This window comes from Methylobacterium sp. Gmos1, assembly GCF_053764715.1.
The window spans coordinates 190,552-244,312 of sequence record NZ_JBSNCC010000006.1; the positions used below are offsets into that span (position 1 = coordinate 190,552).

The window sequence follows — 53,761 nt, forward strand, 5'->3', positions numbered from 1 at the left end:
GCCGGCGCGTCGAGCACCTGTCCGGGATCAGCGGCGTTCCTGCCGACGAGATCGAAGCCGCGGTCTGGGACAGCGGTCTGGAGTTCCAGGGAGATCGCGGAGCCCTCGCGCCACAGGCCTATCTTCGGGCCTTCGGCGAGCGGATCGGGTACCCGATCAATCTGATGGAGTGGCTCGATGCGCGTCGTGCGTCCGTCGCGCCGAACGGCCCGATGCTCGCGCTGGTCGAGCGACTGCGAGCCTCGAAGGCCGTGGCGGTCCTGACGAACAACTCGGAACTGCTGACCGAGCACATCGACGTCGTCTGTCCGGAGCTCAGGCCCTTGTTCGGGGACCGGATCTACGCGTCGGCGTCGTTTCACGCGGCAAAGCCCGACATCATCTGCTACCACCGCTGTCTCGCCGGTCTCGCGGTGAAGCCGTCGGCCGTGCTCTTCATCGACGACCTCCCCGAGAACGTCGCGGGAGCGCGGGCGGCGGGGCTCCAGGCTCATCATTTCACGTCCGTCGACGGGCTTCGCCGGGACCTCGCGGCGCTGGGCCTGGACGCGTAGGGCCCCGGCCCGACCAGGGCGTCCGACCGGGCGGCAGACGTCGATCGCCTCACCGCGGGCCGAGCCGCCTTGCCGCCCGCTTGAGGGTGTCGTTCATCCGGGTCTGCCAGCCGTCGCCCGTCGCCTTGAACGCCTCGACCACGTCTCGATCCAGGCGGATCGTGACCGGCACCTTCGTGACGTCGGCCTTGGGCCGGCCGCGCGGGCGCGTCAGGGCGGCGTAGAGCGCGGGCGGCAGCACCTCGGCGGCAGGGCGCATCCGGGCGAATCGCTCCGCCGTGATCTCCGGGTTGTCGGAATCCTGCGCGATCCCGGCCTGGATCTCCGCCTCCTCGGCGTCGGTGAGGGGTGGCAGGCTCGCCTTACGTTTCGTCATAGCGGCTCCTCTCGCTTCGGCTGGCCCGTCGCAGGCTGATGGCGGCGATGGCCTCGCTGCCGACGGGGGCAAAGACCAACGACACGAGTTGCCCGTCGAGGAAGCCGACGGCGAGGAAGCGCGGCCGGCCATCCGGTGCCGGCTTGCCTGCCTCGACCAGGGCGCCCGCCCACTCGAACCGGTCGCGGGCATCGGCGAAGTCCATCCGGTGCTTGCGGATGTTGCTCGCGCGCTTCGGTGCGTCCCAGACCATCAGCATCGTTTAATCGTACATACGAAAAATCGCAGCGGCAAGAATTCCCGTGCGTACCAAGACTTCCCGTGCGTACAGGAATGACGGGTGGCCTGCGCGCTCAGGCGGCATCGGGTGCGCGGGAGAGCGGGCTCTTCCGTGCACCGGTCCCTTACCGTGACCTGCGCATCCCTGGCGACAGGAGCGATGTCCGCTCGGTTCGGCGCACCGGCAGGATCTGACAAAAGCCTGGCCGCCGAGGCGAGTCGTGATAAGCCCCGGGGCGAGCCAGGAGCGGGCCATGAGCAGCAGGCCATGAGCGAGGCGGAACCACGTGCATCGGCACCCATGGTCGGCCTCGCAGCCGTCATCCTGGCGGCCACCCTCGACGACCCGCGCGTGCTGACCGTGCCGGTGGCGGGCCAGCCCGCGGGCCGGGGCGAGGGCCTGCCGGCCGGTCCCCTGGAGCCGGCGCACCCGACCCTGGAGCGGGGCCTGCGGGCCTGGGTCGAGCGCCAGACCGGCCAGAGCCTCGGCTACGTCGAGCAGCTCTACACCTTCGGCGACCGCAACCGCCGGCCTGGAGGCGAAGGACTGGAGCCCGATGACGGCCGGCACGCCCTCTCGGTCGCCTATCTCGCCCTGGTGCGCGAGGCGCGGCCCGCCGAGGATTCGGCCTGGCAGAGCTGGTACCGCTACTTCCCCTACGAGGACCGCCGCTCCGGCCGGCCGGCCGCCCTCGATGCGATCATCACGCGGCTCGACGCCTGGGCCGCGGCCGCTCCCGATCCCGAGGAGCGCCGCCGCCGCGGCGACCGGATCGGCCTGACCTTCGGGGCGGCCGGGAGCGGCTGGAACGAGGAGCGGGTGCTCGAGCGCTACGAACTCCTGTTCGAGGCCGGCCTCGTGCCGGAGGCGGGAGCGTCCGACGTTCTCGCCGGCCAGCCGATGGCCTTCGACCACCGCCGCATGCTCGCCACCGCCCTCGGGCGCCTGCGCGGCAAGATCAAGTACCGGCCCGTCGTGTTCGAGCTGATGCCGCCGGCCTTCACCCTCGGCCAGCTCCAGCGCGTGGTCGAGGCCCTGTCGGGCACCCTGCTGCACAAGCAGAATTTCCGCCGCCTCGTCGCCCAGCAGGGCCTCGTCGAGGAGACCGAGGCCGTCACTGCCGAGACCGGGGGGCGGCCCGCCCGGCTGATGCGCTTTCGCCGCGAGGTGCTGCTGGAGCGGCCCGCCCCCGGCCTGCGGCTGCCGTCGTCGAGCCGGACGGGCTGACGGCATCGCGGCGATCCGCGTCGTCCTGCCGCACTTATGCTCAGATCAGACATATCTGGACAGGCTAGGAGTCGAGGACTAGCCTAGCCGGGTAAATGCTCATTTTGAGCATATATCGGGAGGCGAGAATGGACGCGGCAACCCTCGACCGGGCCGGGATCCCGTCCCAGGCGGAACTCTTCGCACGGGTGCGCCACCACGTGCCGGCGATCGAGTGGCCGACCCTCGCAGCCGACGTCGCGGCGATCCAGGCGCTCAAGCGCGAGCGCAACGCCGTGGTGCTCGCGCACAACTACCAGGCGCCGGAGATCTTCCACACCGTGGCGGACATCGTCGGCGACAGCCTGGCGCTCGCCCGCGAGGCGGCCCGCACCGAGGCCGACGTGATCGTGCTGGCGGGCGTGCACTTCATGGCCGAGACCGCCAAGATCCTGAACCCGGGCAAGACCGTGCTGATCCCCGATCCGGCGGCGGGCTGCTCGCTCGCCGATTCGATCACCGCCGCCGACGTGCGGGCCTTGCGGCAGCGCCACCCGGGCGTGCCGGTCGTCACCTACGTCAACACCTCGGCCGCCGTGAAGGCGGAATCGGACCTCTGCTGCACCTCGGGCAACGCCAAGGCCGTGGTCGAGTCCCTCGGCGTCCCGCGGGTACTGATGATCCCGGACGAGTATCTGGCGCAGAACGTCCAGGCCGAGCTGCCGGGGATCGAGATCCTGACCTGGGCCGGCCATTGCGAGGTGCACGAGCGCTTCACCGCCGCGGACATCCGCGAGGCGCGGGAGGCCTATCCCGACGTGACGGTGCTCGCCCACCCCGAATGCCCGCCCGCCGTGGTGGCGGAGGCCGACTTCGCCGGCTCGACCGCAGCGATGCAGGCTTACGTCGAGACGCGCCGGCCGGCGCAGGTGGTGATGATCACCGAATGCGCGATGGCCGACAACCTCGCCCTGCGCAACCCGGACGTCGCATTCGTCAAGCCGTGCAACCTCTGCCCGCATATGAAGCGGATCACCCTGGGAAAAATCCGGCGCAGCCTGGAGACCCTGACCCACGAGGTCACGGTGCCGGACGACCTGATCGTCCCGGCGCGCCGCGCCGTCGAGCGCATGCTGGCGGTGCGGGCATGAGCACGGACACGATCGTCGTGGTCGGAGCCGGGATCGCCGGCCTCGCCACGGCCCTGCGGCTCGCGCCGCTCCCCGTCACGCTCGTCAGCGCCGCGCCGCTCGGCGAGGAGACCGCGACAGCCTGGGCGCAGGGCGGCATCGCGGCGGCGATCGGGGCCGACGACGCCCCCGCCCTCCACGCCGCCGACACGCTCGCCGCCGGTGCGGGTCTCGGCGACCCGGAGGTGGCACTTCGCGTCGCCGAGGCCGGGCCCGGCCTGGTCGACTGGCTCTGCCGGCTCGGCCTCGCCTTCGACCGCGGGCCCGACGGCACGCTCGCCCTCGGCCTGGAGGCGGCGCATGGTCGGCGCCGGATCGTCAAGGCGGGGGGTGACGCTACCGGTGCGGCGGTGCTGCGCACCCTCGCCCGGACGGTCTCGGCCTGCCCGTCGATCACCGTGGTGGTCGGGCGGGCGAGCGCCCTGATACAGGACGACGCGGGCCGGGTGACCGGCCTCGTCGCCCGGACCGAGCGGGGCCGCGTCGCCCTGCCGGCGCGCGCGGTGGTGCTGGCGACCGGCGGCCTCGGCGGGCTCTACCGCTCGACCACCAACCCGGCCGGCGCGACCGGCTCCGGCCTCGCCCTGGCGGCGCGGGCAGGCGCGGTGCTGCGCGACGTCGAGTTCGTGCAGTTCCACCCGACGGCGATCGCGACCGCGACCGACGGTCCCCTGCCGCTCGCCACCGAGGCCCTGCGCGGCGAGGGCGCGGTGCTGGTCGATGCCGAGGGAGGCCGGGTGATGGCCGGCATCGCCGGGGCGGACCTCGCGCCCCGCGACGTGGTCGCCCGGGCGATCGCGCTGCGCACGGGGCGGGGCGAGGCGGTGTTTCTCGACGCGCGCCGCCTCGACGTGGCGCGCCGCTTCCCGACCGTGGCGGCGCTGTGCCGCGCCGCCGGGCTCGATCCGGCGGTCGCGCCGATCCCGGTGCGGCCGGCCGCCCACTACCACATGGGCGGGATCCGGGTGGACGGGCGCGGGCGCAGCTCGCTGCCCGGCCTCTGGGCCTGCGGCGAGGTCGCGGCGACCGGCCTGCACGGGGCCAACCGCCTCGCCAGCAACTCGCTCCTCGAAGCGATGGCCTTCGCGGTGCCGATCGCCGCGGACATCCTGGGCCTGGAGGCGCGCGCGACCGGCCCGGGCCGGGCCCCGGAGGAGACCTTTGCCCGGGAAGCGCTGCCGGAGATCCGCGCCGTGATGGAGGCAGGAGCCGGGCTGGTGCGCGACGCCGCCGGCCTCGGCCGGGCCGTCACCCGCCTCGCGCCCCTGGCGCGGGCCGGCTCGGCGGCGGCGACGACGGGCCTGCTCGTCGCCGCCGCGGCGCTCGGCCGCGAGGAGAGCCGCGGCGCCCATTGGCGCGCCGACCATCCGGGGCAGCGCCCGCCCCGCTCGACCGAGATCACGCTCACCCAGGCCCTCGCGACGGCGGATGCCGTCCGGGACCGCCCGATGCCCGCCAGCCTTCAGGACGCCCGATGACCGACCTTCAAACACCCCCTCCCCTGCCCCGCCTGCTGGTCGAGCCGGTCGTGCGGGCCGCCCTCCTCGAAGACCTCGGCCGGGCCGGCGACCTCACCACCGACAGCATCGTCCCGGCGGACGCGCGCTTCTCCGGCGCCATCGTCTCGCGCCAGGCCGGCACGGTGGCGGGCACGGACGCGGCTGTTCTCGCCTTCGGGCTCCTCGATCCGGCGGTGAGCGTCCGGGTCCTGCGGCCGGACGGCAGCCTGATCACCCCGGGCGACACGGTGATCGCCCTGGAGGGCCCGGCGCGGGCGATCCTCTCGGCCGAGCGGGTTGCCCTCAACCTGCTCTGCCGCCTCACGGGCGTCGCCACCGCGACCGCCTCGCTGGTCGAGGCCGCTCGGCCGCACGGTCGGGCCCGGATCGTCTGCACCCGCAAGACCACGCCGGGCCTGCGGGCGCTGGAGAAGCACGCGGTGCGGGCGGGCGGCGGCGCCAACCACCGCTTCGGCCTCGACGACGCGGTGCTGATCAAGGACAACCACGTCGCGGTGGCCGGCGGCGTCGGCCCGGCGGTGCGGCGCGCGCGAGCCGGGGTCGGGCACCTGGTGAAGATCGAGGTCGAGGTCGACACCCTGGCGCAGCTCGAGGAGGCGCTGGCGGTCGGCGCCGACGCGGTGCTCCTCGACAACATGACCCCCGATACCCTGCGGCAGGCGGTGGCGATGATCGACGGCCGGGCGGTGAGCGAGGCCTCGGGCCGCATCACCCGCGAGACCGTCGGCGCCATCGCGGCGACGGGGGTGGACCTGATCTCGACCGGCTGGATCACCCACAGCGCGCCGATCGTCGATCTGGGGTTGGACGTGGCGTGAGCCGGGGCAAGATGCGGAGCAACCCCCTTATATCATAACCCTCCACCCTTTCCCGGACGACTGCAGCGTCAGCGAAAGGAGATCCGGGATCCAGCCGTAAGACTTGCCGCGAAGCGGCTCCGAATGCTGCACCGTTGCAGACAAGCGGACGCTTCGCGGCTTTTTGTGCTGGATCCCGGATCTCCTTCCGCTTTGCTTCAGTCGTCCGGGAAAGAGGTTGGGAGACGAGGTCGCGACACTAATCAAGTGGCCCGTGCTGCCCTCAATGCGCCTCCTGCCAGTTCAGCGCCGCCTTGGCCTCGACGGCGAGCGGCACCCGCAAGCTCACCGCCGGATGGGGCGCCTCCTCCATCACCCGGGCGATAATCGGCAGCGCCCGCTCGACCTCGTCGTCGGGGGATTCGAACACCAGTTCGTCGTGGACCTGGAGCAGCATCCGGGTCGCGAGGCCGGCCTCGGACAAGGCGCCCTCCATCCGGGCCATCGCCCGGCGGATGATGTCGGCCGCCGTGCCCTGGATCGGCGCGTTGATCGCCTGGCGCTCGACCGAGGCGCGCTCCTGCGGGTTGTTGGAGCGGATCTGCGGATAGTGGCAGACCCGGCCGAACAGCGTCGTGACGTAGCCCTTGTCGCGGCAGATCTTCTTGGTGTCGTCGATATAGGCGCGGATGCCGGGGAAGCGCTCGAAGTACTGCTTGATGAAGGCCGAGGCCTCGCCCTGCGGGATGCCGAGCCGGTCGGCGAGGCCGAAGGCCGAGATGCCGTAGATGATGCCGAAATTGATCGTCTTGGCCTTGCGGCGCAGGTCGGAGGTCATCTGGTCGAGGGGCACGCCGAACATCGCCGAGGCGGTGGCCGCGTGGATGTCGATGCCGTCCTCGAAGGCCTGGCGCAGCTGCGGGATGTCGGCGATGTGGGCGAGCAACCGCAGCTCGATCTGGCTGTAATCGGCCGAGATCAGCTTGTGGCCGGCATCCGCCACGAAGGCCTGGCGGATGCGCCGCCCCTCCTCCGTGCGGACCGGGATGTTCTGGAGGTTCGGGTCCGACGACGACAGGCGCCCGGTCGTGGTGGCAGCGAGCGCGAACGAGGTGTGGACCCGGTCGGTGCCGCGGTCGGCATGCTCCTGGAGGCTGTCGGTGTAGGTCGATTTCAGCTTCGAGAGCTGGCGCCATTCGAGGATCCGGCGCGGCAGGTCGTGGCCCTGGCCGGCCAGCTCCTCCAGCAGCGTCGCGGGCGTCGCCCACTGGCCGGACGGCGTCTTCTTGGCCCCGGGCAGGCCCATCTTGCCGAACAGGATGTCGCCGATCTGCTTGGGCGACGAGACGGAGAACTTCTCCCCCGCCATCTCCTGGATCTCGTCCTCGAGCCGCGCCAGCGACTGGGCGAAATCGCCCGAGAGCCGGCTCAGCATCTGACGGTCGACCTTGATGCCCTCGCGCTCCATGCGGGCGAGCACCGGCACCAGCGGCCGCTCGAGGGTCTCGTAGACCGAGGCCCGGCGCTCGGCGGCGAGCCGCGGCTTCATCAGCCGCCACAGGCGCAAGGTGACGTCGGCATCCTCCGCCGCGTAGGCCGTCGCCTTGTCGAGGGCGACGCGGTCGAACGTGACCTTCTGGCGCCCGGTCCCGGCGACGTCCGCGAAGGTGATCGGCTGGTGGCCGAGATGGCGGCGGGCGAGTTCGTCCATGCCGTGCGAGCCCTTGCCGGCATCGAGCACGTAGGAGATCAGCATCGTGTCGTCGAAGGGCCGGACCTCGATGCCGTGGCGGGCGAGCACCAGCCAGTCGTACTTGATGTTCTGGCCGACCTTGAGCACCGCCGGGTTTTCCAGGAGCGGCTTCAGCCGCGCCTGCACGATCTCCCACGACAGCTGACCCGGCAGCAGGCCGCCGCCGAACAGGTCCTCGCCGCCGCGATGGCTGAGCGGGATGTAGCAGGCGCGGCCCGGCGCGGTGGCGAGCGAGACGCCGACGAGGTCGGCTTTGTTGGCGTCGAGCGCCGTGGTCTCGGTGTCGACCGCCACGACCCCAACCTCGACCGCCTCGGCGATCCAGGCCTCCAGGCTCTCGACCGTGGTGACGGTCTCGTAAGCACCCGTGTCGAAGGGCTTGACGGCTTCCGCGGCGCGGGCCGCCACGAGGGTGGTGGGGGTCGCCTCCGTCGGGGCTTTCGGCTTCGGCGGCGCATCCGGCAGGTCGAGGTCGGCGAAGGGATCGACCTCCGCCTTCGCCTCAGCCGGCGCGGCGTCCGGCGCATCGCCGAAGAACGGCGTCACGTCGCTGCCGCCCTTCTCGTTCGAGAAGCCGGTATCGGCGCCCTCCGGCAGGAGCGCCGGATCGGGGCGCACCGCCTCGGGGTCGACGTGCAGCATCTGGGCGATGCGGCGCGTCAGGGTGTTGAACTCCATCGCCTTGAGGAAGCCGACCAGGCGCTCGGGGTCGGGCTTCGGCAGGCCGAGGTCGTCGAGGGGCACCGGCACCGGGACCGCCTCGTCGAGGGCGACGAGGCGGCGCGACAGCCGCGCCTGGTCGATGTTGGCCAGCAGCGTCTCGCGGCGCTTGGGCTGCTTGATCGTCGCGGCCTTCTCCAGCAGCGCCTCCAGGCTGCCGAATTCCTTGATGAGCGCCGCGGCGGTCTTCAGCCCGATGCCCGGCACGCCCGGCACGTTGTCGGAGGTGTCGCCGATCAGCGCGAGCGCGTCGCCGATCTGCTCGGGGCCAAGACCCTCCCAGCGCTCGACGATCGCGGCACGGTCGAGGTTGCGCTCGGGCCGGTAGCCCGGCTTGCCCTTCTGGCCCGATTCGAAGTCGTAGAACCGCACGAGGTCGCCGACGAGCTGCATCAGGTCCTTGTCGGACGAGACGATGATGACGCCCGCGCCCCGCGCCTCCGCCTGGCGGGCATACGTCGCGATCAGGTCGTCGGCCTCGTAGCGCTGCAATTCGATCGGGTGCAGGCCGAAGGCGCGAACCGCGTCGCGCATCAGGGGCATCTGGCGCTTGAGGTCGTCGGGGGCGTCGGGCCGGTGGCCCTTGTAGTCCGGGAAGATTTCCTTCCGGAACGAGCCCTCGGACTTGTCGAACACGATGCCGAGATGGGTCGGGACGATGCCGGCCGCGCCCTCCTGCACGAACTGCGCGAGCTTGGCGCAGAACAGCCGCACCGCCCCGGTCGGCAGCCCGTCGGAGGGGCGGAAATTGTAGCGCTCGGGCTGGTTGATCGACTGGAAGTAGGCCCGGAAGATGAACGACGAGCCGTCGACCAGGAGCACCTGATCGCCGGGGCCGACGGGCTTCGTCTCGGGGGCGGTCTCGGTGCTCATGGGGCTGACAATCGTCTCGGCGGGCTGACGAGACCGTCTTAGTGCGTCGCCGGGGCGAGGCAAACCGCGGCCGAGGCGCGCTCCCCGGGGAATGGGCGCGCCGGCCCCGGCCGGGTGTGCCCTGAGCACACCAGGCGCCCGCGAAAGCGCCGCCGACCCGGCCCGGAAGCTTGACTTGGCGCGGGCGGAGGCTTGGTGTCGGGTTCGAGAGAGCAACCGTCATTCACCCGGAAGGGTTGAGCCTCGCGGGCCCGTCGCGGGCCTGCGCCTGCCCCCGGGCCCAAGGACCGGCCCATGCGCAAGACACCCCTCCTCGCCGCCCTCTTCGCGGGGCTCGCCACCGCCGCCGGCCTGTCCGCCGCGCAGGCCCGCTCGGCCCGCCAGGAGATCGCCCCGGCCGAGGAGCGCGAGTTCCCGTTCGACGCCCAGATCCCCGGCTGCCAGGATGCCGGCGTGCTGGAGAAGATCACCTACCAGTTCGCCGAGAAGGAGGCGAAGTTCTGGAACTCGACGCTGACCATCGCCGCCTACGACAGCATCGAGCGCACCGCCTGGCGGCCCTGGGGCGTCGACTTCATTCCCCGCCGCTTCTGCACCGCGGTCGCCACCACCTCGGACGGGGTGCGCCGGCGCGTCGACTACTCGGTGCGCGAGAGCCTCGGCATCATCGGGGCGACCTACGGCGTCGAGTTCTGCGTCCACGGCCTCGACCGCAACCTCGCCTTCGCCTACGCCTCGGCCTCGTCCTGCCGCGAAGCTCGTCCGTAATGATGATCCGGCTCGCCGCCACTCTCCTCGCGCTGGCGGCTGCCGTCGCCGCCGGTCCCGCCGCCGCGCAGGGGCGCGGGGGCGGCGGCGAGCCGGGCGTGTTCGACTTCTACGTCCTGGCTTTGTCCTGGTCGCCGACCTACTGCGCCCTCACCGGCGAGCGCCGCAACGACCGGCAGTGCGACCCGGGCCGCAACCCCGGCTTCGTCGTCCACGGCCTGTGGCCGCAATACGACCGCGGCTTCCCGAGCCAGTGCGGCGCCTTCTCCCGCAGCCCGAGCCGTCCCGCGATGGCGGAGGCCGAGGGCGTCTTCCCGAGCGAGGGCCTGGCCCGGCACGAGTGGCGCCAGCACGGCACCTGCTCGGGCCTCGACCCGGCGGCCTATTTCCGCGCCACCGCCAAGGCGCGCGACGCGGTGACGATCCCCGCCGCCCTGGCGAAGCCGGCGGAATCGCTGCGCGCCGCCCCCATCGACATCGCCCGCCAGTTCGTCGCCGCCAATCCGGGCCTGCGCCCGGACATGATGGCGGTGACCTGCAAGGCCGGCCAGCTCGAGGAGGTGCGGATCTGCTTCACCAAGGACCTGCGCGGCTTCACCGCCTGCCCCGAGGTGGCGCGCCAGAACTGCCGCGCCGGGGAGATGGCGGTCGGGGCGGGGCGGTAGAGCGCGCTGCCGTTCCCATCCTCGACCTCATCCCGAGGTCGCGGGTGGGATGCACGCCGAGTGTTGCAGCAGCCGTGGACGCTCAAAACACCCTGACCGCATCCCGCTCGATCCGCGGGCGCAAGCCCGGATGCAGGCCGCTGCGCGTGCCGTAATCTACCCGGGCACCCACCGCGGCCTCGATCGCCTCGTAGGCCGCCATGAACGGCAGGAAGCCGAACGCGACGCCTGGCGCAGGGTCGACGAACACGTCGACGTCCGAATCTTCCCTGGCCTCGTCCCGGGCGTGAGAGCCGAAGAGGTAGAGCGCGGCGACGCCGCTCGCCCGCAGGGCGGGTTCGGCGGATTTCAGGCGGGCAAGGACCTCGTCGCGGCGCATGCGATGATGATAGGGCCTCTTGCGCCGATTCTCACGCGGGACGGCGAGACGAGGACCTCAGACCCGTGAATTACCGCCACGCCTTCCACGCCGGCAACCACGCCGACGTGCTCAAGCACTGGGTGCTGACCCGGGTGCTGGCGCATCTCCAGCGCAAGGCGACGCCGTTCCGGGCGATCGATACTCATGCGGGCCTCGGCTTCTACGACCTCACCGCCGACGAGGCCGGGCGCACCGGCGAGTGGCACGACGGCATCGGCCGGCTCGACGCGCCCTTCGGCGCGGAGGTGGAGGCCCTGCTCGGGCCCTACCGGCATGCGGTGGCGGCGGTGCGGGCGCGCCACGGCGACACGATCTATCCGGGCTCGCCGGCCCTGATCCGCGAGTTCCTGCGCCCCGGCGACCAGGGCGTGTTCGTCGAGCTGCACCCGGCCGACGGGGCGGTGCTGCACGCCCGCTACAACCAGGACCCGCGCACCAAGGTGCTGGCCCTCGACGGCTGGACGGCGCTCCCCGCCCTGATCCCCCCGAAGGAGCGCCGCGGCCTCGTGCTCATCGACCCGCCCTACGAGGTGCCGGGCGAGATCGAGCGGCTCGGCCGCGAGCTGCTGAAGGCGGTGGGCAAGTGGGCGACCGGCACCTACCTCGCCTGGTACCCGATCAAGGATGCAGGCGCGATCGACCGGCTGGCCGCCACCCTCGACGCCGCCCTCCCCCGCCCGGCGCTTCGCCTCGACCTCCTGATCCACCGCCCCGACCCGACGCGGCTGAGCGGCAGCGGGCTCATCGTGGTCAACCCGCCGTGGACCTTGCGCGAGGAGGCCGACACCGTCCTGCCGGCGCTCGCCGAGCGCCTGGCGCAAGGAGGCTACGGCGCATTCCGCTGCGCCCCGCTGGGACCGCCGGCCTGAAGGCCGGCGCCGGCTCACGCCGCGATCCGCCCCTCCAGCGGGAACACCTTGGCCGGGTTCATCAGCCAGGCCGGATCGAACACCGCCCGCACCCGCATCTGCTGGTGCAGGTCCTCCGGGTTGTACTGATAGGTCATCAGGTCGCGCTTCTCGATGCCGACGCCGTGCTCGCCGGTGAGGCAGCCGCCGACCTCGACGCAGAGCTTCAGCATCTCCTCGCCGGCGGCCTCGGCCTTCTCCATCTCGCCGGGTTTGTTGATGTCGAACAGGATCAGGGGGTGCAGGTTGCCGTCGCCGGCGTGGAAGACGTTGGCGCAGCGAAGGCCGTAAGCCTTGGTGATCTCGCCGATGCGCTCCAGCACGCGCGGCAGCTGCCCGGTCGGGATGGTGCCGTCCATGCAGATGTAGTCGGAGATGCGGCCCGTCGCGCCGAAGGCCGACTTGCGGCCCTTCCAGATCGCGGCGCTCTCGGCCTCCGACTGCGAGACCTTCAGGCTCGTCGGGTTGAAGGGTTTTGCGATCTCGCAGATGCGGGCGAGCATCGCGTCGCACTCCTCCTTGCAGCCCTCGACCTCGATGATCAGCATCGCCTCGGCGTCGAGCGGGTAGCCGGCATGGGCGAAGGCCTCGCAGATCGTGATCGCCTCGCGGTCCATGTACTCGATCGCCACCGGGATGATGCCGGCGCCGATGATCGCCGCCGTGCAGGCGCCCGCGTCCTCGACCGTGCCGAAGCCCATCAGCGCCGGGCGCGCGCCCTCCGCGGCGCGCAGGATGCGCACCGTCGCCTCGGTGACGATGCCGAGCTGCCCCTCCGAGCCGCAGACGAGGCCAAGGAGATCGTAGCCGGCGGCGTCGAGGTGGTCGCCGCCGATCTCCACCACCGTGCCGTCGACCATGACCAGGGTCACGCCCATCAGGTTGTTGGTGGTGACGCCGTACTTGAGGCAGTGCGCCCCGCCCGAGTTCATCGCGATGTTGCCCGCGATGGTGCAGGCGAGCTGGCTTGACGGGTCGGGGGCGTAGAAGAAGCCCTCGTGCGCCACCGCCGCGCTGATCGCGAGGTTAGTGATGCCGGCCTGGACCCGGGCGGTGCGGTTGGCAAAATCGACGTCGAGCACCCGGGTCATCTTGGCGACGCCAAGGATCACCGCGTCCTCCTGGGCGATGGCGCCGCCGGCGAGCGACGTGCCGGCGCCGCGCGGCACCACCTTGACCCCCTGCGCGTGGCAGTAGCGCAAAACCGCCGACACCTCGGCGGTCGTCGAGGGCAGCACGACGGCGAGCGGCATCTTGCGGTAGGCGGTGAGCCCGTCGGTCTCGAAGGCGCGGCGCTCGTCCTCGCTGGTCACCAGGGCCTCGGGCGCGACGAGGCCGCGCAGGCCCTCCACGATCGCGTCGCGGCGGGCGAGGATCGCGGGGTCCGGGAGCGGGAAGGCGATCGTCATGGCGTGTCCTCTCGGGATTCCTGTCGGATCCGGTTCTTGCCGGATCTGTCGGGACCGGGCCGGCCGGTCCTTGGTGCCCCATCCTACCGCAGGCGAGGGACCGCGCCCATAGGGACCGCCCGTGCGGCACGGATCCCCACGGATCCCCATGACCTTGGTCCGGTCGCGTGCGGAGCGCGGCAGAGCTTCTTTTCGTCGCACGGGACCCGGCGCGAACCGTCGGCGTTTTTAACTGTACCAATCTGGAGGCTGAGCCATATCCCCGTGGCCGGTCGCGAACGACGTCCGTTTGGAGGGAACCTCATGCGTCAGCTCATCCTCGGTGCCGCCCTGGCGGCGCTCCTGCCCTTCGCCGCCCAGGCCCAGAATGCTCCGGGCGACGCGGCCGCCGGCGAGAAGGTGTTCGCGCCGTGCAAGGCCTGCCACGCCTTCGGCAAGAACGGCGTCGGCCCCGACCTCACGGGCGTCATCGGCCGCAAGGCCGGCACCCACGAGGGCTACAACTACTCGGCCGCGATGAAGAATTCCGGCCTGACCTGGGACGAGGCGACCTTCCGGGACTACATCCACAACCCGAAGGCCAAGGTGCCGGGCACCAAGATGATCTTTGCCGGCATCACCGACGACAAGAAGGTGTCGGACCTGATCGCCTATCTCGAGACCAAGAAGTAGGCGGCACGGCGGGCCCCGGCGGTCGTCGCCGGGGTCCCTTGCGGGCGGGACGACCACCGGTCCGGCGGAACGATGTCTCGCGCTAAGCTACGGCGATCGCAAAAAAGTTGGCACTCGACCAACGGTGATGTAGGTCACGCCTTCGACCAACTTGGCAAGACGGGCGATTGCGGTGACGACAGGCGGGCTCTCGAAGGCGCGGTACACTTCCGTCGGAAGCTTTCTCCAGGCGCGCATTCCAGTCTACATTCCTTGCCACAATAACCAAACATACTGCCGCAGCATGGTACGGCAATTAAAGCTGCTCGGCCTGGACAATATCATCTTGATCGACAATGCGTCGGATGCTCCAGAAATGCTCGAGTATCTCGACAGCGTCGACGATCTGGAGGTCATCAGGCTCGCCGACAATCTCGGCCCCAATCACATTCTCAACGATCGCAGCGTGTTCGCGATGCTGCCGAGGCTGTTCTGCCTGACCGACCCGGATCTGCAGTTGAACGCGGATCTGCCGGCGAATTTCCTCGGAGAGCTGGCCTCTCTGACGGATCTGCACCGGGTCGGAAAGGCCGGCTTCGCCCTGGAGATCGGCGACCGCCACCTGATGCGCGACGACCTGATCTACTCGGGCGGGAACATGGTCAGGATCTGGGAGCACGAGGACCAGTTCTGGCACAATCCATTGCCTCCCCTGCCGGCAGGCGATCCGGTCTACGATGCGATCCTCGATACGACCTTCGCGCTCTACAACAAGGACCATTTCCAGCACGCCAACATCTGGCGGGCGGTGCGCGTCGGCGGGCGCTTCACGGCCCGCCACCTGCCCTGGTACCGCGAGGCCAGCATCCCGATCGAAGAGGCGCGCGCCTACGCGAAGACCCAGCGATACTCGACCTATCTTCGCGACACGACGTCCCTCGGCGAGTAGGCCGCGAACGACACCCGGCAGGGCCCGCCCTCAATCCCCGACGCCGTCCCGCCCCTGCACCGCCATCAGGGTGGCGGTGAGGAGCGCGACCATCCTCTCGCCGCCCTCGCCCTCCGAAAACACCTCGGCCTGCGCCAGGGTCAGGGTGCGACCGGCCTTGACCACCCGGCCCCGCGCCAGGAGGCGGCGGCCGGCCGCCGGCGCCAGCAGGTTGATCTTGAACTCCGCCGTCAGCACCCCGGCGCCGGGCGGCATCAGGGTCAGGGCGGCGTAGCCCGCCGCGCTGTCGGCGATGGCGCTCACCGCCCCCGCATGGACGAAGCCGTGCTGCTGCGACACCGCCGGCCCGGGTACGAGGGCGATCTCGACCGCACCGGGTGATACCGCCTGAAGCGTCGCCCCGAGGGTCTGCATCAGGCCCTGCCTGTCGAAGCTGGCGCGCACCCGCGCCTCGGGTGTCTGGTCCGTCATCGGGCCCCTCCCTCGGGATTTTTCTTGGTAGAGGTCTTGAGGCACGGCCATGGCCGCGCTGTCCAGCGCCCTCAACTCGCAAGGCCCTCGATGACCACCCCCGACTCCGACCCGGCCGGCTGGCGGCCTTTCGACGATCCGGGCTTCCTCTCCCTCGTCGGCCCGGTCCTGCTGCGCGAGGAGGGCGACGGGATCACCTTCGCGTTCCGGGCCGAGCCCAAGCACGCCAACCTGATCGGCGTGGTGCAGGGCGGCATGATGATGACCTTCGCCGACCGGGCGCTGGGATTTGCCGCGATGCGGGCCGCCGGCGGCGCGAATTGCGTCACGGTGCAGTTCGAGATGCAGTTCGTCTCCGCCGGGCGGATCGGCGAGACGATCACGATGACGCCCGAGGTGGTGCAGCGCACGTCGAGCCTGGTGTTCCTGCGCGGCGACGCGCGGTGCGACGGGCGCATCGTCGCCGCGGCCACCGGCGTGTGGAAGGTCCTGCGGCGCCGGCCCGGTCCGGGCCCGGCTTGAATCGTCCGGTTCCCGCACCGCTCGGACAACGACGTCAGTGGGTGAGCGACGGGCGGGCGCTCGTGGGGCCGAGCCCCTGCGGCACCGGCACCTTGGTGGCGCTGTAATTCGCGTTGACGACGAGACGCGGCGCCTGCGACAGCGCCACCTTGTGGGCGACGATGGCGGTGTATTCCGACCGGTCGGCGACGACCTGGTTGGCGGCGACCAGGAACGTGCCCCGCGGCATGTAGATCGTGCCGACGAGGCAGCGCGCGTTGTCGCTCAGGACCTCGAACACCCGGTCCGCCGGGGCGGTACGGTCCTCGAAGAACAGCAGGCCCGCCATCGCGTCGCCGGTCGGCGCGCTGAGCGACACGCTCGAGCGCGGCATGAACTGCATCGGGCGGGCGATGCCGTCGTATTCCGGCTGGACCGTCCCGGTGAAGTAGAAGCCCACGCCGTCGCCGCTCAGCGACGCCGGCGGGAGGGACGACGGTTGGGTCGGGCAATGCATGTGAGCCTTGTCCTGCGCCGAGACGTCGTTGTGATAGCACAGGCACGAGGCATGGCCGTGCTCGGCGCCGTTCCCGGACACCAGGCTGTCCGTCCCGACCACGAGAGGCCCGTCCTTCATGACGTAGATCCCGGGATTGAGCTTGACGACCGCCCCCGACGTGAGGACGAGCCCGCCGCAATACGTCCCGGGATTCAGAACCTCGCTCCAGTTCCCCACCACCTTGGCGTTGTACGTGCAGCCGCCCACCGATGGCGCGGCGCGTCCCGCGAGCGGGTCCTTGATGGCCGGGCAGCCGGTGATCGGCACGGGCTGGTAGCGCTGCGAGGGGTCGGCATAGCCCCCGACGGTGCACGACTTCATCGCCGTGAGTTGCGAGGTGTCGCGCGCGTTGATCCCGGCGGCGGACTCGGACATCGCGTAGACAGAGCAGTTCGTCGCGGTCACCTGGGAATCGTTGCTCAGGCCGATGGCTTGCGGCGACCGTCCCTCGAGCGCCACGACGCAGACCCGGGACGCGCCGACGATCTCGGCGGTCGCCTGGACGGCGAGGTCGGTCAGGTGCGGCGTCACGAGCGTGGTCATGATCGCGCGCTTGCGTTGCGACAGCGTCACCTTCACGCCCGTGGGTGCCTGGTCGCCGTCGGCCGGCACCGCCGCGAGGGGATCGGCCGGGCCCTGCCGGCGATGGACGGGCCTGGTCTTGACCGTGATCGGATCCTCGCCGAGCGCAGTCCCGGCAAGGCTGCGCACCTGGCTCTCCGCCACGGCCTGCGCCCGGCTCCTGTTGTAGCCGCTGACCTGCATGTCGGAGACGACGGCGAGTGCCGTAGCGTCAACGATGTTCTGGAGCTTCTGCTTGCGTACCAGCCAGGTCGCGTAATCGACTCCGACGCCGACTAGGCCGAGCACCATCGGCAGAACGATCCAGAAGATCAGCGCGACTCCGCCGCGCCTGTCCATCGCGAACTTGCGCAATAAGGTTCGACACGTGTTTTTCAAGCTAGATCATATCTCCCTCAATATTTTTATGGACAAATTTCCTAATGCTACCTTAAGTCAGCTTGCTCGAATATTTTCCTATTAGTCGAGATCGTTCGCGGCGATCGCGTGCAACCCTGCGTCGAGCCTCCTCCCGGCACGGCAGAGGCGTGTCATCCCGGCGGCGATCGGGCACGACGGATACGAAGCGGCCCGGGCCCGGCACAACGACGCCTGCACAACCCGCTCCGGTCCGCTATATCGAGCCGGATGACGCACGATCCGAACGGCGCCCCGCCCGGCGGGGTCCTCGAACGACTGACCGCGGCGCTCGGCCAACAGGGCGCGCAGGAGGGCGCGCGGCGCGGGCCGCCGCCGGTCGAGCGCTGGAATCCGGACTATTGCGGCGAGATCCCGATGCGCATCGCCGCGGACGGGACCTGGCACTACAACGGCAGCCCGATCACCCGGCCGGCCCTGGTCCGGCTGTTCTCCACCATCCTGCGCCGCGATCCCGACGGGCGCACCGTCCTGGTGACGCCGGTGGAGCGGGTCGGGATCGAGGTCGAGGACGCGGCCTTCCTGGCGGTCGAGATGGCGGTGGAGGGGACGGGCGAGGCCCGCGCCGTCGCCTTCCGCACCAACCTCGACGACGTCGTGCCCCTCGACGAGGCCCATCCACTGCGGTTCGACCGCGACCCGGAGGGCGGGTTCAAGCCCTACATCGCCGTGCGTCACGGGCTCGAGGCCCGCCTCACCCGGGCGCTCGCCTACGACCTCGTCGAGCTGTGCGAGGAGCGCGAGGAGGCGGGCGAGACCTGGTTCGGGCTTGCCGCCGGCGGGCGCTTCCACCGCATCGCCAGGTCGGCGGAACTCGGGGCGGCCGACCCGTCGTGACCGATCTCGCAGCGCCCACCGCTCTCGACGAGTTCCTGGCGCGCGCCCGCGCGCGGCTGCGGCCCGAGCCGCCGGGCCCGCACGACTCGACATCGAACCCGAGGGGCGACCACGACCTCGAGCCCGACGTGCTGGAGGCGGCGCTGTCGCGCCCGGCCCGCCTCGCCGCGGTGCTGGTGCCGGTGGTGCCGCGCGACGACGGCGTGTCGGTGCTGTTCACCCTGCGCGCCGCGCACCTGCGCGACCATTCGGGCCAGATCGCCTTTCCGGGCGGCAAGATCGATCCCGGCGACCCCTCGCCGCTCGCCGCCGCCTTGCGCGAGGCGAACGAGGAGATCGGCCTCGATCCCGCCGCGGTGACGCCCATCGGCTACCTCGACCCCTACCTGTCGGGCACCGGGTTCCTGGTGACGCCGGTGGTCGGGCTGGTGGCGCCGGACGCGGCACTCACCCTCAACCCGCACGAGGTGGCCGAGGCGTTCGAGGTGCCGCTCGCCTTCCTGATGGATGTGGCCAACCACGCCCTGCACAGCCGGGAATGGCGCGGGCGCCAGCGGCGCTACTACGCGATCCCCTTCGGCGAGCGCTACATCTGGGGGGTGACCGCCGGCATCGTGCGCAACCTCTACGACCGGCTCCGCGACGCGGCCGACGAATCACCCAGTCGGGACCTCATGTAGGACCTCATGGCCCGCGCGCTGATCGACGACGTCCTGCTGTTCCTGCTGCCCTTCGCGGTCTTCGCGGTGTGGCTGGTCCTGCGCCAGCGCAGCCCGCTTCGCTGGATCCACTGGAGCGACCACGCCGCGCGCCTCGCCATCGCGGGCGCCGCGCTCGTCATCCTGTCGTTCCTGGCAGTCGCCCTCACCGCCGAGCGGCACCGGGACGGCTTCGTGCCGACCCATATCGAGAACGGGCAGGTGGTGCCCGGACAGTTCCGGTGACCCTGTCCCTGGACGAGGGCTCCTTGCGGCGCGTGCTGGCGCGCCCGCGCCTCGTCCGCCTGCTCGCCGCCCTCGACGCCCCGGCCGAGGAGACCCGCCTCGTCGGCGGCGCGGTGCGCGATGCGCTGCTCGGACGCCCGGTCGCCGACATCGACCTCGCCACCACGCACCTGCCCGAGGCGGTGGTCGAGCGCGCGACCGCGGCCGGTCTCAAGCCGGTGCCGACCGGCATCGCCCACGGCACCGTGACGGTGGTGGTGGAGGGCGAGCCGTTCGAGGTGACGACCCTGCGCGAGGACATCGAGACCGACGGGCGCCACGCCGTGGTGCGCTTCGGCCGCGACTTCTCCCGCGACGCGGCCCGGCGCGACTTCACCGTCAACGCCCTCTCGGTGACGCCCGACGGCCGCGTCCACGACACGGTCGGGGGCCTCGCCGATCTGTCCGGCGCCCGGGTGCGCTTCATCGGCGAGGCGCGCCAGCGCATCCGCGAGGATTACCTGCGGGTCTTGCGCTTCTTCCGCTTCCACGCCCGCTACGGCGCCGGCGCCCCCGATCCGGAGGGGCTCGCTGCCGCGGTCGAGGCCCGGGACGGGCTGGCGCAGCTCTCCCGCGAGCGGGTGCGGGGAGAACTCCTGAAGCTCCTCGTCGCGCCGGGCGCGCCCGCCGTCACGGCGGTCCTGTCGCGGACCGGCCTGCTCCAGCGGCTGATCGGCGGGATCGGCGATCTCGGCCGCCTTGCGCGACTTGCCGCGGTGGAGCCGCAAGCCGATCCCGTGCGCCGCCTCGCCGCCCTGGCGGTGCGCACTTCCGTCGATGCCGAGCGCTTGCGGGAGACGTTGCGCCTGTCGAAGGCCGAGCACGCGCGGCTCGCGGCCTATGCGGGAGCGGAGGCCGCCCTGCACGGGTCGCTCGAACCCCTGGCGCCGGCGGATGTAAGGCGGCTGGTGGCCGTGCACGGGGCGGGCGCGGTGGCCGACGCCGTCCTGGTGCTGACGGGCGAGCCGCGGCCGGCGCTGACGCCGGAGGCGGCCGAGGCGCTCGCGCGGTTTGCCGCCGGCACCGAGCCGGTGCCGGTCCTGCCGGTCACCGGGGCGGCGCTCGTCGCGGCGGGCGCCCCCCCCGGCCGCGGCCTCGGCCAAGGCCTCGCGGCGGCGCGCAGGGCCTGGCTCGCGGAAGGCTGCCCGACCGACGCGGCGGCCAAGGCGCGCCTGCGCGCGCTCGCCCTCGCGGCGGCCGGAACCGGGCAAGATGCCGCCCGTTCGCCCCATCCCAAGGACTGACAGTTCCGGGCTCGCCCGGAGAGAGGATCGGGATGGCGCGGATCGCGATGGCGTTCGGGATGGTGGGGGCGGCGGTTGCCGGGGCGGTGGCGCTGTCCTACCTGGCGAGCGGGGCCCGTCAGGCCGGTCGGGGCCAGCAGGCCAAGCCGAGCTGACACGCCGAGCTGAGCGGAAGGCCGCCCGAGGGAGTGCGCGAGCGCGTCGGGTCTGGCCGACGTGGATCGGTTTGGCCCCGGATGGGTTATGATCCCTGGCCGCCGCGGGCCCGCTTCGTGCCTCGCCCCCTCTCGCGAGGCGCTGTCCGGCGCCGCCCGATGGAGACCGACGACCGATGCAGCCCCTGCTCCGCACCGCCCTGGCCGCCGCGCTCGTCCTCGGGGCCTCGCGGCCCGGCCGCGCGCACGAGCTGTGGCTGACCCTCAGCACCGTCGACCAGGCGCCGCAGGTGCGGGTCAATTACGGCCACGCCTCAAAGCGCGAGGCGCCGCGCGCGCCCCAGCTCATCGACCTCGTCGCCCTGACGCAGGACGGACGCACGGACCTGCGTACCGGCCTCAAGCCCGCCCCGCCGGACGTGCCGCCGGCCCTGCTCGCGCCGCTCGGCACGAAGCCCGGCCGCACGCTGGTCGCGGCGACCTACGATGCCGGCTACTGGACGACCCTGCGCGACGGCACCCGCCTCAACGCCAGCCGGCGCCTGGTGCCGGAGGCCCGCGAGGGCCGCTGGTCGGTGAAGTACGCCAAGGCCGCCTTCGGCCCCGGCGCGCCGTGGCTGCGGGTGGTCGGCCACACGCTGGAGATCGTGCCGGTCGAGATCCCGGGCCCGACCGCGGGGGCGATCCGGGTGCGGGTGCTGTTTCGCGGCGCGCCGCTGCCGGGGGCCGACCTCTATTACGGCGACAGCGGCATGGAGCCGGAGCGGGCCGGCGTGCCGGCCTACACCACCGACGCCGAGGGCATCGCCACGGTGCCGATCCGCAAAGCCGGCAGCCAGGTGCTCACGGTGAGCCAGACGGTGAGCCCCTCGGCCACCCCGACGCTCGCCGACGAGGACGTCTACACCGCGACCTTCGCCTTCCGGCTCGACGAGCCGTCGGTGAACTAAGCAGATTTCGCCGAAGTGGTGGCCGGTTCGGCGCCAAAATCTGCGGCAAAACAAGAACCTGAGCGGACGAAGCGTTGGCCTGCCAACGCAAGTCTGCTTAGAGCATTTTCCGACGAAGTGGAAACCGGTTCGTCGCAGAAAATGCGGCAAAACCAAAGACCTAGAGCAGCATCCGATTGCAACGCGATCGGATGCTGCTCTAGCGCGACGCCGCCACCTCGACCGAATCGATCGGCGCGAACTCGCAATCCTCCGCGCTGCCGTCCTCGTGCACCAGCATCGCGAAGGTGCCGGGGTTCAGAATCGTGGTCATGTGGGCGTGCCACGCCCCGCTGCGGTAGACGATGCCCGTGTCGCCCGGCACCCGGAAGGCCAGCAGACCGGCCTCGTCCGGCCGCCCGCCTCGATCGGGCGCCACCACCACCAGGTACTCGCCGACGGCGAGCGGCAGGAAGCCCTGCGCCGAATGCGGGTGCCGTTCGAGCCGCCGCAGGGGCATCGACGCGGCGAAGGGCTCGCTGCGGATCAGCGCGAGGTTGAGGGGGACGCCCGGGCGCCCGTTCGCGATCTCGGCCGCCCGGTCCTGGCGCGGGCCGGATGCCGGGCCGGTGAGCAGCGTGCCGTAGGGCGCGAACGCCTCCTGGGTGATCGGCTCGATCGGAAGGGTGCGCATCTCGGATCCTCGTACGCTTTCCGATCCTTCGCTTCAGGCGATCCTGCCGGATCGCTTCGCGATGCGGAAAGCGGCTTCGCTCAGGCGCCGCGCGGGCTCAGCGCTCATCCTCCCGTATCAGGTCCGCGCCCTTCTCGGCGATCATCATCACGGCGGCCTGGGTGTTGGCCGAGACCTCGGTCGGCATCACGCTGGCGTCGATCACCCGCAAGCCTTCGAGCCCGCGCACCCGCAGGCGCTCGTCCACCACCGCGTCGCGGCCCTGGCCCATGCTGCAGGTGCCGACCGGGTGGTAGATGGTCTGGCCGTTGCGGCGGGCGAAATCGAGCCACTCGTCGTCAGACTGGACGCCCGCGCCGGGGTTGAGCTCGTGGGCGCGGTAGGGGTCCATCGCGGGCTGCGCGATCACCCGGCGGGCGATGCGCATGCCCTCGATCAGGACCTCCTGGTCGCTGCGCAGGCTGAGAAAATTCGGGCGGATCGCCGGGGGGCGGAGGGGATCGCCGGAGACCGCGTGGATGCTGCCGCGGGAGTCGGGCCGGAGCTGCGTCACGCCGATCGTCATGCCGGGCTCGCGGTCGAGGGTGCGGTCGGCGGCGTTGGCGTAGCTCGCATGCATGAAGAAGTACTGCACGTCGGGCCCGGCGAGGTCGGGCCGGGTGCGCACGAAGCCGTGGGCAAGCCCGGTGCCGAGGGTGAGGATGCCGCGGTGGGTGAGAAAGTACTGCCCGACCGCGAGGCCGAGGCGCCAGCCGCGGGTCGCCTCGTTGAGGGTCACCGGCAGCTTCACCCGCCAGTTCATCCGCGTGGCGTAGTGATCGCGGTAGTTCTCGCCGACCCCCGGCAGGGCGTGGCGAACCGGGATGCCGGCCTGCGCCAGCGCTTGCGGCCGGCCGATGCCGGAGAGTTCGAGGAGGTGGGGTGACTGCACGGCGCCGGCCGCCAGGATCACCTCGGCGCGCGCGCTCACTCGCTCCTCGCGGCCTTCACCTTGGCCCTGGCGCCGGTAGGTGACGCCCGTGACGCGGTGGCCGTCGAGGTCGAGGCGCAGGACCTGGGCGTGCGTGCGCACCGTCAGGTTCGGGCGCCGGCGCACCGGTTGCAGGTAGGCGTCCCGGGCGCTCCAGCGCCGGCCGTTGCGCTGGTTGGCCTGGTAGTAGCCGAAGCCCTCCTGCGAGGCGCCGTTATAGTCCGGATTCTCCGGGTAGCCGGCCTCGGTCCCGGCCCGGATGAAGGCGTCGGCGAGCGGGTTCCTCACCCCGACCCGGGTGACGTGGAGGGGACCGCCTCTGCCGCGCAGCTCCGGGTCGCCGCCCTCGAAATGCTCCAGCTTGCGGAAGTAGGGCAGCACGTCCTGCCAGCTCCAGCCGCGGTTGCCGCTCTGGGCCCAGGTGTCGAAATCCTGCCTCTGGCCGCGCACGAAGATCATGCCGTTGATGAGCGTCGAGCCACCTAACCCCTTGCCCCGGGGGACCACGATGGCGCGCTCGTGGGTGTTCGGCTCCGGCTCGGTGGCGAAGCGCCAGTTGAAGGCGGCCCCGGTGAGGAGCTTCGGGAAGCCCGCCGGGATGCCGACCCAGAACCCGGTCCCCTCCCCGCCCGCCTCCAGCAGCAGCACGCGCCTGCGGGGATCCTCGCTCAGGCGGTTGGCCAGCACGCAGCCCGCGGTACCCCCGCCGACGATGACGACGTCGAACGCGTCCATGGTCCTCCCTTTCCGGTCGTTTCTTGTCCCGAACGCGTCCCGCGCGCGGGCTGCGGCGTGCACGGATGTGATCCGCGGTCGATCCGGACGCCGATTTTGACCTCGGCTTTCCCGGGAGCCAAGGGTGAAGCCCGGCCGATCCCGGCTGCGGGCGCCGGGGCGAATCGACTCCGCCAAGGCCGCCGCCCGGCGGGGGAGGGTTCGGTCACGGCCTTCCACCCTTGAGCCCTGCCCGCACCCTTGAGCCCTGCCCGTCCCCCCCGGCATATGGAGGCCATGTCCTCGCTCCCCACGACCCCCCGCCTGATCCCCCGCCCGCATCAGGTCGAGGCGATCCGCGCCATCCTCGCGGCCCGCGCCGAGGGGCGGCCGGGCTTCCTTCTCGGCGACATGACCGGGCTCGGCAAGACGCTGTCGGTCTGGGGCGCGGTGGCGGCGATGCCGTATCCCGCCGTGCTGATCGTCTGCCCCAAGGGGGCGATGCCGCAATGGCGGCGCACGATCCGCGATGCGGGGCTCAGCCCGAAGGACGTGACGCTCATGAACTACGAGCGCACCAAGTCCCTGCTGGCTTTGTCCGCCGCGAGCGCCCGCCGCTCGGTGCGGGCGAAGAACAACGAGCTCGCCAAGCTCGGGCAGCCCAAGCGCGTCTGGCCGGTCGTGGTGTTCGACGAGGCCCACCGGCTGCGCAACCCGAACTCGCAGCAGGGCCAGGCCTGCCGGCGCATGGCCGAGGCCGCGGCGTTCACGGTCTATGCCAGCGCCACCGCCGGCCAGGCGCCGCACGAATTGTCCTATCTCGGCGCACTGCTCGACCATGCCGTCGGCCGCCCGGTCGAGACCATGGCGGATTTCCGCGCCCTGATGCAGCACCTGAAGATCGGCCGCGCCAAGGGCCGCTGGCAGAACTGGTCGTGGGAGCCGAACGCCCGCGACCAGGGCGTGATGGCCGACCTGCTCTATCGCGGCGACCGGGCGATCGGGATGCGGCGGCGGCCCGCCGACATCGCCGGCTGGCCCGAGGTGCAGCGCGACCTCGCCCCCACCGCCCTCGATGCCCCCTCGAAGCGCCTCTACGACGCGACCTGGCGCGAGTTCCGCCGGGAATGGGGCCTCGCCGGGGGCTCGAACCGGCGCGCCGCCGGCTGGGCGGCGGACCTGCGCTTTCGCCAGAAGGCGAGCCTGATCCGGGTCGCCGGCACGGTCGACCTCGCCGAGGACCTGCTGGCGGCCGGCGAGCAGGTGGCGGTCTCGGTGGCGTTCCTGGAGACCGGCGCGGCGCTGAAAGCCGCCTTCGCCGGCCGCGGCTGGCGCGCCGGCACCATCGACGGGACGCAGGCGCTCGAGACCAACGAGGCGGTCCGGATCGCCTTCCAGCGCGGCGAGCTCGACGCGGTGGTGTTCACCGTCACCGAATCGATCTCGCTCCACCGCAACGAATTGCCCGGCGGCGAGCGCCCGCGCAGCCTGATCGTCCACGACATGCGCCACAGCGCGATCCAGCTCAGCCAGATCGAGGGCCGCTGCCACCGCGACGGCGAGCGCGCCGCGATCCTATTCGCCTATGCCGAGGGCACCGTCGAGGAGCGGGTCGCCGCAACCGTCATCGCCCGCATGGCCGGGATGGACAGGATGGCCGGCGAGGATACCTCCCTCCTCGACGCCATCGCGCGGATCATCGATGGTGAGGCAGTCTGACCCCGCGGCCCGCCAGGGCTGCGGCAGGCCTGACCAGGCGTCGGCGCCGATGCGCCGGACGTCCCGCCATCGAACCGATGGCGGGACACAGAGATAAAGGGAGTCCCGCCCATGGTGACGCGAGGGTTCACGGGGCGCCGCCCGGCCCGGCCGGACGCGGAGCGCCTGCCGCCGGGCCAGTACCTCACCGAGGATTTCCCGGTCCTGCAGCTCGGGCCGACGCCGAAGATCGACCTCGCGCGCTGGCGCTTCACCCTGCGCGAGGGAGCAAAGCCCCTCAAGAGCTGGAGCTGGGCCGAGTTCGAGGCCCTGCCGCGCACCCGCTGGAAGGGCGACATCCACTGCGTGACCAAGTGGTCGAAGTTCGACACCGCCTGGGAGGGCGTGACGATCGACGACCTGCTCGCCGCGGCCGGCCTGGAGGCCCCGACACCCTACCTGCTGGCCGAGGGCTACGACGACTACACCACCAACGTGCCGGTGGCGGACCTGACCGGCGGCCGCGCCATGGTGGCGACCCGCTACGCCGGTGAGCCGATCCCGCCCGACCACGGCGGTCCGGCGCGGCTCCTGGTGCCGCACCTCTACTTCTGGAAGAGCGCCAAGTGGGTGAAGGGCCTGCGGTTCACGAAAGTGGACGAGGCCGGGTTCTGGGAGCTGCGCGGCTACCACATGGTTGGCGACCCCTGGCGCGAGCAGCGCTTCACGGGGGATTGAGCGGTGCCGCTCGCCTGGCAGGAGGCGACGATCACCGCCGCCGCGCCCGAGACGCCCCGCGTGCGGCGCCTCACCCTGGCGGTCGGCTGGAGCGAGCCGTTCCGGGCCGGCCAGCACGTCGACGTGCGCCTGACGGCACCCGACGGCTACCAGGCCCAGCGCAGCTACTCGATCGCCTCCTCGCCGACCGCCCCCGGCACGATCGACCTCCTGATCGAGCGCCTCGACGACGGCGAGGTCTCGGGCTTCTTCGCCGACGTGGCCGAGCCCGGCGACGCGATCGAGCTGCGCGGGCCGATCGGCGGGGCCTTCGTGTGGAATCCGGGCATGGGCGGGCCGCTGCTCCTCGTCGGCGGCGGGTCCGGCATGGTGCCGCTGCTCGCCATGCTGCGCCATCGGGCGGACGCGGCGCCTGACGTGCCGGCCCTGCTGCTCGCCTCCGCCCGCACCCTCGACGAGGTGATCGCCCGCGACGAGCTGATGCGCCGCGACGCCGAGGAGCCGGGGTTTCACCTGCGGCTCGTCCTCACCCGGGTGCCGGGCGGTCGGCGGGTCGACGCGAGCGTCATCGGCGCGGCGCTCGCCGCCCTCGGGCCCCCGGCTCACACCTTCGTGTGCGGCTCCAACCCGTTCGTCTCGGCCGCCGCCGACCTCCTGGTCGAGGCTGGCGTGCCGTCCCGCACGATCCGCACCGAGCGCTTCGGAGGATAGACCACGCGATGGAAGACATCACACGACGGGAGATCACTGGCCGCACCCGCGTCTTCGCGATCCTCGGCGACCCGATCGCCCAGGTGAAGGCGCCCCAGGGGCTCAACCGCATCATGGCCGAGCGCGGGGTCGACGGGGTGATGGTGCCGCTCCACGTCGCGGCCGCCGACCTCGCGACGGTGCTGGCGGGCCTGCGCGGGGTGCAGAGCTTCGGCGGCGCGATCGTCACGGTGCCGCACAAGACCGCCATCGTGCCGCTCCTCGACCACGTCAGCGACGCGGCGCGGCTCGTCGGGGCGGTCAACGCCGTGCGGCGCGAGGCCGACGGCCGCCTCGTCGGCGAGATCCTCGACGGGGCCGGCTTCGTCGCGGGCCTGGCGGCCGCGGGCCACCATCCGCGGGGGCGCAGCGCCTATCTCGCCGGGGCGGGCGGGGCGGCGAACGCCATCGCCTTCGCGCTGGCCGAGGCCGGGGTGAGCCGCCTCACCGTGCACAACCGCACGCCCGCACGGGTGGAGGACCTGTTCGCCCGCCTGCGCCGCCTCGTCCCGGATCTGCCGCTCGCCCTCGGCACCGCCGATCCGGCCGGGCACGACCTCGTGGTCAACGCCACCTCGCTCGGCCTTGCGCCCGGCGACGCCCTCCCCCTCGACCCCGCCAGGCTTGGGGCCGACCAGCTCGTGGCCGAGATCATCATGCAGCCGGCCGAGACGCCGCTCCTCGCCGCCGCCGCGGCACGGGGCTGCCGCACCCATCCGGGCTGGCCGATGCTGGAGGGCCAGCTCGCCCTGATGGCGGATTTCCTGCGGATGCGGCCGTGATCCGGCCGGCTTGATGGACATGTTCGTCCCGGATCGCGGCCGCGACGCATCGCCCGCACCGGGGCCTCGCCGCGCGGGCTTGACCCCGGCCGCCATCCGGGCGAGGCCGGCGCCGACCCTCACCCTACCCGCGCGACCCGTCGGAGGACGCCGATGACCCGTCCGGCCCACCCATCCCTGCACGCCGACCTGATCGACCGTCTCGGCCGGCGCCTGGGCCCCGCCGGCCTCCTTACCGGGGAGGCCGACATGGCGCCCTTCGCGATCGACTGGCGGCGCCTGTTCCCGGGGAGGCCGGCCTGCGTGGTGCGCCCCGCCTCCACCGCCGAGGTCGCCGACGTGGTGCGGCTCTGCGCCGAGGCCGGCGCCGCCCTGGTGCCGCAGGGCGGCAATACCGGGCTCGCCGGCGGCGCGGTGCCGGACGCCTCGGGCGCGCAGGTGGTGCTGTCGCTCGCCCGCATGGGCGCGATCCGCGGGGTCGATCCCGTCGGCCTGACGCTGACGGCGGAGGCCGGCTGCGTCCTCAAGGTCGCGCAGGACGCCGCCGAGGCCGCCGGCCGGCTCCTGCCGGTGAGCTTCGCGGCGGAAGGCTCGGCGCTCGTCGGCGGCGTCATCGCCACCAACGCGGGCGGGATCAACGTGGTGCGCTACGGCATGACCCGCGGCCTCGTGCTCGGCCTCGAGGTGGTGCTCGCCGACGGCAGCACCGTCGACGGCTTGCGGGCGCTGCGCAAGGACAATGCCGGCTACGACTGGAAGCAGCTCTTCATCGGCACCGAGGGCACGCTCGGCATCGTCACGGCGGCGGTGCTGCGCCTCGTGGCCAAGCCCCGCCACAGCGCGACGGCGCTGCTCGCCGTGCCGGATCCGGCGGCGGCGTTGCGCCTGTTCACCCTGGCGCAGGAGGAGATCGGCGACAGCATCCAGGCCTTCGAGCTGATCTCCGGCACCTCGCTCGGCCTCGTCGAGACGCATGCCGGCCTCAAGAGCCCGGTGGGCCAGGCGGGCTGGAGCGTGCTGATCGAGGCGGCCTCGTCGCTCTCGGGCTTGCGCGAGGCGATGGAAAGCGTGCTCGGCACGGCGCTCGAGCGCGAGGACGCCCTCGACGGGGTGCTCGCCGAGTCCGGCCGCCAGGCCGCCGAGCTCTGGGCGTTGCGCGAGCACGTCACCGAGTGCGAGGCCCGGGCGGGCAAGAGCGTCAAGCACGACGTCTCGGTGCCGATCACCGCGATCCCCGCCTTCCTCGACGAGGCCGGGCACGTGCTCGCCGACGGCGCGCCGGGCACCCGCGTCAACGCCTTCGGCCACATGGGCGACGGCAACATCCACTACAACGTGCTGATCGGGCCCGACCACTCCTCGGAGGCGATCAACGGCCTCGTGCACGGGGTGGTGGACCGCTATGGCGGCAGCATCTCGGCCGAGCACGGCATCGGCCAGTACCGCGTCGCCGAACTCGCCCGGCACCGGCATCCAGACGAGATGGCGCTGGCGCGGCGGATCAAGGCGTCGCTCGATCCGGAGGGCTTGCTGAACCCGGGCAAGGTGCTGGCGCGGGGGTAATACCAACGGTCGTTGAAAACGACCTTTGGTTCCGTTCTCGAATTTTCGCCAAGCCCAAGAGCTCGGATTTCTGGGCTTGGCATCGAAAATTCGAGATGGGCCAACGGCCTGATGCGTCAGCATCTTAGGCCGTTGGTATAAGTGCACCTCGAAAAAAACTCCCGCTGCACTGGCGCTGCCCCATCGAAGCAAGGCCGGTGGCCGGGAGTTCCGTGAGGGACACTCAAGTCACGCGGGCGCGGACCCGATCCCCCCACCCCAAGTCGGGCTCGCCCGACTCGGGCACCTTGCTTCGGAACGCGGGCGAGCCCGGGTTCCGTCGGGGTGTTTCGGGCGCAGCCCGGCGCGGGCCCGCCCGCTAACCCGCCCCCGGATCGACCTCGTCGCCCTGCCGGTCCCCGGCATGCGCCCCGGACTTGTTGCCCTCGCCGTCGCCGTCCTTCGGCACCGCGGCGACGCCCTTCAGGTCGTCGGCGGTGATCTTGTCGTCGCGGGCCGGCTTGCCGTCCCGCTGGTCCTTGCGCTCTGCCATTCCGTCCTCCTCACCAATCGACCTTGCCGCCGGTCTTCTCGGCCCGGGACTCGCCGTCCGCGACCTTCTCCCCCTCGCGGGGGCCCTGCGCGGCGATCTGGTCGGAATGGCCGCCGGAGCTGCCGCCGACCGAGACCGGCGGCCGGCCGGGGGTGCCGGCCGAGGACCACTCGCGCTTCAATTCGGCCTCGTCGCGGCCCCCGCCCTCCTGGCGGGTGACCGCCTCCTGCTGGGGCGTCTGGTGGCCGTCGCCGGCGGCGGGACCGCCCCGGCTGCCGACTACGTCGTCGGGCTTGCGCGTCATCGCCTCACTCCCCCTCATCCTGGCCGACCGCCGCGGTCGCCCGGTCGATCGCCTCCTTGGTGGCGGCTTTCTGCGTAGCGGGAGTGCCGGTCGAGGGATCGCTGATCCGGCGCAGGTTCTCCGGCGGCGTCTCGTCCTCGGTGGCCTGGCTGCCGTCGGTCGCGCCGATCGCGTCGAGGCGGTTGAAGTCCGAGGCGACCCGGGCGTCGCGGGCCTGGCCCATCGGATCGTGGGCCATGTCCCTCTGGGTACGCTGCGGCACGCCGACGTCGAGGGGCGAGTCCTGGCCCATGTCCTGGCCGTTGCGGTCGGTATAGGGGTCGAAGTCGCGCAAGCTGGGTCGCGCCTGATCCGTCTTCGCCATCGCCGTCGTCTCCTGTCGCGACCGTTTCGTCCGTGTCGAGGACAACACCGCGGTCGGTATGAGGTTTCCGCGGGTCAGTCGCGCCCGGGATCCGGTGCTCAGGCCCGTGACAACCGCCGCGCTTGCTGGCAGGACGGCGCGGCATCAACGGAGATCATGACGCCCGTGACATCCGCCAATTCCCGTACCGCCGACTTTCCCGTCGACCCGCTGTTCCTCGAGCGCTGGTCGCCCCGCGCCTTCACCGGCGAGGCGGTGCCGCACGCCGACCTGATGACGATGATCGAGGCGGCGCGCTGGGCCCCCTCGGGCTACAATTCGCAGCCCTGGCGCTTCGTCTACGCCTTGCGCGACACCCCCGCCTGGGAGACGCTGTTCGGCCTCCTGGTGCCGTTCAACCAGGGCTGGGTGAAGTCGGCCGGCGCGCTGGTCTTCATCGCCTCGAACGGCATGATGAACACCAAGGACGGGCTGAAGCCCTCCTACAGCGCCTCCTTCGATGCCGGCACCGCCTCGGCCCTGTTCCAGCTCCAGGCGGTCAAGATGGGCTGGTACGCCCACGGCATGACCGGCTTCGACCACGAGGGGGCGCCGGCGGCGCTGAACCTGCCGGACCACCACCGGGTCGAGGCCGCCTTCGCGGTCGGCCGCAAGGCCGATCCGGCGACGCTGCCGGAGGAGACCCGGGCCCGCGAGACCCCGAACGGCCGCCACCCCCTGTCCGACTTCACGTTCGAGGGCGGGTTCCCGCCACGCGAGGCGTGACCACGCCGACCTCCTACGAGGCGTTCGTCTCCGGGTTCCGCTGGCGGATCCCGGAGCGCTACAACATCGCGGTCGACGTCTGCGACCGCTGGGCCGCCGCCGATCCGGAGCGCACCGCGATCCTCGACGTGGCGGCGGACGGGCGGGTGGAGGCCTGGACATTCGCGTCCTTGCGCGAGGCCTCGAACCGCCTGGCCAACGCGCTGCGGGCCCTCGGCATCCGGGCCGACGACCGGGTGGCGGTGCTGCTGCCGCAATCCCCCGCCGTGGTGGTGGCGCACCTCGCGATCTACAAGCTCGGCGCCGTGGCGCTGCCGCTCGCGGTGGTGTTCGGGCCCGAGGGCCTGCTCCACCGCCTGGGCGATGCCGGCGCGCGGGCGGTCGTCACCCATGCCGGCGGTGTCGCCAAGCTCGGGCCCCTGCGCGACGCGCTGCCCGACCTCGCCCTCGTCGTCTCGATCGACGGCGCGGCCGACGGCGCGCTCGGCTATGCCGGCCTCCTGGCGGCGGCCTCGCCCGAGTTCACCCCCGTCGACACGCGGGCCGACGACCCGGCCCTGATGATCTACACCTCGGGCACCACCGGCCCGCCGAAGGGGGCGCTGCACGGCCATCGGGTGCTGCTCGGCCACCTGCCGGGCTTCAGCATGATGCACGAGTTCATGCCGAAGCCCGGCGACCGGATGTGGACCCCGGCCGACTGGGCCTGGGCCGGGGGCCTGCTCAACGCGCTGCTGCCGAGCCTGCATCACGGCGTCACTGTCGTGGCGCGCAAGGCGGAGAAATTCGAGCCCGAGGAGGCGTTCCGGCTGATGGCCGACCTCTCGGTCGCCAACGCCTTCGTGCCGCCGACGGCCCTGCGCATGCTGCGCACCGTCGCGGATCCGCGCCGGCGCTTCGATCTGCGGAGCTTGCGCACCCTGGCCTCGGCCGGCGAGATGCTGGGGCCCGAGACCTTCAACTGGGTGCACGACGCGCTCGGCCTGACGATCAACGAGGCCTACGGCCAGACCGAGTGCAACCTCGTCCTGGCCTCCTGCGCGAGCCTCGGGCTGGCGCGCGCGGGCTCGACCGGCAAGCCGGTGCCGGGCCACCGCGTCGCGGTGATCCGCCCGGACGGCAGCCCGGCCTCCCCCGACGAGACCGGCCAGATCGCCGTCGCCCGGCCCGACCCGGTGATGTTCCTGCGCTACTGGAACGACCCGGACGCCACGGAGCGCAAGTTTCTCGGAGACTGGATGACCACCGGCGACCAGGGCCGGGTGGACGAGGACGGCTACGTCCACTTCGTCGGCCGCGACGACGACGTCATCACCTCGTCGGGCTACCGGATCGGCCCCGGCGAGATCGAGGATTGCCTCCTGGGCCACCCGGCGGTGGCGCTCGCCGCGGCGGTCGGCAAGCCCGATCCGGTCCGCACCGAGATCGTCAAGGCCTTCGTGGTCCTGCGCCCCGGCTATGCCGCCTCCGAGGCGCTGGCCGCCGAGATCCAGGCCTTCGTGCGCACCCGTCTCTCGGCGCACGAATATCCGCGCGAGATCGCGTTCCGGCCGAGCCTGCCGCTGACCACGACCGGCAAGATCATCCGGCGGGTGCTGCGCGACGAGGCGTAGGCGGCCGGCGTCGTGGCCCAGCCCGGCAGGATCCCGGAGATGTCGCGGCCCGCCGGGCCTGGCCGACGCTGAGGCAGCGGGGGCTGCAAAACACCAAGTCGAGGACGCGGATGCCGCGCGGGGTAACCGCTCCAGGATCGGCATCCTACAGTTGACGACGCAAGCAACCCTGGACGACAGAGGTCCCGTCGCCGTATCGCCAGGCACGATCCTCTCGCGGACGATGCAACCGTCGTTGAGTTGCACACCTGATCGGACAGGTTACCGCGATAATTTACGGTTAGAGCCGGAACCTTACCGAATCCGAGGGCCGCATTAACGAGCGTCGGGCTAGAAGGCCGACATGCCCTTCCGTCATGGCCTCGCAGCCATCGCCGCGACCTCGCGGTCGCTTGGATGCTCCTCGGTTCTCGTCCAGCCGAGCCTGCTCCTCCTCTTCGGCGGCCTCGTGCTGCCGAACGCCCTGGCGCTCGCCGCCTGTACCGTCGCGGGCGTGCCGGCCCGCACCGGCGCCATCGCGCTCTACGGGGCGATCGCCCTCCTGGGCGGCCTGCTTCCGGGCTGGGCGCTGGTGCTGCTCGCCCTGCCGGCGATGCTGTTCGACCTCGCTTTCGCCGTCGGGCGGATGTTCTTCCTCGATCCCGACGCGCTCCTGCACCTGATTGATGCCGACACGCTGGCGACGCTCCTGGCGACGCCCGCCTACGCCGCCGGCGCCGCCGCGGCCGCCGGCCTCGCCCTCGCCTACCTGGCCTTCCTGCTATGGGCCGGCCCGGCGATGCGCCGGGGCAGCCGCGCGGTCTTCGCGGTGGCGGCGGCCGCGCTGCTCGTCGGCGACGGCCTGGCCAACGGCTCCACGGCCTACGATTTCGGGTCGCTCGCGAGCGTCGGCCAGCCGTTCGAATCGGGCAGCCTCGCCTCCGGGTTCGGCGCCCTGGTCGACCAGGCCCGGCCGCCGCGCCGGGTCCTGATGGTGATGGTCGAGAGCCTGGGCCTCCTGCGCGATGCCGGCCAGCGCGCGATCCTGACGGCGCCGTTCGACGATCCGGCCCTGCGCCAGCTCTACACGGTCACGACCGGAACCAGCGCCTTCTTCGGGGCCACCGCCTCGGGCGAGATGCGCGAGCTGTGCCGCACCTACCGCTCGCACCGCGAGGTCTTCAACGAGGACGACCCGACCTGCCTGCCGGAAAAGTTCATCGCTCGCGGCTACCGGACGGTCTCGGTCCACGGCTACCATGCCGGCTTCTACGGCCGCGCCCAGTGGTACCCGCTCGCCGGCTTCCAGGAGAGCCTGTTCGGCGAGGCCCTGGCGCCCCGGTTCGCCAGGGCCTGCGGCGGCCCCTTCCCGGGTCCCTGCGACACCGACGTGGCGGCGGCGGTCGAGGCCGAACTGGCGGCGCCCGGGCCCGCCTTCGTCTACTGGCTCACCCTGAACTCGCACGTGCCGGTGGCGCCGGGCGGGGGGACGCCGCGCTACGCCTGCGGGCGCCCGGGCAGTCCCTTCGCCGACCGCGAGGTCTGCCTGATGGTGGAGATCTGGCAGGACGTGTTCGCGGCGGTGTCGCGGATCGCGCGGGCCCATCCGGGCACCGAGATCATGCTCGTCGGCGACCACGCCCCGCCCCTGTGGCGGCGGAAGGCCCGCGACGCGTTCGAGCCCGGCCGGGTGCCGTGGATCCGGCTCGCGCCGATCCCGGTCGCCACCGCGGCGCTGCCGTGAACGCGAAGAGGGCGGCGGGAGCCATCGCGCTCCCGCCGCCCTCTCGAAACCTCGGGTCGGTGTGATCCCGGTCAGAAGCTCAGCGCCACCTTGGCCTCGCGCAGCTGCGCGATCTGGCCTTCGAGCTCGAGCTTGCGGTCGTAATCGTCGGTGGCGTCGTAGAGCATCTCGGCCGCCGCGATGTCGGCGTCGATGATCGCCGGGGTCAGCTCCTCGAGCGGGGTCGCGCGCTCGGCGATCACCGTCAGCGAGGTGGCGTTGATCTCGGCGAAGCCCCCGCGCACCAGCACCCGCTTGCCGTGCTGCGGACTCTCGGTAATGACCAGCATGCCGGTCTTGAGGGTGGTGAGCACGGGCGCGTGCCCGGGCAGCACCGTCATCTCGCCCTCGGAGCCCGGAAGCTGCACGGCATCGACCGGGCCGGAATACAGGATCCGCTCGGGGCCGACGAGGTCGAACTGGAAGGTGGCCATGGGGTCAGGTCGTTTCCGGTTTCGTCAGACGCGCGAAAGGGCCCGGCCGTGAGGCCGAGCCCGTTTGAGGTCGCTGCCGATCAGGCCGCGGCGGCGAGGCGCTGGGCCTTCTCCTTGGCCTCCTCGATCGAGCCGACCATGTAGAAGGCGGCCTCCGGGAGGCTGTCGTACTCGCCGTCCACCAGGCCCTTGAAGCCCTTGATGGTGTCCTCGAGCGCCACGAGCTTGCCCGGCGAGCCGGTGAAGATCTCGGCGACGTGGAACGGCTGGCTCAGGAAGCGCTCGATCTTGCGGGCGCGGGCGACCGTCAGCTTGTCCTCCTCGGACAGCTCGTCCATGCCCAGGATCGCGATGATGTCCTGGAGCGCCTTGTAGCGCTGCAGCACCTGCTGGACGCGGCGGGCGACATTGTAGTGCTCCTCGCCGAGGATCGCCGGCGACAGCATGCGCGAGGTCGAGTCGAGCGGATCCACCGCCGGGTAGATGCCCTTCTCGGCGATCGAGCGCGACAGCACGGTCGTCGCGTCGAGGTGGGCGAACGAGGTGGCGGGCGCCGGGTCGGTCAGGTCGTCGGCCGGCACGTAGATCGCCTGCACCGAGGTGATCGAGCCCTTGGTGGTGGTGGTGATGCGCTCCTGGAGGGCGCCCATGTCGGTGGCGAGCGTCGGCTGGTAGCCCACCGCCGAGGGGATGCGGCCGAGCAGCGCCGACACCTCGGAGCCCGCCTGCGTGAAGCGGAAGATGTTGTCGACGAAGAACAGCACGTCCTGGCCCTCGTCGCGAAAATGCTCGGCGACGGTGAGGCCGGTCAGCGCGACGCGGGCGCGGGCGCCCGGGGGCTCGTTCATCTGGCCGTAGACCAGGGCGCACTTGGAGCCTTCCGCGGAGCCGTGCTCCTTGGGGTCCATGTTCACCTTGGACTCGATCATCTCGTGGTAGAGGTCGTTGCCCTCGCGGGTCCGCTCACCGACGCCCGCGAACACCGAGTAGCCCGAGTGGGCCTTCGCGATGTTGTTGATGAGCTCCATGATGAGCACGGTCTTGCCGACGCCGGCGCCGCCGAACAGGCCGATCTTGCCGCCCTTGGCGTAGGGAGCGAGCAGGTCCACCACCTTGATGCCGGTGACGAGGATCTGCGCCTCGGTCGACTGCTCGGCGTAGGACGGGGCCGGCTGGTGGATGGCGCGGAGCGACTCGGACTTGATCTCGCCGGCCTCGTCGATCGGCTCGCCGATGACGTTCATGATGCGGCCGAGCGTGTTGGCGCCGACGGGCACGCGGATCGGCGCGCCGGTATCGGTGACCTCCTGGCCGCGGACCAGGCCCTCGGAGGTGTCCATGGCGATGCAGCGCACGGTGTTCTCGCCGAGCTGCATCGCGACCTCGAGGACGAGGCGGTTGCCGTTGTTCTTGGTCTCGAGGGCGTTCAGGATCTCGGGCAGGTGGCCCTCGAACTGCACGTCGACGACCGCGCCGATGACCTGGGTGATGTGGCCGGTCTTGTTCGAGCCGGCGCCGGGGGTGGCAGTGTTCGCCATGATGCTAATCCCTGATTGCGTGCGGTCAGAGCGCCTCGGCGCCCGAGATGATCTCGATCAGCTCCTTGGTGATCATCGCCTGGCGCGTCCGGTTGTAGATCAAGGTCTGCTTCTTGATCATCTCGCCGGCGTTGCGCGTGGCGCTGTCCATGGCGCCCATGCGCGCGCCCTGCTCGGAGGCCGCGTTCTCCAGGAGCGCCCGGAGGATCTGAACGGTGAGGTTCTTCGGGAGAAGGGCGGCGAGGATCTCGCCCTCGCCCGGCTCGTACTCGTAGACGGCGTCGGCCGAGGCGCCGGTGGTCGCGGTCTCGGACGGGGCGATCTCCGCCGGGATGATCTGCTGCGCCGTCGGGATCTGGGCGATCACCGAACGGAAGCGCGAGTAGAACAAGGTGGCGACGTCGAACTCGCCCGCGTCGTAGCGGCCGAGCAGGTTGCGGGCGATTGTCTCCGCGTTCTCGAAGCCGAGCTGGCGCACGCCGCGCAGCTCGATCAGCTCGACGATCTGGTCGCGGAACTCGCGACGCAGGACGTCGTAGCCCTTCTTGCCGACGCAGATGATCTTGACCGTCTTGCCCTGCGCCATCAGGCGGCGGGCATGGTCGCGGGCGAGCCGCGCGATCGAGGAGTTGAACGCGCCGCACAGGCCGCGCTCGGCGGTGCAGACGAGGAGCAGGTGGGTGCGGTCCTGGCCCGTCCCGGAGAGCAGCCGGGGCGTCTCCGCCCCGGGGGTCAGGTTGGCGGCGAGATTGCCGAGCACCTGGGCCATGCGCTCGGCGTAGGGCCGGGCGCTCTCCGCCGCATTCTGCGCCCGGCGCAGCTTGGCGGCGGCGACCATCTGCATCGCCTTGGTGATCTTCTGGGTCGCCTTCACCGAGGTGATGCGATTGCGCAGGTCCTTCAGACTCGGCATCGGAGAGTCCCTTAGCTGTCGAGCCTAAAGCTTACTGGAACGACTTGGCGAAGGACTCGACCACGCCCTTCAGCTTGGCGCCGCTGTCGGCCGACAGCTCCTTCGAGGAGCGGATCGTGTCGAGCAGGTCGGCGTGGCGGGTGCGTAGGGTCGAGAGCAGGCCGTCCTCGAAGGCGCGGACCCGGTTGACCGGGACCGTGTCGAGGTAGCCGTTCACGCCGGCGTAGATCACCGCGACCTGCTCTTCCATCTTCAGCGGCGAGAATTGCGGCTGCTTCAGGAGCTCGGTCAGGCGGGCGCCGCGGTTGAGCAGCTTCTGGGTCGAGGCGTCGAGGTCCGAGCCGAACTGCGCGAAGGCCGCCATCTCGCGGTACTGCGCCAGCTCGCCCTTGATCTTGCCGGCGACCGACTTCATCGCCTTGGTCTGGGCGGCGGAGCCGACGCGCGACACCGAGAGGCCGACGTTCACCGCCGGGCGCACGCCCTGGTAGAACAGATCGGTCTCGAGGAAGATCTGGCCGTCGGTGATCGAGATCACGTTGGTCGGGATGTAGGCCGAGACGTCGTTGGCCTGGGTCTCGATGACCGGCAGCGCGGTCAGCGAGCCGTTGCCGGCGGCGTCGCCCATCTTGGCGGCGCGCTCGAGCAGGCGGGAGTGCAGGTAGAACACGTCGCCCGGATACGCCTCGCGGCCCGGCGGACGGCGCAGCAGCAGCGACATCTGGCGGTAGGCCACGGCCTGCTTCGACAGGTCGTCGTACACGATCACGGCGTGCATGCCGTTGTCGCGGAAGTACTCGCCCATGGCGCAGCCGGCGAAGGGCGCCAGGAACTGCATCGGGGCGGCGTCCGAGGCGGTGGCGGCGATGACGATGGAGTATTCCAGCGCGCCGTTATCCTCGAGCACCTTCACGAACTGCGCGACGGTGGAGCGCTTCTGGCCGACCGCGACGTAGACGCAGTACAGCTTGGCCTTCTCGTCGGTGCCGGCATGGGCCGGCTTCTGGTTCAGGATGGTGTCGAGCGCCACCGCGGTCTTGCCGGTCTGGCGGTCGCCGATGATGAGCTCGCGCTGGCCGCGGCCGATCGGGATCAGGGCGTCGATCGCCTTGAGGCCGGTCGCCATCGGCTCGTGCACCGACTTGCGCGGGATGATGCCCGGCGCCTTCACGTCGACCCGGCTGCGCTTCTCGGCGACGATCGGGCCCTTGCCGTCGATCGGGTTGCCCAGCGCGTCGACGACGCGGCCGAGCAGGCCCTTGCCGACCGGCACGTCCACGATCGCGCCGGTGCGCTTGACGGTCTGGCCTTCCTTGATCTCGCGGTCGGAGCCGAAGATCACGACGCCGACGTTGTCCTGCTCGAGGTTCAGGGCCATGCCGCGCACGCCCGACTCGAACTCGACCATCTCGCCGGCCTGGACGTTGTCGAGGCCGTAGACGCGGGCGATGCCGTCGCCGACCGACAGCACCTGACCGACCTCGGTGACCTCGGCCTCCTGGCCGAAGTTCTTGATCTGCTCCTTCAGGATGGCGGAGATCTCGGCGGCACGGATGTCCATCTGGACCTTCCCTCGTTCGTTCGTATCGGACGTTGTTGTGGAAGCGGCGGGTGCGGGGCCCTTAGCGGGCGCCCTGCATCGCCAGGCGAATGCTGTTGAGCTTGGTGCGCAGGGAGGCGTCGACCATGCGCGAGCCGAGCTTGACGACGATGCCGCCGATCAGGCTCGGGTCGATGCGCAGATCGAGGTCGACCTCGGCCTTCGCGACGTCCTTCAGGGACGCCTTGATGTCCTGGAGCACCGCGTCGGAGGGCTTCTCGGCGAGCCGGACCTCGGCGCGCACGATGCCCTTCGACTCGCGCACCAGCTCGCGGTAGGCGCGGATCATGTCCGGCAGGGCGAAGAGCCGGCGGTTGGCGGCCGACAGGCGGATGAAGTTGGCGGCGAGACCCCCGATGCCGGACTTGGCCAGCACCGCCTCGATCGCCTTGACCTGGTCCTCGGCCGAGAAGGCCGGGCTGCGCACGAGGCGGCGCAGGTCCGCGCTCTCGGTCAGCAGGGCGTCGAACCGGTCGAGCCCCTCGGCCACCGCGTCGACGGCCCGCTCCTCTCGGGCGAGCTCGAACAACGCCGAGGCGTACCGCCCGGCGACGCCCGCCAGGGGAGAACCCGATTCCGATGCGTTCTGAGCCACCAGCGCTCTCTCTTCATGTCCTGGCCCGACGGGTCCGGCCGGATCGCACCGGTCTGGAGTGGAGCGGCGGCGGCGCGCGGCCCGTCGATGATGGGAAAGGCTCCGGCGCGAGAAGACAGCCCCCTCCCCCGGCGCGGCGCCGGCCTAGCATGGGTTTTTAAGGGGCGCAAGGCGAGCGGAGGCGCGGCAATCGCGAGGCGGGCCGTGAGCTTAAACCCATCCGGCGCCTCGCGGTTGCGCGGGCGGGGCGGCGCTTCGACGATGGTCGGATTGCGCTTTTCGGGCGAGCCGGGCGGGGGCTCGCCTCCGCGACGGCCCGGTCGCGGAGGTTTCAGGACGGTTTCCGAGTCATTTCACGGATTCGAGGATCTCAGCTGGCGCAGGCGATCTCGTCGCACTCGGCGACGTTGGCGAGCACCCGGGCGAGGCTCTTGGGCCCCGGATAGCCGAGCAGCGCCGAGGTGCCGACGACGTAGGACGGGGTGGCGTGCAGGCCGAGATTGGCCGCGAGGCTCATCTGCCGTTTCAGCGCCTCGCGCACCTCGTCGGAATCCGCCGCCTGCTCGATCGCCGCCCGATCGTGGCCGAGCCGCGCCGCCGCCTCCAGGGCGCGAGGCCCGTCGTTGCGCCCGGACGTGCCGGGGCCGAGAAGCGCGGCGTAGAGCTTCGCGGTCTCGCCCGAGCCGCCGGCGCGCTGCACGGCCAGCGCCACCTTGGCGGCCTGGGCCGACTGCACCGACAGGATCGGGTTGTTGACGAGGCCGATGCGCAGGTCCGGGCTGGCCTTGACGAGGTCGTCGAGGTCACGCGCCGCCGCCCGGCACCACGGGCAGTTGTAGTCGAAGAATTCGAAGAGGGTGACCGAGGCCTCCCGCGGCCCGAGCCAGGTCACGCCGCGCAGCCGCCCGATCTCCGAGGCGAGCTCGCCCGGCAGACGGGTGTTGGGGATCGGCTGGCCGGCGTCCCCGGTCACCGCACGCCACTGGCCCTCGGCCTGCGCCCGGGCCTTGCTGGCGAGGGCGGGAACGGCCGCCAGGGAGGCGGCGAGGAGGGTGCGGCGGGAGAGCGACATCGATGGACTTCCAACGCGCGACGGGCTGTCGTCACCCCTCACGTCTAGCTCGGCCATTTTGGCCGGATGATGGCTGTGCGCCCGGCGAGGCCCTTGCTGCCGTTGTCCAGTCCCGATCTACACACCTGGCCCGGCCGCGCGATGCCGCGACCAATTATACCCTTCAACGTTGAAGTTAAAGCGCGTCTCCCCTCTCCCGAGTGGGAGAGGGGATCCCGCGCTTTATTCTTTGGCGTATTGGACCTGGTGAAGCATCAAGTCGTCTCCGCCAGCGCCTTCCGCACCGCCGTCTCCAGCGCCGCCGGCGTCACCCGCGGGGCGTAGCGCGCGATCACCCTCCCGTCGCGACCGACCAGAAACTTGGTGAAGTTCCACTTGATCGCCTGCGTGCCGAAAAGCCCGGGCTTCGCCCACTTGAGATAATCGAAGAGCGGCTCGGCTCTCGTCCCGTTCACCTCAACCTTGGCCAACAGCGGGAAGCTGACGTCGTATTTCAGGGTGCAGAACCGGGCGATCTCCGCGGCATCGCCCGGCTCCTGGGCGCCGAACTGGTTGCAGGGAAAGCCCAGCACCACGAGGCCCTCGTCGCGGTGGCGGCGCCACAGGGCCTCCAGCCCGGCATATTGCGGGGTGAAGCCGCAGGCCGAGGCGGTGTTGACGACGAGGAGCACCCGCCCGCGGTACTGCGCCAGCGGGTGGGGCGTGCCGTCAGGTGCGGCGGGGATAAAATCGTGGACCGTGCTCATCGGCCCGTTATGCCTTACCCCGCGGCCGGGGTCTTCCCGTCCGCCAGCACCCGCTCGGCCGCCGCCCCGAGCACCCGCACGCCGAGCGCCAGGTCCTCCTCCTTGGTGTCCTCGGACCAGTGGTGGCTGATGCCGCCGATCGAGGGCACGAACAGCATCGCGGCGGGCATCACCTTGGCGACGTTCTGGGCGTCGTGGCCCGCACCCGACGGCATCGTCTGCCAGCCGCCGGGGCACAGGGCCTCGGCCGCCTCCGACAGGGCCGCCATCAGGCCGGGATCGCACAGGGCCGGGGTGTTGCAGGAGAGCGCGTGCAGGGTCGCGGTGCAGCGCTCGCGCCGGTTGCTCTCGCGGATCAGCGCCCGCAACGTCGCCTCCATCCGCTCCAGCACCGGCACCGACACGTCGCGGAACTGGAACAGGATCTCGGCCCGCCCCGGGATGATGCTCGGCGCGCCGGGATCGAGGGTGATGCGGCCGGTGGTCCAGGTGCTGCGCTCGCCGCAGACCCCCGGCATCGCCGCGTCGATGGCGGCGAGCAGCCGCACGGCGGTCAGGCCGGCGTCGCGGCGCTCGGCCATGGTGGTGCCGCCGGCATGGTCCTGCGCGCCCTCGATCACGATCCGCCACTGCCAGATCGCCACGATGCCGGTGACGACGCCGAGGCGCAGACCCGTCGATTCGAGCTGCGTGCCCTGCTCGATATGCATCTCCAGGAAGCCGCGGTAGCGCCCCGCCTCCAGCTGCATCCGCGGCAGGCCGGCGAGGCCGGCGGCCTGCAAGGCCTCGCGCAGAGGCGTGCCGTCGGTGCGGTTGCGGCTCGCGTCGATCTCGGCCTCCGTGACCTCGCCGATGGCCGAGCGGCTGCCGAGGAAGCCGACGTCGAAATGCCCCTCCTCGTCGGCGAAGGCGACGACGTCGACCGGCAGCCCGGCCCGGGCGAGCGCGAGGCCCGCCACCACGCCCAGCGCCCCGTCGAGCCAGCCGGCCTCGTTCTGGCTCTCGATGTGGCTGCCGACGAGGAGGTGCGGGCCCTCGCCCCGATGGCGCCCCAGCACGGTGCCGACGCCGTCGATGGAGGGCGCGAGCCCGCATTCCGCCAGGCGCCGCATCAGCCAGCGGCGGGATTCCATGTCCTGCGGGGAATAGGTCGGACGGTGCACGCCGGTGCGGAAGCGGCCGATCGCGCGCAGGTCGTGGAGATCCTCGAGGAAGGCCTGCGTGTCGATCGCCCGCATGGTGCTCGCTACCCCCCTGGCTGCCCCGGACCGCGGCGGTCGGGCACAGGCCTGTTCGAGGCAGGATCCGTACCAGGGCTCTCCCGGTCAAGCTATAACAAGCGGGAGAAGCCCCGCCGCGTCCATCACGGCAAAAAGAAGGCCCGCCGGAGCGGACCTTGGTACCAGTGCCGGCTCGGGAACCACGCGGCAGCGGACAGGGTTTGTCCGAGTGCAGGGCGGTGGCGATGCCGCTGCGCTGCTCGCGCCCTCCTCGGGCGTTTCCTCCCTGGACTTGGGCCGCCTTCTCGCAGGGCGGCCTTTTTTCGTTCAGGATCATTAACCTAACGCAAGCCCCTCGCCTCCGGTTGCATCCTCTCGCGCGCTACCGCCGGAGGATGTTGCCGGGATGGGGTCAGGCCGTCGCCCACTCGTCCCGGGCCTCGGCGGTGGTACGGTTGAGGCGCACCTGCCCGCCCTCGACGCTGGCGATCGAATCGACGTGGATGAAGTGGTGGTGGCCGCCCGCCGCCGGGTCGGTCTTCGTCAGCTTGATCCGCTGGCCGTCGAGGTGGTCGATCGTGCCGACATGCCCGCCGTCGGAGCCGACGACCGGCATGTGCTCCTTGATGCTGCTGAGATCGATCATCGCGCGCTCCTCGACGTGGTGCGGCGATCAACGAGGATACTTCCGGCAGGTTCCTGGAAGGCGGGAGGCCGCGCGGGCCTCCCGCAGGCATCGAGGGACGTCAGGCCTTCGGCGCCACGACCTTGCCGTCCTCCCGACGCCACAGCTTGAGCGGGTTGCCGTCCTTCAACGCCGCCGGCAGCAGGGCATCGGGCAGGTCCTGGTAGCTCACCGGGCGCAGGAAGCGGTCAATCGCCAGGCTGCCGACCGAGGTGGTGCGGCCGTCCGAGGTCGCCGGGTAGGGCCCGCCATGCACCATGGCGTGGCCGACCTCGACGCCGGTGCCGAAGCCGTTGACCAGGATGCGCCCGACCCGGCGCTCCAGCACCGGCATGAGCGCCCGGGCGGCCTCGTGATCGGCCTCGTCGAGGTGGAGAGCCGCCGTCAGCTGGCCTTCCAGCCGCTCCAGCACCGCCCGGATCGTCGCGAGGTCGGGGCAGCGCACGACCAGCGAGGCGGCGCCGAACACCTCCTCGGCGAGGTTGTGATCGGCGAGGAAGGCCTCGGCGGTGGTGGAGAAGAGCGCCGCCTGGCCCTGGTGCGTGCCGCCGGCGAGCCCCCGCGCCAGCGTGGTCACGGCCGGGTTCGCTTCCAGCGCCGCGACGCCGGCGCAATAGGCCTTGTGGATGCCGGGCGTCAGCATCGTGGCGGCCTGGGTCTCCTTGAGGCCGGCGGAGGCGGCCTCAAGGAAGCCGTCGAGGCCCGCGCCCTCGACCGCCAGGATCAGGCCGGGATTGGTGCAGAACTGGCCCGAGCCGAGGGTGAGCGACCCGACGAAGGCGCGGCCGATGTCGCGGCCGCGGGCCTCCAACGCCGCCGGCAGCAGGACGACCGGGTTGATGCTGCTCATCTCGGCGTAGACCGGGATCGGGACGTTGCGCGCGGCGGCGGCCTGCATCAGCGCGACGCCGCCGCGGCGCGAGCCGGTGAAGCCGACCGCGGCGATTCGCGGATCGGCGACCAGCGCCTGGCCGACGGCGATGCCGGAATCCATCAGCAGCGAGAACACGCCCTCCGGCAGGCCGCATTGCTTCACCGCCGCCTGCACGGCGCGGCCGACGAGCTCCGAGGTGCCCGGATGGGCCGGGTGGGCCTTGGCCACCACCGGGCAGCCGGCGGCGAGCGCCGACGCCGTGTCGCCGCCGGCGACCGAGAAGGCGAGCGGGAAGTTCGAGGCGCCGAACACCGCCACCGGGCCGACGCCGATCTGGCGCAGGCGCAGGTCGGGGCGCGGCAGCGGCTTGCGCTCGGGTTGCGCCGGATCGACCCGGGCCTCCAGGAAGCCGCCGTCGCGCACCACGCCGGCGAACATCTTGAGCTGGCCGACCGTGCGGCCGCGCTCGCCCTCCAGGCGCGCCCGCGGCAGGCCGCTCTCGGCCATGCAGCGCACGATCAGCTCGTCGCCGATCGCCACGATGGCGTCGGCCACCGCCTCGAGGAAACGGGCACGGTCTTCCAGCGAGGTCTCGCGGTAGGTGTCGAAGGCCTCGGCGGCGAGCGCGCAGGCCCGCTCGACATCCGATGCCGTCGCCGAGGCGAACGCCGGCTCCAGGTGGTTGCCGGTGGCGGCCTCGACGGCGCGGAAGCTCTCGCCCTCACTGCTGCGGGCGGCGGCGCCGATCAGGTTCTCTCCGGTGATGGGCATGGGTCGCGTCCTCTCCAGGATGGTGTGTTTGGCCGGGCTTATGCGCCTTCGGGCCGGGGCGATCCACCGGGGCGGGCGGAAAAATCCACGCCGCTCCCGGATTCGCGTCGCCCCGCTGCGACGGTCTGTCCCGAGGGGTCGGCGCTTGCCGCCGGCCCGCACGGGCCGATGTGCCCCCGACCGGCGCGAGGTCCAACGCCGGGACGAAGGACCCGATGCAGATACATCTCGACGCCGTCGGGGGTGTGGCCGGCGACATGCTCGTGGCGGCGCTCCTCGATGCCTTTCCGGAGCACGAGGCCGGCATGCGCGAGAGCGTGGCGCGGGCAAGCCGCGGCCGCACCGCCTGCGCGGTCCTCGCCCACGGCGACGGCGTGCTGCAAGGGCGGCGCTTCGCCGTGACCGGCCCCGAGGGCGAGGCGCCGGACCGGCCGGCGGACGGGCACGCCCACCACCACGGCGATCATCACCACCACGATCACGGCCATCATCACCATCATCACGGCCATCACGGCGGCGGCCACGCGCACCGGCACTGGTCCGGCATCCGCCGCGACCTCGAAGGCTGCGGGCTGGCGCCGGCCGTGCTCGCCCACGCGCTCGCGATCTTCGGGCACCTGGCGCAGGCCGAGGCCCGGGTGCACGGCATCCCGGTCGAGGAGGTGGCGTTCCACGAGGTCGGCGCCTGGGATTCGATCGCCGACATCGTCGCGGCGGCGCACCTGATCGACGCGATTCGTGCGACCGCCTGGTCCGTCTCGGCCCTGCCCCTCGGCTCCGGCCGGGTGCGGACCCAGCACGGGCCGCTGCCGGTCCCGGCCCCGGCGACCGCGCTCCTGCTCGAAGGCTTCCTCACCCTCGACGACGGCGTGCCGGGCGAGCGCGTCACCCCGACGGGCGCGGCGATCCTGCGCCATCTCTGCGGCGGGCAGGCCCGCAGGAGCGGGCCGCGGCGACTCCTGCGCAGCGGCCTCGGCTTCGGCACCCGGGTGCTGCCGGGGATCAGCAACGTGCTGCGGGTGCTGGCCTTCGAGGAGCAGGGCGAGACCGGGTCGCCCGGCCATCGCGAGCTCGGCATCATCGAGTTCGAGGTCGACGACCAGTCGGCGGAGGACCTCGCGATGGGGCTCGACCGGTTGCGGGCGCACCCGAAGATCTTCGACGTCGTGCAGATGCCGGTCTTCGGCAAGAAGGGCCGGATGATGACCCATGTCCGGGCGCTGGCCCGGGCCGACGCGATCGAGGAGGCGATCGAGGCCTGCTTTCGCGAGACCACCACGATCGGCCTGCGCCACCACACCGTCTCGGGGGCGGCGCTGACGCGGCGGCTCGACACCGTCGCGGTGGCGGGGAAGACGGTCAGGGTGAAGAGCGTCGTGCGGCCGGGCGGGCGCACCGCCAAGGCGGAGGCCGACGACGCGATCGCCGCGGAGGGCCACGCCGCCCGCCAGGCCCTGCGCCGCGAGGCCGAGCGCCTGGCCCTCGACTTGCCAGAGGACGAGCGATGAGCGCGAGCCTCGAATCCGTCATCTCGGGCCTCGGCCCGATCGCCGTCGCGGTGAGCGGCGGGGTCGACAGCCTGACGCTGGCGACGATCGGCCATCGGACCGCGCCCGAGCCGCCCCTGATGGTCCACGCCGTCTCGCCCGCCGTGCCCGGCGAGGCGACGGAGCGGGTGCGGGCGGAGGCCGCCCGCGAGGGCTGGCGCCTGCGGGTGATCGAGGCCGGCGAGTTCGCCGACCCGGCCTACCGCGAGAATCCGGTCAACCGCTGCTTCTTCTGCAAGACCAACCTCTACGGGGCGATCCGCCGGGTGACCGAGCGGCAGATCGTGTCGGGCGCCAACCTCGACGACCTCGGCGAGTACCGCCCCGGCCTCGACGCCGCCCGCGAGCACGGGGTGCGCCACCCCTTCGTGGAAGCCTCCTTCAGCAAGGCGATGGTGCGGGCGCTCGCCCGCGACCTCGGCCTCGGCGCCGTGGCGGAGCTGCCCGCCGCGCCCTGCCTGTCGAGCCGGGTCGAGACCGGCATCCGCATCGAGCCCGAGACGCTGGCCTTCATCCACGCCGTCGAGCGGCTGGTCGGCGAGGATCTGGAGGTCTCGGGCGCGAAACGCGCCGTGCGCTGCCGGGTGCGCGCCGCCGGCATCGTGGTCGAGCTCGATGCCCAGAGCCTCGCCAGCCTGCCCGAAGCGGCGCAAGCCGATCTCGGCCGGCGCATCGCCGCGCGCGCGCCGGCCCGGCTGTCGGACGCGCCGGTCTCCTTCGCGCCCTACCGCACCGGCAGCGCCTTCCTGACGGGAGGTTTGCGACCCGGAGGGCCGCCACGGTGAGCATCCAGGACGAATTCACCCTCGACTTCGCCCGAACCGAGCGGATCGGCCTCGAAGAGGCGGTGTTCGCCGCGGGCAAGTCGCCGGCGCAGATCGACGCCATCCTGGCGGCGGCGGACGAGCGCGGCGCGCGCTTCCTCGTCACCCGCCTCGACCCGGAGCGGCACGCGGCTTTGCGCTACAGGGACCGGCTCGATTACTGCCCGGTCTCGCGCACCGCGTTCTTCGGCGCGGCGAAGCGGATCGAGGACCCCGCCCGCATCGCCATCGTGGCGGCCGGCACGTCCGACGTGCCGGTGGCCCGCGAGGCCGAGCGCACGCTCGCCTACCAGGGTCACGCCACGACGCTGATCGCCGATGTCGGCGTCGCGGGCCTGTGGCGGCTGACCCGGCGGATCGAGGAGATCCGGGCCCATCCGGTGGTGATCTGCGCCGCCGGCATGGACGCCGCCCTGCCGAGCGTGCTCGGCGGCCTCGTCGCCGGCGCGGTGATCGCGGTGCCGACCTCGGTCGGCTACGGCGTCGCCGAGGGGGGCCGCGCCGCCCTCGACGCGGTGCTGGCGAGCTGCGCTCCCGGCATCGCGGTCGTCAACATCGACAACGGCTACGGCGCCGCCTGCGCGGCCCTGCGCCTGCTCCACGCCGCAACCCGGCTCGCGGAGGTCTCCCGATGACCCTCACCCCAGGAGAATCGCCATGGAACGTCGCAGCTTCCTGCAAGGCGCGGCCCTCGGCGCCGGCCTCGCGGTCACCAGCAGCGCGGGGGCGGCCGTGAACAATCCGCCCCCTCCCAGCTCCGGTCCCTTGCCGGGCACCCGGCCGAACGACCCCGCCGACCTGCCCTTCGTCACCGATCCCGGCGAGCGCCGGGGCGAGATGCTCTACCGGTCCTTCGGCCGGACGGGCGAGAAGATCTCGGCGATCGGCATGGGCGGCTTCCACCTCGGCAAGGGCGCCGTGACCGACGCCGAGGCGACGCGACTGATCCATGAGGGCGTCGACCGCGGCATCACCTTCATGGACAATTGCTGGGACTACAACGAGGGCCGCTCCGAGGAGCGGATGGGCATCGCCCTCGAGCAGAACGGGTACCGCAACAAGGTCTTCCTGATGTCCAAGATGGACGGGCGGACCAAGCAGGAGGCGATGAAGCAGATCGACCAGTCGCTGCGCCGCCTGCGCACCGACCGGATCGACCTCGTCCAGCACCACGAGATCCTGCGCTACGACGATCCCGACCGGGTCTTCGCCGAGGGCGGCGCCATGGAGGCGTTCGAGGAGGCGAAGAAGGCGGGCAAGCTGCGCTACATCGGCTTCACCGGCCACAAGGACCCGCGCATCCACCTCCAGATGCTCGAAGTCGCGGCCGAGCGCGGCTTCCACTTCGATTCGGTGCAGATGCCGATCAACGTGATGGACGCGCATTTCCGCAGCTTCGGCCACCTCGTGCTGCCCTACCTCGTCCAGAACGGCATCGCGGCACTCGCGATGAAGACCTTCGGCGACGGGGTGATCCTGAAGAGCGACGCAGCCATCAAGCCGATCGAGTACCTGCACTTCTCGCTCAACCTGCCGACCTCGGTCGTGATCACCGGCATCCAGAACCAGCGCGACCTCGACCAGGCCTTCGAGGCGGTGAAGACCTTCAAGCCGATGGACAAGGCGGCGGTGGCGGAACTCCTGAACCGCAGCCGTCCCTACGCGCTGGAAGGCAAGTACGAGCTGTTCAAGACGAGTGCCACCTTCGACGGCACCGCCAAGAACGCCGCCTGGCTCGGCGAGGACGTGCCGGGGGTGAAGAAGCTCGCCCCGACCATGGAGTGAGGCGGCGCGGATTTAAGACACAACCATGACGGCGGCCGGCGCGTTGACCCTCGTCTTCACGCCGGCACGAGACCGCCCCCATGATCGACACCCCTGCGAACGACACCGCCCCGCCCCGCAACCCGTCCGCCGAGTTGCTGACGATGAACGAGCGCCTCGCCGCCTGGGCCGCCTGCACGGCCGAGGACAGCCCGGCCCTGATCGAGCGCTTCGAGGCGATGGGCTACGCCGTGCGGGGCAAGTCGCGCGAGGAGGTGGAGGCGGTCCTGCGCTGCCCGCCGACACAGAAGCGAGGGTGAGCGGGGCACACCGCTCTTGGCGACACTTGTCATCGTGTGCATCTCGGCCGATGACATCGGGCGATCCCTGACCAGGAGCAAGAGGCCGCTGCGGTCACTCCTGGAACTCGCCTTGTCGTATGTCGCGGTAACCGCTCAAGATGCGGACGATTTCAATTCCGCGCTCGATCGGTTGATAAAATATCAAGTAGCTCCCGGCAGGGAAGCTGCGAAGCGAAGCCGCCAAGTCCGGCCGAGCCCGGCCGGCAAGCGGATTCTCCGCCAGCATGACCAGCGCGGCCTCGATCCGATCGAGAACACCGTCGGCCGCCGCCTCGTTGGCTTCGGCGATGAAATTCCAGATCTCAAGGAGGTCCCGTCGAGCACGTGGACGCCGGACGAGGTTAGCCACGCGCCGCGTCTTTGTTGCGGCGGCTGCGCTGAGCGCGCGCCTCTGCCTTTAGCGCAGCCATGTCGTGCGGCTCGACCGGTCCGCTGTCGAAGCCTTCCTGAATGTCGCGTCGCAGGGCCTCCAGCTTGGCAGCGCGCATCTGCTCGCGCTCTTCCATCAGCCGCAGCCCATCGCGCATCACTTCGCTGGCGGACGCGTAGCGGCCACTCTCCACCAACCCCTTCACGAAACGCTCGTAATGCTCTCCCAGCGTGTAGCTCGATGCCATGGCGTGTCCCCTTAAACGGGGCAAAGTATCATTTTGTGCTATCGTCGGCCAGGAGATGCCGTGGCGTCGGCAACCCTCGCGTCGCGGAGGATGGCCGCGCTCTCCGGCCGCCCGGCCGCCGCCGCGGCGCAGGGGTGAAGATTCGCTAACGACACCGCGCCGAGCAGGGCGGCGGTGACGAACCGGGCGAGGATCGGGGTCATCGGGCCTCCGGGAAGCGGACGCCGGCGAGGCGCTCGGACACCTCCCACAGCCGCGCGGCGGCCGCCTCGTCCAGCGCCCGGGCCGGGACCCGGGCGGGACCGGGCGCGCCGCGGGTCTCGGAGAGATGCACCGGCCCGTAATAGGCGCCGCCGGCGGCGTTCGGCGCCGTCGCGGCGTAGAGCGTTGGCAGGGCGGCCCGGTCGGCGGGCTGGAACAGGAACCACAGATAGGTGCGCGCCAGGCCGGCGAGGCTGCGAGGGCCGGCACCGTTCGGCAGGAGGTCGGTGCGGGCGACGCCCGGATGCGCGGCGAGGCTCGCCAGCCCCCAGCCGCCGGCTTCGCTGCGGCGCTGCAATTCGAGGCCGAACATCAGGCAGGCGAGCTTCGACTGGCTGTAGGCCGCCATCGGCCGGTAGGCGCGCGCCGCCTGGAGGTCGTCGAAGGCGATGCGCCCGCCGCGGGCCGCGACGCTCGACAGCGACACCACCCGCGGGGCGCGGGCCCGGCGCAGCAGCGGCAGCAGGCGCGCGGTGAGGGCGACGTGGCCGAGATGGTTGGTGGCGAATTGCAGCTCGTAGCCGTCGGCGGAGACCTGCCGTGTCGGCGGGGCCATCACCGCGGCGTTGTTGATGAGGATGTCGATCCGGTCGCGGCTTCCCGCCATCCGCTCGGCGAAGGCGGCGACGGAGGCGAGGCTGGCGAGATCCAGGGGCTCGAACGTCACGGCCGCCTCCGGCACCGCCTGACGGATCCGCGCGAGGGCCGCCGCGCCCTTGTCCGGGTTGCGCCCGGCGACGATCACCGCGGCGCCCGCGCGGGCCAGAGCCAGGGCATCCTCGAAGCCGAGGCCGCCGGTGCCGGTCACGATCGCGGTGCGTCCCGCCTGGGACGGCATGTCCGACGCTCTCCATCCCGACATCGCCGAGACTCCCTTTCACCCAGTGCATGATCGCACTCGGTGCAAAATTATTACTGCACCGCGTGCAACTTCTCAAGGGGGGACCGGCGTGCGAGAAGATCCTCATGGAGAGCGAACCCCCGAAGCCCGAGGGCCTGCGCGCGCGCAAGCGGCAGGAGACGCTGCGGCGCATCGCCGAGACCGGCCTGCGGCTGTTCGGCGAGCGCGGCTACGAGGCGACGACGCTCGACGCCATCGCGGAGGCCGCCGGCATCTCGCGCCGGACGTTCTTCTCCTACTTCAAGTCGAAGGAGGAGATCCTGCTGGAATGGCAGATGCGCGGGTTCAGCGCGCAGCTGCGCGAGGCGGTGCTGGCGCAGCCGGCCGACCGGGCGCCGATCGCGGTGGTGCGCGACGCGCTGCTGCAGCTTGCCGCCGGCATCCGCACCCAGGAATTCATCGGCATCGACCGGGTGATGCGCACGAGCGAGACCCTCAAGGCGCGCAAGCAGGCAAGCTACGGCCTCCAGGAGCAGGCGCTGCACGCCGCCCTCGTCGAGCGCTGGCCCGACCCGGCGCGCAGCCACGCGCTGCGCCTCGTCGCGATGGTGTCCCTCGGGGCGATGCGCCTGGCGATCGAGGCCTGGATCCAGGCCGGCGGCGACCAGGGCGCCGCGCCCTTCATCGAGGACGCGTTCGCGCAGATCGCCGCCGAGCTGTGCGGGGTCGTCGGCTCTTAGCCGGTCGCTCAGGCGGCGACCGGCTCGATGGCGGCCAATTCGCTCGCCATGCGCACCTCCAGGGTGCGCAGGTCGTGGTCGCGCTGGAGGTTGGCCCAGAATTCAGGGGCGTTGCCGAACAGCCGGCCGAGGCGCAAGGCCATGGCGGGCGTGACCGGCTGTCGTTCCTCGATCAGGTCGTAGAGCGTCTGGCGCGAGATGCCGAGCCGGCGGGCGATCTCGGTCTTCGGCAGATTCACCGCCGGGAGGATGTCCTCGCGCAGGATCTCGCCCGGAGATGTCGGCGCGAGGCCGGCGAGCAGCGGATTGCCGGTCATCGGTGACGATCCTCGAATGCCGCCGCGAGCATGACGGGAAGATGCCGCAAGGGCAAGCGGCTCACCCCGCCCGCAACCCCGCTGCGATCTCCCGCACCGCCGCCCACGCGATCATCACGTCCTCCCGCGTCGTGGTGGTCTGGCCGACCTGGAAGCGGATGACGAAGCGGTTCTCGTGGCGGGTCTGGGTCAGGTAGGTGCGGCCGTCGTCGTTGATGCGCTCGACGAGCCGCGCGTTCAGCGCGTCGAGGTCGCCGGCGCCGGACGGCGCGTAGCGGAAGGTGAACAGCGACAGGATCGGCTCGGTCGTCAGCTCGAAATCGGGATCTTTCGCGATCAGCCCGGCGAGCTCGCGCGCCCAGGCGACGTGGTCGCGGATCATGCCCCGCAGGCCCTCGACGCCGTAGTGCCGGACCACGAACCACAGCTTCAGTGCGCGGAAGCGGCGCCCGAGCGGGATCGACCACTCGTTGTAGTCGACGAAGCCGTCCTGGCCGAGCGTGCGCAGGAAGGGCGGGCGGATGCCGAGCGTGTCGGTGAGCGCCTTCGGGTCGCGCACGAAATGCGCCGAGCAGTCGAAATGGGTGAACAGCCACTTGTGCGGGTTGAACACCAGGCTGTCGGCGGCTTCCGCCCCCCGCATTAGGTCGCGGAACTCGGGGCAGATCATCGCGCTGCCGGCCCAGGCGGCGTCGACGTGGAGGAAGACCCCGTGCCGCTGCGCCACCGCGGCGACAGCCTCGAGCGGATCGCAGGCGCCGATGCTGGTGCCGCCGAGGCAGGCGACGATCGCGGCGGGCGTATGCCCCGCTTCCCGGTCGGCCCGGATCGCCGCGTCGAGGGCGTCCGGATCCATGCCGTGGAGCGGGCCGGTCACCGGGATCCGCACCAGGTTGGCGTCGCCGAAGCCGGCGATGCGGACCGCCTTGTCGACCGAGGAATGCACCTGCGCCGAGGCGTAGACCCGCAAGACCGGCCCGCCGGCGAGGCCCTTGGCGTTGCCGGTGAAGCCGAGCGCCCGCTCGCGGGCGGTGAGCAGCGCGGCCAGCGTGGCGCCCGAGGCCGAATCCTGG

57 protein-coding genes (2 of these 57 running past the window's edge) are annotated in these 53,761 nt (G+C 71.7%); 30 read left to right on the top strand and 27 right to left on the bottom strand.

The features are described from left to right. Positions 1 to 554: the 3' portion of an HAD family hydrolase gene (locus ACS5PV_RS14690; RefSeq protein WP_455396065.1), read on the top strand. The gene continues 64 nt to the left of window position 1, outside the view; only the last 554 of its 618 coding nucleotides appear in the window; its start codon lies beyond the left edge, outside the window; the stop codon is at positions 552 to 554. A gap of 49 nt (positions 555 to 603) precedes the next feature. Here ACS5PV_RS14690 and ACS5PV_RS14695 read toward each other — a convergent pair whose 3' ends face one another. Together ACS5PV_RS14695 and ACS5PV_RS14700 are read right to left on the bottom strand one after the other, a co-directional pair. Further along, entirely contained in the window at positions 604 to 930 is a 327-nt protein-coding gene (locus tag ACS5PV_RS14695; RefSeq protein ID WP_455396066.1) for a BrnA antitoxin family protein, read from the bottom strand. Continuing rightward, positions 917 to 1,189, bottom strand: coding sequence for a BrnT family toxin (locus ACS5PV_RS14700; protein ID WP_455396067.1), 273 nt, complete (start codon positions 1,187 to 1,189; stop codon positions 917 to 919). Before ACS5PV_RS14700 ends, ACS5PV_RS14695 begins: the two co-directional genes overlap by 14 nt. A 288-nt stretch (positions 1,190 to 1,477) precedes the next feature. Here ACS5PV_RS14700 and ACS5PV_RS14705 point away from each other — a divergent pair, with 288 nt between their 5' ends. The 4 genes from ACS5PV_RS14705 to nadC all read left to right on the top strand — a co-directional run bounded on the left by ACS5PV_RS14705 (position 1,478) and on the right by nadC (position 5,944). After that, positions 1,478 to 2,437 carry an NUDIX hydrolase gene (locus ACS5PV_RS14705; protein WP_455396068.1) on the top strand — a complete coding sequence of 320 codons (960 nt, stop codon included), beginning with the start codon at positions 1,478 to 1,480 and terminating at the stop codon, positions 2,435 to 2,437. A 128-nt stretch (positions 2,438 to 2,565) separates the two neighbouring features. Beyond that, positions 2,566 to 3,567, top strand: a complete 1,002-nt coding sequence (gene nadA / locus ACS5PV_RS14710; protein WP_455396069.1) for a quinolinate synthase NadA — start codon at positions 2,566 to 2,568, stop codon at positions 3,565 to 3,567. Continuing rightward, positions 3,564 to 5,084, top strand: coding sequence for an L-aspartate oxidase (locus tag ACS5PV_RS14715; protein ID WP_455396070.1), 1,521 nt, complete (start codon positions 3,564 to 3,566; stop codon positions 5,082 to 5,084). The genes nadA and ACS5PV_RS14715 overlap by 4 nt, the downstream gene beginning before the upstream one ends. Further along, positions 5,081 to 5,944 carry a carboxylating nicotinate-nucleotide diphosphorylase gene (gene nadC, locus ACS5PV_RS14720; RefSeq protein ID WP_455396071.1) on the top strand — a complete coding sequence of 288 codons (864 nt, stop codon included), beginning with the start codon at positions 5,081 to 5,083 and terminating at the stop codon, positions 5,942 to 5,944. The genes ACS5PV_RS14715 and nadC overlap by 4 nt, the downstream gene beginning before the upstream one ends. 262 nt (positions 5,945 to 6,206) lie before the next feature. On the opposite strand, the gene polA is transcribed toward nadC, so the two are convergent. Continuing rightward, positions 6,207 to 9,269 (bottom strand): DNA polymerase I, encoded by a 3,063-nt coding sequence (gene polA, locus ACS5PV_RS14725; RefSeq protein WP_455396072.1) that lies wholly within the window; start codon positions 9,267 to 9,269, stop codon positions 6,207 to 6,209. Between the two features lie 294 nt (positions 9,270 to 9,563). Here polA and ACS5PV_RS14730 point away from each other — a divergent pair, with 294 nt between their 5' ends. Both ACS5PV_RS14730 and ACS5PV_RS14735 read left to right on the top strand, forming a co-directional pair. After that, positions 9,564 to 10,037 (top strand): hypothetical protein, encoded by a 474-nt coding sequence (locus ACS5PV_RS14730; protein WP_455396073.1) that lies wholly within the window; start codon positions 9,564 to 9,566, stop codon positions 10,035 to 10,037. A 2-nt stretch (positions 10,038 to 10,039) separates the two neighbouring features. After that, a complete protein-coding gene (locus ACS5PV_RS14735; RefSeq protein ID WP_455396220.1) occupies positions 10,040 to 10,702 on the top strand; it encodes a ribonuclease T2 family protein in 663 nt (220 codons plus the stop codon). A gap of 82 nt (positions 10,703 to 10,784) precedes the next feature. On the opposite strand, the gene ACS5PV_RS14740 is transcribed toward ACS5PV_RS14735, so the two are convergent. After that, positions 10,785 to 11,081 (bottom strand): nucleotidyltransferase family protein, encoded by a 297-nt coding sequence (locus ACS5PV_RS14740; RefSeq protein ID WP_455396074.1) that lies wholly within the window; start codon positions 11,079 to 11,081, stop codon positions 10,785 to 10,787. 65 nt (positions 11,082 to 11,146) lie between these two features. Between ACS5PV_RS14740 and ACS5PV_RS14745 the strand changes: the two genes are divergently transcribed. Then, positions 11,147 to 11,992, top strand: coding sequence for a 23S rRNA (adenine(2030)-N(6))-methyltransferase RlmJ (locus ACS5PV_RS14745; protein ID WP_455396075.1), 846 nt, complete (start codon positions 11,147 to 11,149; stop codon positions 11,990 to 11,992). A 14-nt stretch (positions 11,993 to 12,006) separates the two neighbouring features. Here ACS5PV_RS14745 and ACS5PV_RS14750 read toward each other — a convergent pair whose 3' ends face one another. Beyond that, positions 12,007 to 13,440, bottom strand: a complete 1,434-nt coding sequence (locus ACS5PV_RS14750) for an FAD-linked oxidase C-terminal domain-containing protein (RefSeq protein ID WP_455396076.1) — start codon at positions 13,438 to 13,440, stop codon at positions 12,007 to 12,009. Between the two features lie 303 nt (positions 13,441 to 13,743). On the opposite strand from ACS5PV_RS14750, the gene ACS5PV_RS14755 reads away from it, so the two are divergent. Further along, positions 13,744 to 14,112 carry a c-type cytochrome gene (locus ACS5PV_RS14755; RefSeq protein WP_455396077.1) on the top strand — a complete coding sequence of 123 codons (369 nt, stop codon included), beginning with the start codon at positions 13,744 to 13,746 and terminating at the stop codon, positions 14,110 to 14,112. A gap of 355 nt (positions 14,113 to 14,467) precedes the next feature. After that, positions 14,468 to 15,040: a hypothetical protein gene (locus ACS5PV_RS14760; RefSeq protein ID WP_455396078.1), complete on the top strand. Its 573-nt coding sequence runs from the start codon at positions 14,468 to 14,470 to the stop codon at positions 15,038 to 15,040. Positions 15,041 to 15,070: 30 nt separating this feature from the next. Here the strand turns inward: ACS5PV_RS14760 and ACS5PV_RS14765 are convergent, their stop codons facing one another. Beyond that, on the bottom strand, positions 15,071 to 15,511 hold the full coding sequence (locus tag ACS5PV_RS14765) for a PaaI family thioesterase (protein ID WP_455396079.1): 441 nt from the start codon (positions 15,509 to 15,511) through the stop codon (positions 15,071 to 15,073). Positions 15,512 to 15,601: 90 nt separating this feature from the next. Between ACS5PV_RS14765 and ACS5PV_RS14770 the strand changes: the two genes are divergently transcribed. After that, on the top strand, positions 15,602 to 16,033 hold the full coding sequence (locus ACS5PV_RS14770; protein WP_455396080.1) for a PaaI family thioesterase: 432 nt from the start codon (positions 15,602 to 15,604) through the stop codon (positions 16,031 to 16,033). A gap of 34 nt (positions 16,034 to 16,067) precedes the next feature. On the opposite strand, the gene ACS5PV_RS14775 is transcribed toward ACS5PV_RS14770, so the two are convergent. Next, positions 16,068 to 17,492, bottom strand: coding sequence for a pilus assembly protein TadG-related protein (locus ACS5PV_RS14775; protein WP_455396081.1), 1,425 nt, complete (start codon positions 17,490 to 17,492; stop codon positions 16,068 to 16,070). Positions 17,493 to 17,780: 288 nt separating this feature from the next. Here ACS5PV_RS14775 and ACS5PV_RS14780 point away from each other — a divergent pair, with 288 nt between their 5' ends. The 5 genes from ACS5PV_RS14780 (at position 17,781) to ACS5PV_RS14800 (ending at position 21,739) form a co-directional block, all read left to right on the top strand. Next, positions 17,781 to 18,407 (top strand): DUF1285 domain-containing protein, encoded by a 627-nt coding sequence (locus ACS5PV_RS14780; protein WP_455396082.1) that lies wholly within the window; start codon positions 17,781 to 17,783, stop codon positions 18,405 to 18,407. Beyond that, positions 18,404 to 19,087, top strand: a complete 684-nt coding sequence (locus tag ACS5PV_RS14785; RefSeq protein WP_455396083.1) for a CoA pyrophosphatase — start codon at positions 18,404 to 18,406, stop codon at positions 19,085 to 19,087. Before ACS5PV_RS14780 ends, ACS5PV_RS14785 begins: the two co-directional genes overlap by 4 nt. Positions 19,088 to 19,093: 6 nt before the next feature. Further along, on the top strand, positions 19,094 to 19,351 hold the full coding sequence (locus ACS5PV_RS14790; RefSeq protein WP_455396084.1) for a DUF6111 family protein: 258 nt from the start codon (positions 19,094 to 19,096) through the stop codon (positions 19,349 to 19,351). Beyond that, positions 19,348 to 20,634 carry a CCA tRNA nucleotidyltransferase gene (locus ACS5PV_RS14795; RefSeq protein ID WP_455396085.1) on the top strand — a complete coding sequence of 429 codons (1,287 nt, stop codon included), beginning with the start codon at positions 19,348 to 19,350 and terminating at the stop codon, positions 20,632 to 20,634. Before ACS5PV_RS14790 ends, ACS5PV_RS14795 begins: the two co-directional genes overlap by 4 nt. A gap of 331 nt (positions 20,635 to 20,965) precedes the next feature. Next, the gene (locus ACS5PV_RS14800; protein WP_455396086.1) at positions 20,966 to 21,739 is read left to right on the top strand and encodes a DUF4198 domain-containing protein; all 774 of its coding nucleotides are present in this window, start codon (positions 20,966 to 20,968) and stop codon (positions 21,737 to 21,739) included. 199 nt (positions 21,740 to 21,938) lie between these two features. Here ACS5PV_RS14800 and ACS5PV_RS14805 read toward each other — a convergent pair whose 3' ends face one another. Beyond that, positions 21,939 to 22,412 carry an ureidoglycolate lyase gene (locus tag ACS5PV_RS14805; RefSeq protein ID WP_455396087.1) on the bottom strand — a complete coding sequence of 158 codons (474 nt, stop codon included), beginning with the start codon at positions 22,410 to 22,412 and terminating at the stop codon, positions 21,939 to 21,941. Positions 22,413 to 22,509: 97 nt separating this feature from the next. Next, positions 22,510 to 24,117 (bottom strand): GMC family oxidoreductase, encoded by a 1,608-nt coding sequence (locus ACS5PV_RS14810; RefSeq protein ID WP_455396088.1) that lies wholly within the window; start codon positions 24,115 to 24,117, stop codon positions 22,510 to 22,512. Between the two features lie 276 nt (positions 24,118 to 24,393). Here ACS5PV_RS14810 and ACS5PV_RS14815 point away from each other — a divergent pair, with 276 nt between their 5' ends. The 5 genes from ACS5PV_RS14815 to ACS5PV_RS14835 all read left to right on the top strand — a co-directional run bounded on the left by ACS5PV_RS14815 (position 24,394) and on the right by ACS5PV_RS14835 (position 29,627). Continuing rightward, the gene (locus tag ACS5PV_RS14815; RefSeq protein WP_455396089.1) at positions 24,394 to 25,815 is read left to right on the top strand and encodes an SNF2-related protein; all 1,422 of its coding nucleotides are present in this window, start codon (positions 24,394 to 24,396) and stop codon (positions 25,813 to 25,815) included. Between the two features lie 111 nt (positions 25,816 to 25,926). After that, positions 25,927 to 26,532 (top strand): sulfite oxidase-like oxidoreductase, encoded by a 606-nt coding sequence (locus ACS5PV_RS14820; protein WP_455396090.1) that lies wholly within the window; start codon positions 25,927 to 25,929, stop codon positions 26,530 to 26,532. 3 nt (positions 26,533 to 26,535) lie between these two features. After that, positions 26,536 to 27,243, top strand: coding sequence for an FAD-binding oxidoreductase (locus ACS5PV_RS14825; protein WP_455396091.1), 708 nt, complete (start codon positions 26,536 to 26,538; stop codon positions 27,241 to 27,243). Positions 27,244 to 27,251: 8 nt separating this feature from the next. Then, a complete protein-coding gene (locus ACS5PV_RS14830) occupies positions 27,252 to 28,064 on the top strand; it encodes a shikimate dehydrogenase family protein (protein ID WP_455396092.1) in 813 nt (270 codons plus the stop codon). Between the two features lie 153 nt (positions 28,065 to 28,217). Beyond that, on the top strand, positions 28,218 to 29,627 hold the full coding sequence (locus ACS5PV_RS14835; RefSeq protein WP_455396093.1) for an FAD-binding oxidoreductase: 1,410 nt from the start codon (positions 28,218 to 28,220) through the stop codon (positions 29,625 to 29,627). 358 nt (positions 29,628 to 29,985) lie between these two features. Here the strand turns inward: ACS5PV_RS14835 and ACS5PV_RS14840 are convergent, their stop codons facing one another. The 3 genes from ACS5PV_RS14840 to ACS5PV_RS14850 are packed head-to-tail and all read right to left on the bottom strand — an operon-like array spanning position 29,986 to position 30,827. Continuing rightward, a complete protein-coding gene (locus ACS5PV_RS14840; protein ID WP_455396094.1) occupies positions 29,986 to 30,159 on the bottom strand; it encodes a hypothetical protein in 174 nt (57 codons plus the stop codon). A 10-nt stretch (positions 30,160 to 30,169) separates the two neighbouring features. Continuing rightward, a complete protein-coding gene (locus ACS5PV_RS14845; RefSeq protein WP_455396095.1) occupies positions 30,170 to 30,463 on the bottom strand; it encodes a hypothetical protein in 294 nt (97 codons plus the stop codon). Between the two features lie 4 nt (positions 30,464 to 30,467). Beyond that, positions 30,468 to 30,827, bottom strand: coding sequence for a hypothetical protein (locus tag ACS5PV_RS14850; protein WP_455396096.1), 360 nt, complete (start codon positions 30,825 to 30,827; stop codon positions 30,468 to 30,470). Positions 30,828 to 30,983: 156 nt separating this feature from the next. Between ACS5PV_RS14850 and ACS5PV_RS14855 the strand changes: the two genes are divergently transcribed. The 3 genes from ACS5PV_RS14855 (at position 30,984) to ACS5PV_RS14865 (ending at position 34,928) form a co-directional block, all read left to right on the top strand. After that, the gene (locus ACS5PV_RS14855) at positions 30,984 to 31,592 is read left to right on the top strand and encodes a nitroreductase family protein (protein WP_455396097.1); all 609 of its coding nucleotides are present in this window, start codon (positions 30,984 to 30,986) and stop codon (positions 31,590 to 31,592) included. Beyond that, a complete protein-coding gene (locus tag ACS5PV_RS14860) occupies positions 31,589 to 33,205 on the top strand; it encodes an AMP-binding protein (RefSeq protein ID WP_455396098.1) in 1,617 nt (538 codons plus the stop codon). Before ACS5PV_RS14855 ends, ACS5PV_RS14860 begins: the two co-directional genes overlap by 4 nt. Before the next feature lie 343 nt (positions 33,206 to 33,548). Continuing rightward, positions 33,549 to 34,928, top strand: a complete 1,380-nt coding sequence (locus tag ACS5PV_RS14865; RefSeq protein WP_455396099.1) for a sulfatase-like hydrolase/transferase — start codon at positions 33,549 to 33,551, stop codon at positions 34,926 to 34,928. A gap of 71 nt (positions 34,929 to 34,999) precedes the next feature. Here ACS5PV_RS14865 and atpC read toward each other — a convergent pair whose 3' ends face one another. The 10 genes from atpC to ACS5PV_RS14915 all read right to left on the bottom strand — a co-directional run bounded on the left by atpC (position 35,000) and on the right by ACS5PV_RS14915 (position 45,415). Next, the gene (gene atpC / locus ACS5PV_RS14870) at positions 35,000 to 35,401 is read right to left on the bottom strand and encodes an ATP synthase F1 subunit epsilon (RefSeq protein ID WP_455396100.1); all 402 of its coding nucleotides are present in this window, start codon (positions 35,399 to 35,401) and stop codon (positions 35,000 to 35,002) included. Between the two features lie 80 nt (positions 35,402 to 35,481). Then, positions 35,482 to 36,939 (bottom strand): F0F1 ATP synthase subunit beta, encoded by a 1,458-nt coding sequence (gene atpD / locus ACS5PV_RS14875; RefSeq protein ID WP_455396101.1) that lies wholly within the window; start codon positions 36,937 to 36,939, stop codon positions 35,482 to 35,484. Positions 36,940 to 36,964: 25 nt separating this feature from the next. Further along, positions 36,965 to 37,852, bottom strand: coding sequence for a F0F1 ATP synthase subunit gamma (locus tag ACS5PV_RS14880; protein WP_455396102.1), 888 nt, complete (start codon positions 37,850 to 37,852; stop codon positions 36,965 to 36,967). A gap of 31 nt (positions 37,853 to 37,883) precedes the next feature. Then, positions 37,884 to 39,413: a F0F1 ATP synthase subunit alpha gene (gene atpA / locus ACS5PV_RS14885; RefSeq protein WP_455396103.1), complete on the bottom strand. Its 1,530-nt coding sequence runs from the start codon at positions 39,411 to 39,413 to the stop codon at positions 37,884 to 37,886. Between the two features lie 61 nt (positions 39,414 to 39,474). Beyond that, complete coding sequence (locus ACS5PV_RS14890) at positions 39,475 to 40,047, bottom strand: F0F1 ATP synthase subunit delta (protein WP_455396104.1); 573 nt, start codon at positions 40,045 to 40,047, stop codon at positions 39,475 to 39,477. 370 nt (positions 40,048 to 40,417) lie between these two features. After that, positions 40,418 to 41,119: a DsbA family protein gene (locus ACS5PV_RS14895; RefSeq protein ID WP_455396105.1), complete on the bottom strand. Its 702-nt coding sequence runs from the start codon at positions 41,117 to 41,119 to the stop codon at positions 40,418 to 40,420. Positions 41,120 to 41,373: 254 nt separating this feature from the next. Next, on the bottom strand, positions 41,374 to 41,865 hold the full coding sequence (locus tag ACS5PV_RS14900) for a glutathione peroxidase (protein ID WP_455396106.1): 492 nt from the start codon (positions 41,863 to 41,865) through the stop codon (positions 41,374 to 41,376). Between the two features lie 14 nt (positions 41,866 to 41,879). Further along, complete coding sequence (locus tag ACS5PV_RS14905; protein WP_455396107.1) at positions 41,880 to 43,103, bottom strand: hydantoinase/carbamoylase family amidase; 1,224 nt, start codon at positions 43,101 to 43,103, stop codon at positions 41,880 to 41,882. Positions 43,104 to 43,497: 394 nt separating this feature from the next. After that, on the bottom strand, positions 43,498 to 43,731 hold the full coding sequence (locus ACS5PV_RS14910) for a DUF2171 domain-containing protein (protein ID WP_455396108.1): 234 nt from the start codon (positions 43,729 to 43,731) through the stop codon (positions 43,498 to 43,500). A 100-nt stretch (positions 43,732 to 43,831) separates the two neighbouring features. Further along, complete coding sequence (locus ACS5PV_RS14915) at positions 43,832 to 45,415, bottom strand: aldehyde dehydrogenase (NADP(+)) (RefSeq protein ID WP_455396109.1); 1,584 nt, start codon at positions 45,413 to 45,415, stop codon at positions 43,832 to 43,834. Between the two features lie 215 nt (positions 45,416 to 45,630). Here ACS5PV_RS14915 and larC point away from each other — a divergent pair, with 215 nt between their 5' ends. From larC to ACS5PV_RS14940, 5 genes are all read left to right on the top strand, one after another. Beyond that, positions 45,631 to 46,923, top strand: coding sequence for a nickel pincer cofactor biosynthesis protein LarC (larC, locus tag ACS5PV_RS14920; protein ID WP_455396110.1), 1,293 nt, complete (start codon positions 45,631 to 45,633; stop codon positions 46,921 to 46,923). Continuing rightward, positions 46,920 to 47,747, top strand: a complete 828-nt coding sequence (locus ACS5PV_RS14925) for an adenine nucleotide alpha hydrolase (protein WP_455396111.1) — start codon at positions 46,920 to 46,922, stop codon at positions 47,745 to 47,747. Before larC ends, ACS5PV_RS14925 begins: the two co-directional genes overlap by 4 nt. Continuing rightward, entirely contained in the window at positions 47,744 to 48,421 is a 678-nt protein-coding gene (larB, locus tag ACS5PV_RS14930) for a nickel pincer cofactor biosynthesis protein LarB (protein WP_455396112.1), read from the top strand. The genes ACS5PV_RS14925 and larB overlap by 4 nt, the downstream gene beginning before the upstream one ends. Before the next feature lie 22 nt (positions 48,422 to 48,443). Continuing rightward, positions 48,444 to 49,571, top strand: a complete 1,128-nt coding sequence (locus ACS5PV_RS14935) for an aldo/keto reductase (protein ID WP_455396113.1) — start codon at positions 48,444 to 48,446, stop codon at positions 49,569 to 49,571. An 80-nt stretch (positions 49,572 to 49,651) separates the two neighbouring features. Further along, positions 49,652 to 49,870 (top strand): hypothetical protein, encoded by a 219-nt coding sequence (locus ACS5PV_RS14940; protein WP_455396114.1) that lies wholly within the window; start codon positions 49,652 to 49,654, stop codon positions 49,868 to 49,870. Between the two features lie 94 nt (positions 49,871 to 49,964). Here ACS5PV_RS14940 and ACS5PV_RS14945 read toward each other — a convergent pair whose 3' ends face one another. The 3 genes from ACS5PV_RS14945 to ACS5PV_RS14955 form a co-directional block, all read right to left on the bottom strand. Then, on the bottom strand, positions 49,965 to 50,261 hold the full coding sequence (locus ACS5PV_RS14945; protein WP_455396115.1) for a type II toxin-antitoxin system RelE/ParE family toxin: 297 nt from the start codon (positions 50,259 to 50,261) through the stop codon (positions 49,965 to 49,967). Continuing rightward, positions 50,254 to 50,529, bottom strand: a complete 276-nt coding sequence (locus tag ACS5PV_RS14950; RefSeq protein WP_455396116.1) for a type II toxin-antitoxin system ParD family antitoxin — start codon at positions 50,527 to 50,529, stop codon at positions 50,254 to 50,256. The genes ACS5PV_RS14945 and ACS5PV_RS14950 overlap by 8 nt, the downstream gene beginning before the upstream one ends. A 199-nt stretch (positions 50,530 to 50,728) precedes the next feature. Beyond that, complete coding sequence (locus ACS5PV_RS14955; protein WP_455396117.1) at positions 50,729 to 51,652, bottom strand: SDR family oxidoreductase; 924 nt, start codon at positions 51,650 to 51,652, stop codon at positions 50,729 to 50,731. A gap of 104 nt (positions 51,653 to 51,756) precedes the next feature. On the opposite strand from ACS5PV_RS14955, the gene ACS5PV_RS14960 reads away from it, so the two are divergent. Then, complete coding sequence (locus ACS5PV_RS14960) at positions 51,757 to 52,371, top strand: TetR/AcrR family transcriptional regulator (protein WP_455396118.1); 615 nt, start codon at positions 51,757 to 51,759, stop codon at positions 52,369 to 52,371. 8 nt (positions 52,372 to 52,379) lie between these two features. Here the strand turns inward: ACS5PV_RS14960 and ACS5PV_RS14965 are convergent, their stop codons facing one another. Both ACS5PV_RS14965 and ACS5PV_RS14970 read right to left on the bottom strand, forming a co-directional pair. Next, entirely contained in the window at positions 52,380 to 52,688 is a 309-nt protein-coding gene (locus ACS5PV_RS14965) for a HigA family addiction module antitoxin (RefSeq protein ID WP_455396119.1), read from the bottom strand. Positions 52,689 to 52,749: 61 nt separating this feature from the next. Further along, positions 52,750 to 53,761, bottom strand: the 3' portion of a protein-coding gene (locus ACS5PV_RS14970; RefSeq protein WP_455396120.1) for a pyridoxal phosphate-dependent decarboxylase family protein. 407 nt of this gene lie beyond the right edge of the window; the window shows 1,012 of its 1,419 coding nt (coding positions 408–1,419); the start codon falls outside the window, past its right edge — the gene reads right to left on this strand; its stop codon occupies positions 52,750 to 52,752.

Excerpts from the sequence above, each read along its gene's own strand:
- atpC (WP_455396100.1), bottom strand. The coding sequence starts at position 35,401 with ATGGCCACCTTCCAGTTCGACCTCGTCGGCCCCGAGCGGATCCTGTAT.
- ACS5PV_RS14900 (WP_455396106.1), bottom strand. The coding sequence starts at position 41,865 with ATGAGCACGGTCCACGATTTTATCCCCGCCGCACCTGACGGCACGCCC.
- ACS5PV_RS14770 (WP_455396080.1), top strand. The coding sequence starts at position 15,602 with ATGACCACCCCCGACTCCGACCCGGCCGGCTGGCGGCCTTTCGACGAT.
- atpA (WP_455396103.1), bottom strand. The coding sequence starts at position 39,413 with ATGGACATCCGTGCCGCCGAGATCTCCGCCATCCTGAAGGAGCAGATC.
- ACS5PV_RS14935 (WP_455396113.1), top strand. The coding sequence starts at position 48,444 with ATGGAACGTCGCAGCTTCCTGCAAGGCGCGGCCCTCGGCGCCGGCCTC.
- nadC (WP_455396071.1), top strand. The coding sequence starts at position 5,081 with ATGACCGACCTTCAAACACCCCCTCCCCTGCCCCGCCTGCTGGTCGAG.
- ACS5PV_RS14915 (WP_455396109.1), bottom strand. The coding sequence starts at position 45,415 with ATGCCCATCACCGGAGAGAACCTGATCGGCGCCGCCGCCCGCAGCAGT.
- ACS5PV_RS14695 (WP_455396066.1), bottom strand. The coding sequence starts at position 930 with ATGACGAAACGTAAGGCGAGCCTGCCACCCCTCACCGACGCCGAGGAG.
- ACS5PV_RS14835 (WP_455396093.1), top strand. The coding sequence starts at position 28,218 with ATGACCCGTCCGGCCCACCCATCCCTGCACGCCGACCTGATCGACCGT.
- ACS5PV_RS14845 (WP_455396095.1), bottom strand. The coding sequence starts at position 30,463 with ATGACGCGCAAGCCCGACGACGTAGTCGGCAGCCGGGGCGGTCCCGCC.
- ACS5PV_RS14700 (WP_455396067.1), bottom strand. The coding sequence starts at position 1,189 with ATGCTGATGGTCTGGGACGCACCGAAGCGCGCGAGCAACATCCGCAAG.
- ACS5PV_RS14800 (WP_455396086.1), top strand. The coding sequence starts at position 20,966 with ATGCAGCCCCTGCTCCGCACCGCCCTGGCCGCCGCGCTCGTCCTCGGG.
- ACS5PV_RS14855 (WP_455396097.1), top strand. The coding sequence starts at position 30,984 with ATGACGCCCGTGACATCCGCCAATTCCCGTACCGCCGACTTTCCCGTC.
- ACS5PV_RS14865 (WP_455396099.1), top strand. The coding sequence starts at position 33,549 with ATGCCCTTCCGTCATGGCCTCGCAGCCATCGCCGCGACCTCGCGGTCG.
- ACS5PV_RS14760 (WP_455396078.1), top strand. The coding sequence starts at position 14,468 with ATGCTCGAGTATCTCGACAGCGTCGACGATCTGGAGGTCATCAGGCTC.
- ACS5PV_RS14805 (WP_455396087.1), bottom strand. The coding sequence starts at position 22,412 with ATGCGCACCCTTCCGATCGAGCCGATCACCCAGGAGGCGTTCGCGCCC.
- ACS5PV_RS14735 (WP_455396220.1), top strand. The coding sequence starts at position 10,040 with ATGATCCGGCTCGCCGCCACTCTCCTCGCGCTGGCGGCTGCCGTCGCC.
- ACS5PV_RS14955 (WP_455396117.1), bottom strand. The coding sequence starts at position 51,652 with ATGTCGGGATGGAGAGCGTCGGACATGCCGTCCCAGGCGGGACGCACC.
- ACS5PV_RS14925 (WP_455396111.1), top strand. The coding sequence starts at position 46,920 with ATGAGCGCGAGCCTCGAATCCGTCATCTCGGGCCTCGGCCCGATCGCC.
- ACS5PV_RS14880 (WP_455396102.1), bottom strand. The coding sequence starts at position 37,852 with ATGCCGAGTCTGAAGGACCTGCGCAATCGCATCACCTCGGTGAAGGCG.
- ACS5PV_RS14960 (WP_455396118.1), top strand. The coding sequence starts at position 51,757 with ATGGAGAGCGAACCCCCGAAGCCCGAGGGCCTGCGCGCGCGCAAGCGG.
- ACS5PV_RS14830 (WP_455396092.1), top strand. The coding sequence starts at position 27,252 with ATGGAAGACATCACACGACGGGAGATCACTGGCCGCACCCGCGTCTTC.
- ACS5PV_RS14775 (WP_455396081.1), bottom strand. The coding sequence starts at position 17,492 with ATGGACAGGCGCGGCGGAGTCGCGCTGATCTTCTGGATCGTTCTGCCG.
- ACS5PV_RS14715 (WP_455396070.1), top strand. The coding sequence starts at position 3,564 with ATGAGCACGGACACGATCGTCGTGGTCGGAGCCGGGATCGCCGGCCTC.
- ACS5PV_RS14730 (WP_455396073.1), top strand. The coding sequence starts at position 9,564 with ATGCGCAAGACACCCCTCCTCGCCGCCCTCTTCGCGGGGCTCGCCACC.
- ACS5PV_RS14895 (WP_455396105.1), bottom strand. The coding sequence starts at position 41,119 with ATGTCGCTCTCCCGCCGCACCCTCCTCGCCGCCTCCCTGGCGGCCGTT.
- nadA (WP_455396069.1), top strand. The coding sequence starts at position 2,566 with ATGGACGCGGCAACCCTCGACCGGGCCGGGATCCCGTCCCAGGCGGAA.
- ACS5PV_RS14810 (WP_455396088.1), bottom strand. The coding sequence starts at position 24,117 with ATGGACGCGTTCGACGTCGTCATCGTCGGCGGGGGTACCGCGGGCTGC.
- ACS5PV_RS14840 (WP_455396094.1), bottom strand. The coding sequence starts at position 30,159 with ATGGCAGAGCGCAAGGACCAGCGGGACGGCAAGCCGGCCCGCGACGAC.
- ACS5PV_RS14965 (WP_455396119.1), bottom strand. The coding sequence starts at position 52,688 with ATGACCGGCAATCCGCTGCTCGCCGGCCTCGCGCCGACATCTCCGGGC.
- ACS5PV_RS14910 (WP_455396108.1), bottom strand. The coding sequence starts at position 43,731 with ATGATCGATCTCAGCAGCATCAAGGAGCACATGCCGGTCGTCGGCTCC.
- ACS5PV_RS14815 (WP_455396089.1), top strand. The coding sequence starts at position 24,394 with ATGTCCTCGCTCCCCACGACCCCCCGCCTGATCCCCCGCCCGCATCAG.
- ACS5PV_RS14820 (WP_455396090.1), top strand. The coding sequence starts at position 25,927 with ATGGTGACGCGAGGGTTCACGGGGCGCCGCCCGGCCCGGCCGGACGCG.
- atpD (WP_455396101.1), bottom strand. The coding sequence starts at position 36,939 with ATGGCGAACACTGCCACCCCCGGCGCCGGCTCGAACAAGACCGGCCAC.
- ACS5PV_RS14755 (WP_455396077.1), top strand. The coding sequence starts at position 13,744 with ATGCGTCAGCTCATCCTCGGTGCCGCCCTGGCGGCGCTCCTGCCCTTC.
- polA (WP_455396072.1), bottom strand. The coding sequence starts at position 9,269 with ATGAGCACCGAGACCGCCCCCGAGACGAAGCCCGTCGGCCCCGGCGAT.
- ACS5PV_RS14850 (WP_455396096.1), bottom strand. The coding sequence starts at position 30,827 with ATGGCGAAGACGGATCAGGCGCGACCCAGCTTGCGCGACTTCGACCCC.
- ACS5PV_RS14905 (WP_455396107.1), bottom strand. The coding sequence starts at position 43,103 with ATGCGGGCGATCGACACGCAGGCCTTCCTCGAGGATCTCCACGACCTG.
- ACS5PV_RS14765 (WP_455396079.1), bottom strand. The coding sequence starts at position 15,511 with ATGACGGACCAGACACCCGAGGCGCGGGTGCGCGCCAGCTTCGACAGG.
- ACS5PV_RS14950 (WP_455396116.1), bottom strand. The coding sequence starts at position 50,529 with ATGGCATCGAGCTACACGCTGGGAGAGCATTACGAGCGTTTCGTGAAG.
- ACS5PV_RS14940 (WP_455396114.1), top strand. The coding sequence starts at position 49,652 with ATGATCGACACCCCTGCGAACGACACCGCCCCGCCCCGCAACCCGTCC.
- ACS5PV_RS14705 (WP_455396068.1), top strand. The coding sequence starts at position 1,478 with ATGAGCGAGGCGGAACCACGTGCATCGGCACCCATGGTCGGCCTCGCA.
- larC (WP_455396110.1), top strand. The coding sequence starts at position 45,631 with ATGCAGATACATCTCGACGCCGTCGGGGGTGTGGCCGGCGACATGCTC.
- ACS5PV_RS14780 (WP_455396082.1), top strand. The coding sequence starts at position 17,781 with ATGACGCACGATCCGAACGGCGCCCCGCCCGGCGGGGTCCTCGAACGA.
- ACS5PV_RS14790 (WP_455396084.1), top strand. The coding sequence starts at position 19,094 with ATGGCCCGCGCGCTGATCGACGACGTCCTGCTGTTCCTGCTGCCCTTC.
- ACS5PV_RS14740 (WP_455396074.1), bottom strand. The coding sequence starts at position 11,081 with ATGCGCCGCGACGAGGTCCTTGCCCGCCTGAAATCCGCCGAACCCGCC.
- ACS5PV_RS14750 (WP_455396076.1), bottom strand. The coding sequence starts at position 13,440 with ATGACGATCGCCTTCCCGCTCCCGGACCCCGCGATCCTCGCCCGCCGC.